This window comes from Paenarthrobacter sp. TE3676 (assembly GCF_056279165.1).
This window is the reverse complement of record NZ_JBWBQU010000005.1, coordinates 115,343-172,347: the sequence shown is the minus strand read 5'-3', so window position 1 is coordinate 172,347 and position 57,005 is coordinate 115,343. Positions and strand designations below refer to the sequence as shown.

The window sequence follows — 57,005 nt, the reverse complement described above, 5'->3', positions numbered from 1 at the left end:
TCATCCACGTACTGCAACGCAAACCACAGCTCGGCCCGGACTTGCGCCTGGTTGAGGTCCATGTCAAGCAGCTCGCCGAGCACGCCGATCTGCCGCCGCACGCTGTTGCGGTGCAGCCCCAGCAGCTTGGCCGAGCCGTCCCAACTGCCGTTCTCGCTAAGCCAACCGCGCAAGACAGCAAGAAGCGGATCCCGACGGTCCGGTTCAAGCGCGAGCACGGGGGCAAGGAGTCGTTCGGCCAGCATGGTCCCGGCTTCGCGGCCCAGCAGACCTGAGACAGACCACGTGACCTCATCAACGCGGGCGCTCTTGCCGGTGGAAAGAACGCGGCTTCGCAGGGAGCTTGCACGTTGGTAGGCCGCTTGGAGTCCAAGGAGCTCGGTTGGTTCCCCGATGACCAGCCGCCAGCCCAGCTTCTCCACGTCGGCCAGCAAGGAATCGTCCACCCTCAAGCGGGTAATGGCCGCGAAACCGTACTCGGTAATTTCCACCAGTTTGGTATCGAACAGCCTCCGCCACTGCAGCACTTCCCTCACCGGTCCGTCGTCTGCGGCTCCGTCCACCCTGATGCCCTGCACCACTCGCATCTGTGCCGAACGAGTGGAGGACAGGCTCTGCGCCAGCAGGTCCTTGAGCCCGTTGACATGTTTAGTGCCACCCGACGCAACCGAATCCGGGTGCAACAAAACAGCTGTAGCCAGCTGGCTCGGTGCCAACGAGCCACTGGTCCGCTGCCTCACCAACAACTCCAGCAAGCCCACGGCTGACTGCACCACATTGTTTTGCGCAGGCGTCAGTGGTGCATCCGAACCGAGGATCAAAGCGCCAAGGTTGGCATCCTTAGTGCTGCGCAATGGGTGTCCGAACACCAATTCCGAACCCGGCTGTTCGAAACCGTCCATCTCCACCCGTGGACCGCTGCCGGACAGCAACCGCTCCAGGAGGGGTGTCAACAAGGAATGCTCGACGCCGCTGCTGCCGCCGGCGTTGTGCCCCCGGGCACGGACCCGTCCGTCAGCGCCCACCAGAACAGCCCACACGGGCACCCTCTGCACCAGAGCGGCCAACAGTTCATGTTCGGGCCGGGGGGAGAGGACCGCCCGCATGAGTTGGCGGTTGGTGTCGGCTAGTTGCCGGAAGACCCGCGCGTTGTCAGTTTCCAGAAGCTGGGAGAACTCCAAGCCAATCGCCGCGAAAGGCACAGACTCCGGTACCTCGAACAACGTGAGGTTGTGCTTGCGGCAAGCGTCCAGCAGGACGTCCGGGACGGCGTCGAAATAGGGCCTGATACCGAAGCCGAGGGCCGCAACCTTGGCACCCACGAGCCGCCGAACGTAGGCGTCCACCTTGGCCGCCGAGCCGCCCTTCCCAAGGAAAGGCAACCCGGCGGTGAGGAGGAATTCGCCCTCCGGCAGGTACGGCGTGGGGTCTTCGAGCTCACTGGGTTCCACCCACCGCAGCAGCGAGGTCCCGCTGCCGCCGTCGTGAAGCATTTTCAACTCCGGCGGCAGGTGCTCCAGGAACTGCTCGAGCGTGACAAAACTCAGGCGGGCGGTGGCGGGCTCAGGCGACATTGCCCTGCCCGGCGGCGGCCGGCTCCTGGTAGTCGGGGCACTCGTAAGCGGAGTCCTGGTTGGCGCTGCTTGCGTAGGCGCGCGGCAGGCGCGGTGCAATCCTGTTGATGATCTCGTCGCCGTGGCTTCCGATCGCGGCACCCCAGTCGTCGGCGCTCGCCGCCCCGCATGCCGGGTCACCGAACAACACTGCGGTGTCCCCGACGTCGATTCCCGAAGCGTCCGGTCCGAGGTCCACCATGAACTGGTCCATGCAGACCTTGCCGATCACCGGCACCGCGCGGCCGGCCACGTTCACAACCGAGCGGCCGCTGATGCCCTTGGGGATACCGTCCGCGTAGCCGAGCGGGATGAGCCCGAGGTAACGCGGTTCGTAGGTGATGGCCTGGTGTTCGTAGCTGACGCCTGTGCCTGCCGGGACCTTCTTGACCATGACCAGCGGCGCCGTCACGCTGAGTGCCGGACGCAAGCCAAAGTCAGCCGGGTTCAGGTGATCGGCGGGGGCAAGCCCGTAAATGGCCAGTCCCGCGCGGACCATGTCGAAGTGGAATTCCGGCCGGTCCAGGATGTTGGCGGAACTGGAAACATGCCTGAGGTCGGGGCTTAGTCCGGCCTCGCGCGCTTGGTGAACGGCGTCCTCGAACTCCGCGACGGCGGTGGCGTTACCGGGGTGCGCGGGGACATCGGCCCAGGCCAGGTGGGTCCAGAGGCCTCGAACACGGAGGGTCCCGTCCAGCTCAGCTTGCCGTGCCTGCGCCACAAGTTCAGCCCAGTCTTCCTTTCGTGCACCGCCGCGGCTGAGGCCGCTGTCCAGTTCCAAATGCACGACGGCGGGACGGCCCAGGCGTTTCGCGATTCCTACCAGCACCTCCAGTTGGCTGACGCTTCCGAGGGACACATCAATGTCGTTTTCCAGCGCCTCAAGGATGGTGGCGCTTGTCTGGGATGCCAGATACAGCCACGAAAGTATGGGGACTGTGATGCCCGCTTGGCGGAGTGCGATAGCTTCACTGAGCTGGGCTGTGCCAAGCCAGTCTGCGCCAGCTTCCACCGCTGTGCGAGCAACTTCCACCAGGCCGTGGCCGTAGGCGTTGCCCTTGACTACAGCCATGAAATGCTGCGCCTCGGTGCGTTTTTTCAGGGCTTTGACATTGTCTGAAATGGCAGACAAGTCCACGTTGACCTGCCCGGAAAGGGCCGCGGCGGCAGCCTCTTGATAGTGTGCATTACGTCTCATGGTTGAACACTATAGGTCATTTTGCACCGCGGTGAGAGGTGGCTCACATGCCAGTCTTGTGGAGGGGAAATCGAAACTACTTTGAAGGGACGTCAAGGGTGACTGTGCCTGTGAACACCAAAAACCCGGCCGCGGCAAGCGTCGCCAGGCCGAGCCTCGGCGCGCAACTCCTGCGCCGCAAGCCAATTGGCCAGATGGTCAGCGAAGCCGGAGGCGGCGAAGGCGGAACGCCGCTGGTCCGCAGCTTTGGCGTCTTCCAGCTCACCATGATCAGCGTCGGAGCTACGCTCGGCACCGGCATCCTGGTGATCCTCGGCGAATCAGTGCCGCTGGCCGGTCCGGCCATCTGGATCTCGTTCGTCATCGCCGGCCTCGCCGCGCTGCTTTCGGCAGTGTCCTATGCCGAAATGGCGGGACTCGTTCCGGTGGCAGGCTCCAGCTATTCCTACTCTTACGCCACCATGGGCGAGGGCATGGCCTGGATTTGTGGCTGGTGCCTGGTGCTGGAATACGCGGTCTCCGTGGCAGCCGTTGCCGTGGGTGCCGGCCAGTATGTGAACGAGACCCTCGCCGCGTTTGGCCAGTTCCTGCCGGACGCGATGAGCCAGCCGCCAGGGGACGGCGGGCTGGTGAACGTGCCCGCCATGGTGATCGTGATCCTGGCTATGCTCCTGCTCGTCCGTGGTGCCCGTGAGAGTGCGTGGATCAACACGGCGATCGTCGTGATCAAGGTGGGCATCCTGATCTTCTTCTGCGCAGTAGCCTTCACCGCTTTCAATGCCGGCAACTTCGAGCCGCTGCTGCCCATGGGCGCCGCCGGTGTTTCCGCCGCCGCATCCAGCGTTTTCTTCTCCTACATCGGCTTTGACGCCGCTTCCACCGCCGGCGAGGAAGCCAGGAACCCCAAGCGCGACCTGCCCCGGGCCATCATGCTCTCCATGGTCATCGTCACCACCATCTACGTCCTGGTTGCCGTTGCAGCCATCGGCGCCCGCCCGTGGGGTTGGTTCGACGGCACAGAAGCTGCACTGGTACAGATCCTGCACGAGATCACGGGTCAGCCGTGGATCGCCCTGGTCTTCTCAGTGGGCGCAGTGCTTGCCATCGCCAGCATCGTGCTGACCGTGCTCTACGGACAAACCCGCATCATGCTCTCCATGTCCCGCGACGGCATGGTTCCCAAAATCTTCGGCCGCGTTTCCCGCCGCACCGGCACTCCGGTGGCCGGCACGCTGATCATCGGTACCGCCGTAGCCCTCACCGCAGGCTTGGTCCCGCTGGGAGCCTTGGCGGACGCAACAAGCATCGGTACGCTCTTCGCGTTCGCGCTGGTCAACGTGGCCGTCATCTACCTGCGACGCAACCGGCCCGACCTGGAGCGCAGCTTCCGGGTCCCGCTGTACCCGATCACGCCGATCCTGGGCACCCTGATGTGCGCATATTTGATGCTCAACCTGGGCGCCGACACCTGGATCACCTTCGGTATCTGGATGCTGGTGGGCGTCGCCATCTACTTCGGCTATGGACGCCGGAACTCAAAGGTAGCCGCGCTCAGCGAGCAGGACTACCGTGAACTAACCACCAGGGCCGCGAGCCCGGAATCTGTGAAAGCAGCAAACTCATGACCATCGCCACAGAACTCCCCCTCATCGAGGAGCCAGGCGCGCCTGACGCGGCCGCTGGAGCACCTATCACCATGCTGAACCCGGACTTCCCGTTCAGCTACGACCACTACCTGGCGCACCCCGATGGGCTCGGCTCAATCCCGGAAGAGCTCTACGGCACGGAAGTAGCCATCATCGGCGCAGGCCTGTCCGGACTGGTGACCGCCTATGAATTGATGAAACTTGGCCTCAAGCCCGTCATCTACGAAGCCGACCAGATTGGTGGACGCCTCCGCACTGCGAGCTTCCCATCAGCTCCCGGCGTCGTGGCGGACCTTGGCGGCATGCGCTTCCCGGTCTCCGGCAAGGCGTTCTACCACTACGTGGACCTGCTTGGCCTGGACACTCAGGACTTCCCGAACCCCATGGCGCCGGCAACCTCCTCCACAGTGATCGAACTCGCGGGCAAGAAGCACTACGCCACCACGGCTGACGAGCTGCCGGAGTTCTTCCTGGAAGTAGCCGACGCTTGGAAAGCAGCAGTCAACGATGGCGCCGCCTTCGCTGAGATGCAGGAAGCCATCAAGGCCCGCAACACCAAGCGGATCAAGGAACTCTGGAACGCGCTCTTGCCGGAGCTGGACGAGCAGACCTTCTACGGTTTCATCGCCGCCAGCAAGTCCTTCAAAGAGGCTGGTTTTGCTCACCGCGAGGCATTCGGCCAGGTGGGCTTCGGTACCGGCGGTTGGGACACCGATTTCCCCAACTCCATCCTCGAAATCCTCCGCGTGGTCTACACCGATGCCGACGACCAGCACCGCTCCATTGCCGGAGGAGCACAAAGGCTCCCTGAGGCACTCTGGAACCACGCGCCGTCGGACCTTAAGTACTGGCCCGAGGGCACCTCCCTGGCATCGCTGCACTCCGGCTCGCCCCGCGGGGCCGTGGACAACATCCGCCGGGTAGAGAACGGCGACCTCCTGGTCCGCGAGAACTGGGGACGCGAAGCCACCTACCAAGCCGTGGTGACCACCTGCCAGTCCTGGCTGCTGTCCACACGCATCCACACTGAGGAAGCGCTGTTCCCGGCCGAGCTGTGGACCGCGATCGAACGCTCGCATTACATGCAGTCTTCAAAGACCTTCGTGATGGTGGACCGCCCGTTCTGGAAGGACATCGATCCCGAGACCGGGCGCGAGGTCCTGTCCATGACGCTCACCGACCGACTCAACCGGGCCACGTACTTGCTCGACGACGGTCCGGACAAGCCCGCCGTCATGCTCCTGTCCTACACATGGAACGACGACGCCCTGAAATGGCTGGCCCTGACCGCGGACGAGCGCGTGAAGCTGATGTTGCACTCCTTGGAGCAGATCTACCCGGGCGTAGACATTGCGAGCCACATCGTGGGGCAGCCGATCACGGTGTCCTGGGAAGCGGATCCCAACTTCATGGGTGCGTTCAAGGCCAACCTGCCCGGCCACTACCGGTACCAGCAGCGTCTGTTCACGCACTTCAAGCAGGACCAGCTGCCGGAGCACCAGCGCGGCATCTTCCTCGCGGGCGATGACGTGTCCTTCACCGCCGGTTGGGCTGAGGGTGCTGTGACCACGGGCCTGAATGCAGTGTGGGGAGTGGTGAATCACCTGGGCGGTTCGTCCGCTGCCGGAAACCCGGGGCCTGGTGACCTCCTGGACGAGCTCGGCCCGATCTCCCTGGACTAGTTTTCCGACTCGCATTCGGCGTTCAAGCGTGCATTTCCCTGTGCGCCGCAGCGAGTTCCTTGTAATGCGCGGCGTTGTGCTTGACGCCCTCGAACTCTTCGTCGGTCAGTTCACGGCGGACCTTTGCAGGTACACCCGCAACCAGTGAGCGCGGGGGAATGACGGTGCCTTCCAACACCACGGCCCCGGCAGCGATGAGCGAGCCAGTGCCAATGACGGCGCCGTTGAGGATGGTGGCGCTCATGCCGATGAGGCAGTCGTCCTCCACAGTGCATCCATGGACCACAGCGCTGTGCCCCACGGAGACACGTTCGCCTACCGTGCAGGGGAAGCCGGGGTCAGCGTGGAGGACTACGTTGTCCTGGAGGTTGGACCCTGCGCCGACGCTGATAGCCGCTGTATCGGCGCGGACGGAGACGCCGTAGAAAGCGCTCGAGTCCTCGGCCAAGGTGGCCTTGCCAATAATGGAAGCCGTGGGCGCCACGAAGGCTGTTTCGTGGACGGCCGGGGTGTCCCCGGCGAAAGTGTAAGAGGGAGCCATAGGCCCAGCATATTTCCCAACTAGGTAACAGCACACGTCGCTATGGGTGGTCAGTGGGACGTTTGCTGTTACCTAGTTGGGTGCAGGGGTGCGGAGGACCAGGAATTGATAGTGCTGGGACCAGTTTCCTGCGCCCGGCCCGGATTCCACTCCCACGCCCTCCGGCCACGTTCGGAAGTGTTCCACCGAGCCGTGTTCGCCAAAGATCCGCCGGACGGTTTCGTCGCTGCGGCGGCTGAAGAACCGCCGCGGTTCCTCAAGGTCTTCAGGGTTCAAGACTTCGCAATCCTCACCTGACCAGAGTCCGACGGCGATTGGCGCACCAGGTGCGGTGACCCGCACAAGTTCGCGGACGACGTCGTGAATTCCGCTATTGGGAACATGCAGAAGAGTGCTCATGGTCCACGCAGCCGAAAAGACAGCACCCGGAAACGGCAGGTTCCGCCCGCTGGCAACAGAAGCCTCAAGCCCGGCCGAGCGCGCCAAATGAACGCTCTCCGAGGACAGGTCCACGCCGGTGTAGTGCAAGCCGGCGCGGACGAACTCCACGCCCTCAACCCCAGTGCCGCAACCCAGCTCAAACAACGAATGACGGTGTTCGGACTTCAACAGCCGGATGAACCACTCCCGGCTCTCAACCCGGTGCGGCGTCAGCGCGCGGGTGTTCCGCACCGGTGCCTGGTGGTCGTAGAAGACAGCCAGGTCAGCCTCGTGGTCGGCGTCAGGGATGCCCCGCATACCCCCAGCATAGGAGTGGCGTTAGTTGAACACCACGGTCCGGGTACCGTCCAGGAGCACACGGTGTTCGGCGTGCCACTGGACCGCCTGAGCCAGCGTGCGGCCTTCGACGTCGCGGCCCATCTGGACGAACTGGGCAGCCGTGCGTGCGTGATCAACGCGGATGACTTCCTGCTCGATGATCGGGCCCTCGTCGAGGTCGGCCGTCACGTAGTGGGCCGTGGCGCCGATGATCTTTACACCTCGTGCGTGTGCCTGGTGGTACGGCTTGGCGCCCTTGAAGGAGGGGAGGAACGAGTGGTGGATATTGATGGCCTTGCCGTTCAACTCCGTGCACAGATCGTTGGAGAGGACCTGCATGTACCGTGCCAGGACAGTCAGCTCGACATCGTGCTCGGCAATCAGCTTCAGCAGTTGCGCCTCGGCCTGCGGCTTGGTCTCCGGCGTTACCGGGATGTGGTGGAACGGGATGCCGTAGAACTCCGCCAGCGACTCAAGATCCCGGTGGTTGGACACAATCGCCGGAATCTCAATGGGCAAAGTGCCCGTGCGCTGCTGGAACAAAAGGTCGTTGAGGCAGTGTGCATCCTTGGAGCACAGGATGATGGTGCGGACCTTTTCGCCCACGGGGTTGATTTGCCAGGTCATGCCGAACGATTCAGCTACCGGCCGCAAGGCCGTGGCCAGTTCGGCCTGGGAGGACGACGTCGATGCCTCCACGCGCATGAAGAAGTTGCCTGTGCTGGGGCTTCCGTACTGCTGGGAATCGGCGATATTGCAGCCGGCATCAAGCAGGGCTCCGGCTACCGCGTGGACGATGCCGGGGCGGTCGGGGCAGGAAAGTGTTACTACGAAAGCGGTGGATTCAGTCACACGATCAAGCCTACCTGTGCTGCCTTGTTGTACTGTTAATGGGTCGCAACTGGCGTTGGGTGGACTACCACCAGGGAGCGGCAATCATGAAGACCACGGATCGTACGCCTGGGCCGAGGGTCATGTCTTACCGCTGCACGCACGTGACCGATCCCTCCGTCAAAAAGGGGACGCGGGAATGCTGCTGCCGGTAGCCTGACCTGTAGCACCACCCGTTGCCTAGCCAGGAGATTTCCGTGACTACCACAACCACTTCAGCGTCTGTCAGCAACCAGTCGCTTGCCGATCTCGATCCCGAGATCGCAGCAGTCCTCAACCAGGAACTCGGCCGCCAGCGCGGCACCCTGGAAATGATTGCGTCCGAAAACTTCGCCCCCCGCGCCGTCATGGAAGCTCAGGGCTCCGTCCTGACCAACAAGTACGCCGAGGGCTACCCGGGCCGCCGCTACTACGGCGGTTGTGAATACGTCGACGTCGCCGAGCAGCTTGCGATCGACCGCGTCAAGGAACTCTTCGGCGCCGAGTACGCCAACGTCCAGCCGCACTCCGGTGCCCAGGCAAACGCTGCAGCGCTCTCTGCAATGATCACCCCGGGCGATAAGATCCTGGGCCTCTCGCTGGCACACGGTGGCCACCTGACCCACGGCATGAAGCTCAACTTCTCCGGCAAGCTCTACAACGTGGCTGCTTACCAGGTTGAAGAAGACAACTTCCGCATCGACATGGACAAGCTGCGCGAGCAGGCCATCGCCGAGAAGCCGCAGGTCATCATCGCCGGCTGGTCCGCGTACCCGCGCCACCTGGACTTCGCTGCCTTCCGCTCCATCGCGGACGAAGTTGGCGCCCTCCTCTGGACGGACATGGCACACTTTGCCGGCCTGGTTGCAGCGGGCCTGCACCCGAGCCCGGTTCCTTACTCCGACGTCGTCACCTCCACGGTTCACAAGACCCTCGCGGGTCCGCGTTCCGGTGTGATCCTGGCCAAGCAGGAGTGGGCCAAGAAGCTCAACTCCAACGTCTTCCCGGGCCAGCAGGGCGGCCCGCTCATGCACGTCATCGCTGCCAAGGCCGTTGCCTTCAAGATCGCCGGCAGCGAAGAGTTCAAGGAGCGCCAGCAGCGCGTCCTCGAGGGCGCCAAGATCATTGCTGACCGCCTGAACCAGTCCGATGTTGCTGAAGCCGGCGTCTCGGTCCTCACCGGCGGCACCGACGTTCACTTGGTCCTGGTTGACCTGCGCAACTCGCAGCTGGACGGCCAGCAGGCCGAAGACCTCCTGCACTCCGTGGGCATCACCGTGAACCGCAACGCTGTTCCGTTCGACCCCCGCCCGCCGATGGTCACCTCCGGCCTCCGCATCGGTACGCCGGCACTGGCTACCCGCGGGTTCGGTGCCACCGAGTTCGCCGAGGTTGCCGAGATTATCGCCACCGCGCTCGTGAAGGGCGCCACCGGCAGTGTTGATGCAGAGGCCCTCCAGGCCCGCGTCGACAAACTGGCTGCTGACTTCCCGCTGTACCCGCAGCACGAGCAGTGGTAACCCGCGGTTCCCGCGGATAAATAGAGCAACACCCGGGCATTGAACCGGAGCTGACGGGATCCGCCGCCACACCTACGGCGGCGGGTCCCGTTGGCATGAGCCATTAGGTCACCCACCAGAAAGAGCAGATGGAATGACACAGTCCACCGCACAGATCCTTGACGGCAAGGCCACCGCCGCAGCCATCAAGGCAGAACTGACCACTCGCGTTTCCGTCCTGGCCGCCAAGGGAATCGTCCCCGGCCTGGGCACCATCCTGGTGGGTTCCGACCCCGGCAGCACCTGGTACGTCGGCGGCAAGCACAAGGACTGCGCCGAGGTTGGCATCCAGTCCATCCGCCGCGACCTCCCCGAAGACATTTCACAGGAAGACCTCCTGGAGGTTGTCCGCGAGCTCAACGACAACCCGGAGTGCACCGGCTACATCGTCCAGCTTCCGCTGCCCAAGCACATCGACCAGGACGTCATCCTGGAAGCCATGGACCCTGACAAGGACGCCGACGGCCTGCACCCTATGAACCTTGGCCGCCTGGTGGCCAACGTCAATGGCGAGATGAAGTCCCCGCTTCCCTGCACGCCTAAGGGCTGTGTGGAGTTGCTGCGCCGCCACAACATTGAACTCAAAGGCAAGCGTGTCCTGGTGGTTGGTCGCGGCGTGACCATCGGCCGCCCTATTGGCCTCCTGTTGACCCGCAAGGAAGTTAACGCCACGGTCATCCTGGCCCACACCGGAACGGTGGACCTGCCCGCGGAACTCAAGCAGGCCGACGTCGTGATTGCAGCTGCCGGCGTGCCGCACATGATCAAGGCTGAAGACCTCAAGCCGGGCGCCATTGTGCTCGACGTCGGCGTCAGCCGTGTGGACGACGGCAACGGTAACGCTGTTGTTACCGGAGATGTTGACCCGGCAGCTGCCGACGTCGCCGCTTGGCTGTCCCCGAACCCGGGCGGCGTGGGGCCGATGACCCGTGCCATGCTGCTCGCGAACGTCGTGGAGAGTGCGGAGCGTCAGGCAGGCATCGCCTAAGTTCCTCCGAACATAGCAAGGCCCATTTCCGCAGGGAACCCTAGAAATGGCCCGCGTACTCCTCCGAACAAACCGAGAGGGCTCTTGCAAAAATATCTGCAAGAGCCCTTTCACATGTCAGGGGGCGCTACTAGTGTGCTGAGGGTGCACAATGAAGCAATCCGCTCTCCGACACCGTCACCAACACAGACAGAATCGTCGCAATCCGGCTTCGACATGAACCGACCATCCGTCATCAGCGCGCGGAACCTCACCAAGGCCTATGGTGACCTCACCGCCGTGGACAACATCTCCTTCGACGTACCGGCGGGGGAGTCTTTCGGGCTGCTGGGCCCCAACGGTGCCGGCAAGTCAACCACCATGAAAATGATCGGCGGCGTCTCCCAACGCACCTCGGGCACGCTGAGCATCATGGGCTTGGACCCGGAATCCCACGGCCCCGAAGTAAGAGCGCATCTGGGTGTGGTCCCACAGCAGGACAACCTGGATGAAGAGCTCAAGGTTCGCGAGAACCTGATCGTCTACGGGCGCTATTTTGGCCTGCCTTTGAGCTACCTCCGGCCGAAGGCTGACGAGCTGCTGGAATTCGCGCAGCTAACGGACAAGGCCAATTCCAAGGTGGACGCGCTCTCCGGGGGCATGAAGCGACGGCTCACAATAGCCCGGTCGCTTATTAACGAGCCCCGCATTCTTCTCCTCGACGAACCCACCACCGGCCTGGATCCCCAAGCTCGCCACATTCTTTGGGACCGCCTGTTTCGGCTCAAGGAAAGCGGCGTAACCCTCATCCTCACCACGCACTACATGGACGAGGCTGAGCAACTCTGCGATCGCCTGATCGTGGTGGACAAGGGCAAGATCATGGCCGAAGGATCGCCCGCGGCCCTGATTCGCGAACACTCATCGCGCGAAGTACTGGAGCTCAGGTTCGGGTCCGAGCGGAACGCGACCATCGGCGTCGAGCTTCAAGGCATTGGTGAGCGGCTGGAGACACTGCCGGACCGTGTGCTCATCTACGCGCACGACGGTGAAGCCGCGCTGGAGCAGGTCACTGCCCGCGGGCTGCACCCCATGACCTCGTTGGTGCGTCGCTCGTCGCTGGAAGATGTGTTCCTGCGGCTTACCGGCAGGAGCCTCGTTGACTGAGTCGGTGAACAAACCACGCACGACGGCGGAGCAGCCGTTGCGGGCCCACTCGCCTGAGGTTTCGGCCGCCAGGGCGCGTCGCTGGGGTTCCTTCTTCTATGCCGAGCAAGTGCTTCGCGTCATGCGGAATTATGGGTGGTCCGTGATCCTGTACAGCGTAGGGCAGCCGGTGGCGTACCTCTTCGCCATGGGAGTTGGCCTCGCCAGCTTGGTGGACGCCAACAGCGAGGCGGCGTTCGGCGGTGTCAGCTATTTGGAATTCGTGGCTCCGGCGTTGTTGGTCTCCGCCGCGGTGATGACAGCATCGGGGGAATTTTCGTACCCCATCATGGACGGCTTCAAATGGCGCCGCGTGTTTTATGGTCCGCATGCCTCGCCGCTGACACCGCAGCAGATCGCCAGTGGCCACATCATGGCCAGTTCCCTGCGCTTCCTGTTGCAGTCGATAGTTTATTTCGTGGTGGTGGCCATGTTTGGCGCTTCGCCAAGCCCCTGGGGTTGGGTCTCGGCCATCGTGGCCACGGTTGCGGCGCTCTCCTTCGGCTTGCCGCTGATGGCCTATGCCGCCAGCATCAAGCAGGACAAGGGGCAGTTCGCGTTGGTGCAGCGATTCATCGTCATGCCGCTCTTCCTGTTCTCCGGGACGTTCTTCCCGCTGGATTCGCTGCCGATCGCAGTTCGTTGGATCGGTTGGATATCACCGGTGTGGCACGGAACTGAGTTGGGCCGGGTCTTCACCTACGGGATGGACCAAAACCCGTTGCTGACCATCACCCACGTGGTTTTCCTGCTGGCGACCGCCACTGTTGGCTGGATACTTGTCCGCCGCCAGTTCGTGAAAAGGATGGGCTCTTGAGTGTCCTGACAGGTGGCCACAGCGCCACGGATCTTGCCCGTGGGCGCAAGTTCGGTTCTCTCTACTCCCGCAACGCCAAGGCAGTGGTGGGCCGTGGGCTGATGGCTGCCAAGAGCAGCACATGGCTGGTGATGGTGTCGGGGTTCTTCGAGCCTGTGCTGTTCCTGCTGGCCATGGGCGTGGGCATGGGCTCCATAGTGGGCACTGTCCAAGGTCCAGGCGGCGAGGAAATCAGCTATGCGGCGTACATAGCGCCGGCACTCCTGGCGGTCTCGGCCATGAACGGAGCAATCTACGATTCCACGTGGAACGTCTTCTTCAAGATGAACTTCGCCAAGCTGTACCAAGGGATGCTCTACACGTCCTTGGGGCCGCTGGACGTGGCGATCGGGGAGATCTTCCTGGCACTCCTTCGGGGCCTGCTGTACGCCACGGGATTCACCGCTGTCATGGGGGTAATGGGACTGCTCACCAGTTGGTGGGCCGTCCTGGTCATTCCTGCTTCGGTGCTGATCGCGTTCGGTTTTGCGAGCTTCGGGATGGGCATCACCAGCTTCATGAAGACTTTCCAGCAGATGGACTGGATCAACTTCTTCCTGCTGCCCATGTTCCTGTTCAGCGCCACGTTCTACCCGCTCAGCGTCTACCCGCAGGTCATCCAGTGGTTCATCCAGGCCATGCCCCTGTGGCACGGGGTGGAACTCCTGCGCCAGATCAGCGTGGGCTCGTTCAGCCCTGCCACTGCCATCCACGTGGGTTACTACGTTGTGATGATCGCGCTCGGGATCATGCTGACCACCGCAAGGCTGCGCCAGCTGTTCCTGAAGTAGGACCAGCCGGCGCAGCCCGTACAGGTCCTAGGCCGTCTCGATCTCAGCCATGGTCAGCTTTGCGTTGTCGCGCAGGCCCCAGGAGCACAGTCCCATGACTGCCAGCGCGGAGACTGTGTAAATCACGACGCCGATCGGGTCGCCATGCGTGGCGATCAGCAATGCCGTTGCCACAGTGGCTGCCGTGCCGCCACCCAGGGCTGAGCCGATCTGATAGCTGGCCGAAATGGCCGAGTAGCGGGAAGCTGCCGGGAACTGTTCTCCAAGGAATGCCGGCAACGGGCCCTGCGGAACAGTGTTCAGCGCGCCGCCCAGCGTGAACATGAGGAGGGCAAGCCAGCCGGTGTGTGTCTCGATGGCCGGGAAGAACGCCAGGAAGTAGATAATGAGCATCACCGAACCACCTATCATCACCGGCTTACGGCCGATCCTGTCGGAAAGAATCGCCGCGAGAGGTGCGGAGATGACGCTGGCCAGGGCACCCCACAGCTGGAACTGAAGTGATTCACTGTCGGAATAGCCGCGCTGGAGCACGTACGACATGAGGAACACTGTGGCGATGTAAGTGAAGGTGTTGTAGCCGTAGCTGACGCCGATCGACATCAGGATCTGCCGCGGATGCGACTTGAGGACTGCCAACAGTGGAATCCGGGGTGCCTGGGTGCCGGAAGGGCGTTCGTCCTGGGGGAGGGTCAGCCGGGCAATAAGGCCAGCCAGCACCAGCAGGCCGCCGATCCAGAAGGGTACCCGCCAAGCGAAGCTGGCCACTTCGCCGCCCGCGATGGCGTCAGTGAGCGTAAAAACGCCGGAACCCATCAGCACGCCCAACCCGATGCCCATGCTGGTGAAGCTTCCCCACAGTCCTCGGCGACCCGCCGGTGCCGCCTCGATTCCCAACAAGGCAGCGCCTCCCCATTCACCGCCGGCAGAGAATCCTTGAACCAGACGCAATGCGATGAGCAGCATAGGGGCCATGGCACCGATCGAATCCGCACTGGGCAGGCAGCCGATCAGGAAGGTGCTCCCACCCATCAGGATGAGCGTGAGGATCAGGATCCTGCGCCTGCCGAGACGGTCGCCGAAGTGGCCCAGGACGATACCGCCCAAGGGCCGGGCCAGGAATCCGGCACCGAAAGAAGCGAACGCCACCAATGTTCCGGTCAGAGGATCAAGGTTGGGGAAGAAGAGCTGCGGAAACACCAAGGCTGCAGCCAATCCGTAGATGGTGAAGTCATAAAACTCCAGTGCGGTTCCAAAACAGGAGACGAAGAAAGTACGTGCAGCTGAGACGGGGCGCTTGGACGACGGACCTTGTGGTTCCAGCGCAACATTGGGCTGAAGGGATTGCGGCAAGGAAGTGCCTTTCGTTGGTTGTTTTGTTGGGGTCGTGAGGCTGGTCTGGCTTAGAAGATCAGGAAGCCATCGCGTGCGGCGTCGGCGGGGTTGGCAGCTGCGTAAGCGAGGGAGCAGTCGGCGGCATCGACGCTGATGGTCAGCAGCGTCTGCCACTGCTCGTGTCGCGGTGCCGAGGCGTCAGGATGGAAACAGACCACGGATGAAGCTCCCTCTGACGAGCAGAACTGCTTGGCCCGGTCCGCGATGCCCAGGCCGGCGAGCTCCGTCCTCACGCGCCCAAGGTGGACCAGGCGCTGGGGCGACAACGCGCCGTCGTCGATTGCGTCCTCTTCCGCGAGGACGGGGTCCAGGAAGTGGTTCGTGTGGAGCAGCCAGCCGTCGCTGCCGGCATCCACGACGCCGGTGCCGGCGGGAGAGACCTCGATGCTGGCGGCCAGGCGCGGGGTACTGGTGCCGGAAGCGGTAGCTGTGAAAACAGTGAAGACGGTAGAGGCGCTAACTCTTGCTGAGGACGCGATGTCGATAGCTTGGTCGATGGTCGAGGCCTCATCGAGGATGCGGCGGGCGATTGCGTGGACCGGAACTCCAGCGGAGTCATCATCCCTGGAGTGGGCAAGGATGTTGAAATGCAGGCCGAGTCCCTCACTGTTGACACCGATCTTGCCCAGCGTCCCGAACTCCGTGAACGTCTTGGTGGTCCGACCGGGGGATGGGGTTACCTCAAGCAAGAGTCCGTCGGGGGCGAGGTGGTCATGCCAGTCCCAGGTCTGAATGGTTTCCGGCGCCGAAGCCCGGGCTGGTGCGTAGACCGCCGTCGAGCATTCATGGGAGCCGACCTTCCGGGGTGATTCCGCAAGAATCTCAGTGCGTGCGTTGACCACACTCAGCTCCCAGGTCTCGAGTCCGGCGCCGTTGGCCCAGCCCTCGGCTTCCTCTGCCAGTGCCGGGCACCAGGCGTGGAGGGCTGCATGGCTCTGCTCCGCAATGTCCCGGACTTTCTGCGGTGCGATGCCAAGCGTGGCGAAGAAGTCAAAGTAGAGCTTGGCGGTATTGCGTGTTTGAGCCTCCCAGGTGCGGCCGATGTCGAGGCCGCGCTCGCGGGGATCGTGCGCGGCGGATGTGTGGCGGTGAAGCTGCATAGGTCTCCTTGAGGGAGCCATCCCCGTCTGAGTGCGGGGTGGGCTCTTGGATGAGGTGGATCACTTGTGACGCTCAAAGTACGGAAGAAAAACGTTTTTGTGTAGCTGGTCCGCGAGATTTATCGTTAATTTCGGAAGTCGGGTCTCGTGAGATCCCTCGGAGACGAATGCAGGAGGCCCATGGCCCGCGAACTACAACACGGCGCGACGATCTGGGACGTAGCCCGGAAAGCCGGAGTGTCGATCACCACGGTGTCGCACTCCCTCAATGGCAAGGGCAATATCAGCGAGGCCACCCGGGAACGGGTCCGCGCAGTCGCCTCGGAGATGGGATACGTTGCAGACGCCATGGCACGGGGGCTTCGAAGTTCCAAGATGAATGCGATCGGGCTGGTCTTCCGTTCCTTGGACAGCTTGGGCAACTATGGTCCCAATGGCGTAGACGTCTTCATGAAACTCGCGGGAGCAGCCGCGGCCGAGACGCTGAATCGGAATCTGGGCCTGATGCTCGTCCCCGACTTGAGCCGTGGACCGCTTCCCCCGTTTTCCATGTCCCTGGACGGTTACATAGTTTTCGCCCCGCATCTGGATGACCCAGTGGTGGCTTTGCTGGAGAAGCGTGGAATTCCGTATGTGACCTGGGATCGCGATCCGGGCCGCCCCGACTTCCGGAACTGGGTCGCTCACGACGACGCAGCTTCCACACGAGTCGTCCTGGACCACCTGGCAGCAGCGGGCGCTGGATCCATCGCCTACGTGGGCGGCACGGACAGGAACGCCTGGAACTTCGATTGCGAGGCCGCCTACGTTGCCTGGTGCCTGGAAACCGGAAAGGAGCCCCGGATTTATCACGTACCGGAACGGGACGGCGTGGAGGGTGGTCGGCAAGTGGGCGCCAGGATTTTGGGCGACGGCCTGCCCGGCGCAGTTTTTTGCTTAACCGGTAGGCACGCCAGCGGGGCAGCCCAGGCCATGCAGGAACGTGGAGTCCGTATCCCGGGGGACCTGCTGGTGTGCACGGGCTCGGACTCTGAACACTCGCGGCAGCACAAGCCCCCGATTTCCGCCCTTGACGTGGATATTCCTGCCGCGGCCGCCGCGCTGGTTGAGCGACTCTGCGAAGTCATGGAGGGCAAGTCGGGGTCGGACCCGGTTCTGCTGGCGGCGCGGTTCCTGCACCGCAAATCCACGTCGCCGGGCAAGACCCGGAATCAGCAGAAGCGCGGATTTTAGCGTGGCATGTTCGCCGTCCGTGGAAGCGGACGGGGCACCTTTCCGCATTTGAGAGAATGAGATCATGCAATCTCTCGGTGACCCGCACCCGTCCACGTCCCCCGCCGGTAAAGGCATGTTCAAGGGCTTCCGCATCGGCGGCCTGGGGATGACAGTCGTCATCATCGCTTTCCTGGTAGCCGTCATCTTTGCGGCCAACCAGAACGATGTTGTGGGCTGGGTTGTTGCCGTGGTCGCTTTCGGGTGGCTTGCCCTTGCAACGTTCGTGGTGCTGAGCATCCGCAAGGCCGCGCAGCGGGCCGGTGCCAAACTGAGCGAAGCGCAAAATGCGTTCAACGCCGCAGCCGGCCGCGCGCCGTCGTCGTCCGCTGCTGACAGCGGTGGCACGCGCATAGTTGCCGAGCGCAGCAAAGCCGATGAAGTGCGCGACCTTAAGCTGGACCACTCCTTCAAGATTGTTCAGGTGCAGGTCCGCGTGGTGGACGAGGAACGCGCCAAAGGCGCAACGGCCAACCAGGACACCATCAACCGGGCGCTCGAAACCATCGCCATTACGGCCACGAATGCGCGGGACATGATCAAGTCTTCGGGTGGCTCGGACGAGCCCGTGGCCGGCACCATCATCGACTAGAGTGGACCGGGTGAGTACGGCATTGAAGAAGGACTTCCTTCGCATCGCATCAGTTAACGTCAATGGCCTGCGGGCTGCCTACAAGAACGGCATGGCGGAATGGCTGGAGCCACGCGAGGTAGACATTCTCTGCCTGCAGGAAGTGCGCGCCCCTGACGACATCGTCAGGAAGCTGATTGGCGAAGGCTGGCACATCCTCCACACTGAGGCTGAGGCCAAGGGCCGCGCCGGTGTGGCCATTGCTTCCCGCGAGGAGCCCACCGCCACTCGCGTTGGCGTTGGCGACGACTACTTCGATACGTCCGGGCGCTGGGTTGAAGCGGACTACACCGTCAGGAACACAGCCGGTGACCCCACCACCCTCACCGTTGTCAGTGCTTATGTGCACTCGGGAGAGGTCGGAACCCCCAAGCAGGACGATAAGTTCCGCTTCCTCGATGCCATGACCGTCCGCCTGCCTGAGCTCGCGAAACACAGCGACCATGCTTTGGTGGTTGGCGACCTCAACGTCGGACACACTGAACTCGACATCAAGAACTGGAAGGGCAACGTCAAGCGTGCCGGCTTTCTCCCGGAGGAGCGGGCATACTTTGACCGCTTCCTCGGCGAAGAAATCGGATGGAGGGATGTCCACAGGGGCCTGGCAGGTAATGTCGCCGGCCCCTACACCTGGTGGTCCCAGCGCGGTAAGGCCTTTGACACTGACACAGGCTGGCGCATCGACTACCACCTGGCCACCCCGGACCTCGCAGCTGCCGCTTTCTCGGCTGTGGTGGACCGAGCGCCTTCGTGGGATACCCGCTTCTCTGACCATGCACCGCTGGTAGTCGACTACCGGCTCTAAGCTTCCTAAGGTATTGCTCCATGACTAGTTCCACCACGACTGAAACCGGCGCAGCGGCTGATGCTGCGATCGCACCGAAGCCCGTAAGGTCAACCAAGCTTGCCGTTGGCGCCAAGCACCGGGTCCTGTCCGGCATGCAGCCCTCCGCCGATTCCCTGCACCTTGGCAACTACCTCGGCGCCCTGGTCAACTGGGTCCGGATGCAAGACGAGTACGACGCCGTGTACTTCATTCCTGACCTGCACGCCATCACCGTGCCGCAGGATCCGGCGGAACTCGCCCGGCGGACCAGGGTTACGGCCGCGCAGTACATCGCCGGCGGCGTGGACGTGAACAAGTGCACGCTCTTCGTCCAGTCCCAGGTTCCCGAGCACGCCCAGTTGGCGTGGGTCCTGAACTGCATTACGGGCATGGGTGAAGCCGCCCGCATGACCCAGTTCAAGGACAAGGCACAAAAGCAGGGTTCGGACCACGCCAGCGTTGGCCTGTTCACCTACCCCATCCTGCAGGCCGCTGACATCCTGCTGTACCAGCCGCACGGCGTGCCGGTGGGTGAAGACCAGCGCCAGCACGTGGAATTGAGCCGCGACCTCGCCAACCGTTTCAACAGCCGGTTCGGCGAGACGTTCCAAGTGCCTGAGGCCTTCATTCAGAAGGAATCGGCCAAGATTTACGATCTCCAGAACCCGACCGCCAAGATGTCCAAGTCGGCGGAATCACCGGCCGGACTGATCAATCTGCTGGATGACCCAAAGACGGTGGCCAAGCGGATTAAGTCTGCGGTTACGGACACCGAAACCGAGATCCGCTACGACCGCGAGAACAAGCCGGGCGTATCCAACCTGCTGACCATCTACTCGGCCATCAGTGGTACGCCGGTGGATAAGATCGTGGCTGACTATGAGGGGAAGATGTACGGCCACTTGAAGGTCGACTTGGCCGAACTCGTTTCCGGCCACTTGGCACCCATCCGGGAACGTGCCAACGAACTTCTGGCTGATCCTGCAGAACTCGACCGGCTCCTGGCCCTCGGTGCGGACAAGGCACGTGAAATTGCGGCCGCAACGCTCGCGGACGTCTACTCCAAGGTTGGTTTCCTGCCCTACCGCGGCGATGCCTCCCACGGAAACCAGGGAGTCCGCTAAGTCCATGTGCTCCGCTGGCCAGCTCAACGTCAAGACCGGCACCCGACAGGGTGCCGGTCCGGACGACTCCCGCCAGCCCGCTGTTTCCGGCTCCGATTGCGGCGCTGGAGACACCATGTGCGTCGGAGTGATCCTCGGTTTCCCGCCGGAGATCGCCCGTGAACTCCAGGAATGGAGGGCCTCCTTCGGAGATCCGATGGCCGAGGTCATCCCTGCCCACATCACCCTGATCACCACCACACCCACCCAGGATTGGGCCGCCACCCGGGAGCACGTCAGGGAAGTCGCAAGGACCCAGGAACCTTTCGAAATCACCATTTCCGGCACGGGTTCTTTCCGTCCCGTCTCGCCGGTGGTGTTCGTCAATGTGGAGGAAGGCTTTGAAGAGTGCGTGCAACTGCACGAGAAACTTCAAACCGGCCCACTCGAACGGATGTTGCCGTTCCCGTACCACCCGCACGTCACCGTTGCGCACGATGTCGCCCAGGAAAACCTCGATGAGGCCGAAACGGTCCTCAGGGATTACCGGGCGACCTTCCCTGTGGTTAGCATGGGACTTTACGAGCATGACACCAATGGAATTTGGCAGCTACGGGAAGAGCTCGACTTTGGCGGCGATACTGACGAAGCACAGCAAGCGGATCCAAGCCGCAGAGGCGGACGTTCCTCCGCTGCCAACTGAGCGGGCGAAACTCAGACTCCAGCTTCTCCGCAAAAGGCAGGATTGGGGCCATGCGAAGCGGGCGGGTGAGGGCTTGCCGAAAAAGGTCGGTGCATTCTTTGCACTCTTCCTCGCCAGGCTGAACACCAACCGGGCCATGCGTTCCTTCCAGCACTACACCCGGCAGCACGGGCCGTTGTTGAGCGCCGGTATCGGCTTCAACATGTTCTTCTCCGTGACGGGTCTGCTCACAACCGGCTTCGCCATAGCGGGAATTGTTCTGGGCGGTAACCCCGCGCTGCAGGACGCCGTGATCGACAGTGTGGCCGCGGCTGCCCCCGGGCTCCTTCAGGTGAATGGCGGCGAAGGGTTGGTGGATCCACAATCCCTGCTCAACCCTTCGGGACTTGGGTGGACGGCCGTCATCGCAGCGATTGTCACAGTGTTTGTTTCCCTGGGCTGGATCGCCAGCATCAGGGAAGGCCTCCGGGGCGTGATGAACGCTGACCCCTTGGTACGCAACCCGATCCTTCAAAAGCTCATCGACGCCGGCACCCTGCTGCTCCTCGGCGTCATCCTTGTCATCAGCGCAGGCGTCTCGCTCGTCTTTGGGACCGCAGCGGACTGGCTTATTGCTTTGCTCAAGCTTGATGAGGGCGTTGTCGAGCCCATAGCGGCGACCGTCAAGATCGTGGTCCCGCTTCTGTTGAACTGCGCGACGGCGGCCGTGCTGTTCCGCATTGCAGGTGGGTTGAAGCTGGGACGCCGCGCATTCCTGGAAGGCGTGGTGCTGGCGGGCTTTGGGACCACGGTCCTGCAATTCTTCAGCACCGAACTTCTGGCCCGGTCCGGCAACAATCCGGTCCTGGCATCGTTCGCCATCATTATCGGGCTGCTGATCTGGTTCAATCTGGTGAGCCAGGTGTATCTCGTCTCGGCGTCGTGGTCTGCCATTCGCGAGGCTGACACGGCATCGGGGGAGTCCCCCCGCAAGAAAGTCCTCGGTTCGCGTCGCGTGGCGCCCCGCTCCTGACAGTTTTATCCGGAGGCCGCCATGAACAACCAACTGTGGATCGCCTGTCTGCTCGGGGCTGCAGTGGGACTTGTGGTTGGCCAGTTGGTCTTCAATTCGCCCTTTCTGGGCATCCTCATTGGAGTTGGCCTTGGAGCCTTGGTCGGAGCCGCGGTGGGACCCCGCCGCGGTTAGCAGGCGAGGTCCCTTGCGGTGATGTCGATGGCCGGGTGCAGGCTGTTCAAGAGGCTGACCCCGGATAACGCTGCCGAGCAGTGGCTCAGCGAAAGCAAGGCGGCCATCGGCAAGTAGGTACCCATGTAGGTCGCAGATAATGCCGTTACGACAGCTCATAACGGCATTATCTGCTACCCAGTTGGGCCGGCAGGGTCATCAGCCAGCGTCGCGGACCTCGAGGTAAGGGTCCGCCCAGGCGCTGATGATCCGTGCAACCCGTGCTGCCTGGCCCTTCCCGGTGAGGAGATGCTCGCTGCCCTCCAGGGAGATGAAACTCCGGGGGTGTCGGGCAGTCCGGAAGATTTCGCTGGCGTTGTCTATTCCCACGGTGTTGTCGGTGGGGGAGTGCATCACCATGAGCGGCTTGTGGAGGGTGCGGATGCAGTCGCGTAGATCGGCGCGTTCCACGTCCTCCACAAAGTGGCGGCGAACCTCCATGGGCCGTCCGCCAAGGTCCACCACCGCGCTGCCATCGCGCAGGATGGACTCGATCTCGGTGTCGAACATGTGCTCAACATGTTTGGGCTCGTAGGGTGCGCCAACCGTCACGACGGCGTTGAGGCCGGGAATGTCGCGGGCTGCGGCCAGCACCGCTGCACCTCCAAACGAGTGGCCCACCAAGAGCGAGATTCCCCGGCCTTGCTCCCGCATGAAGTCCGCAGCCAGGATGGTGTCGGCTACCTTGACGCTGAAAGACCCCGCAGACCATTCACCTGCGGAATTGCCCAAGCCCAGGTTGTCGAAGCGCAGCATCCCCACACCTTGCTCCGCGAGTCCTTTGCAGATCCGGGATGCGGCGGGGCTGTCCTTGCCGAGAGTCAGGCCGTGCGAGTACAGGCCCCAGCCCCGGACGGGGCCCTCAGGCACGTCTACGACGCCGGCCAAGGTGTCGCCGGTACTTCCCGTGAAGCTGATCTTCTCAGAGCGTGACACGCTGATCTCCTTGCGTTGCGTTGCGGTGACGGTTGCCGTGTTAGCCGGTGACGGCACTTGATTAACGACGACGGCGCCACCCACCATCAGTGGTGAGCGGCGCCGTCGTCGTTTGGTTCCTTGGGGGACCGGCGAAATTAGATCTTGCGGGCCAGGATGGCCTGCTTGACCTCGGCAATTGCCTGGGTCACCTGGATGCCGCGGGGGCATGCTTCCGAGCAGTTGAAGGTGGTGCGGCAACGCCACACGCCTTCTTTGTCGTTCAGGATCTCAAGGCGCATGTCTCCGGCGTCATCACGGGAATCGAAGATGAAGCGGTGGGCGTTGACGATCGCAGCCGGGCCGAAGTACTGGCCATCGGTCCAGAAGACCGGGCAGGACGAGGTGCAGGCGGCGCACAGGATGCACTTGGTGGTGTCGTCAAAGCGCTCACGGTCCTCGACGGACTGCAGGCGTTCCTTGGTGGGCTCGTGGCCCTTGTTGATCAGGAACGGCATGACTTCGCGGAAGGACTGGAAGAAGGGTTCCATGTCCACAATCAGGTCCTTCTCCACGGGGAGGCCCTTGATCGGCTCGACGGTGATGGGCTTGGTGGTGTCCAGGTCCTTCAGCAGCGTCTTGCAGGCGAGGCGGTTGCGGCCGTTGATGCGCATGGCATCCGAACCACACACGCCGTGGGCGCAGGAGCGGCGGAAGGAAACGCTGCCGTCAATCTCCCACTTGACCTTGTGGAGGGCATCCAACACGCGGTCTGTGCCGTACATGGTCAGTTTGTAGTCATCCCAGCGTGCTTCGTCCGAGATTTCGGGATCGTAGCGGCGGACACGCAGCGTGATGTGGAAGGTGGGGATTTCACCGTCGCCTGCAACGCTTGCCGGGAGCTCGATCTTGGAAGCGGGCTCTGCCATTTCGGTCGTCATTAGTACTTACGCTCCATCGGCTCGTAACGGGTGAAGATGACGGGCTTCGTCTCAAGACGGATGCCCGCAACAGATTCCGCCGAGGAGTCGACGGTGACGGAAGTGTCCAGGTAAGCCATGGAGTGCTTCATGAACTTCTCGTCATTGCGGTCCGGGAAGTCCTCGCGGTAGTGGCCACCGCGCGACTCTTCACGGTGCAGCGCACCGACGGTCATGACCTTGGCCATGTCCAGCAGGAAGCCCAGTTCCACTGCTTCGAGGAGATCCAGGTTGAAGCGCTTGCCCTTGTCCTGAACGGTAACGTGCTTGTACCGCTCTTCGAAGGAGGCGATGTCGCGGAGGACCTGCTCCAGCGATTCCTTGGTGCGGAACACCTGCATGTTGGCGTCCATGGTGTCCTGCAGTTCCTTGCGGATCTGCGCAACACGCTCGGTGCCGTTGCCGGTGAGCAGGCCGTCCAGGATGCCGCGGGTCATTGCCTCGGGGTCCTCGGGAAGCTCCACGTAGTCAGCTGTCTTGGAGTACTCCGCAGCGGCGATGCCCGCGCGCTTGCCGAAGACGTTGATGTCCAGCAGCGAGTTGGTGCCAAGACGGTTTGAGCCGTGCACGGAGACGCATGCAACCTCACCGGCTGCGTAGAGGCCCGGCACAATTGTGTCGTTGTCCTGCAACACTTCGGTGGTGATGTTGGTGGGGATGCCGCCCATGGCGTAGTGCGCCGTGGGGAACACGGGAACGGGATCGGTGAACGGTTCCACACCAAGGTAGGTGCGGGCGAACTCGGTGATGTCCGGAAGCTTGGCCTCAATGTGCGCAGGCTCAAGGTGGGTCAGGTCCAGGAGGACGTAGTCCTTGTTCGGACCACAGCCACGGCCTTCGCGCACTTCATTCGCCATGGCGCGGGCCACGATGTCACGGGGTGCGAGGTCCTTGATGGTGGGGGCGTAACGCTCCATGAAGCGCTCACCCTCCGAGTTACGCAGGATGGCACCTTCACCACGCGCACCCTCGGTAAGGAGGATGCCCAGGCCGGCGAGGCCGGTCGGGTGGAACTGGAAGAACTCCATATCTTCCAGGGGGATGCCGCGGCGGAACGCGATGCCCATGCCATCACCGGTGAGGGTGTGCGCGTTGGACGTGGTCTTGAAGACCTTGCCGGCGCCGCCGGAAGCGAACACCACGGACTTGGCCTGGAAGACGTGCAGTTCACCGGAGGCGAGGTCGTAGGAAACCACACCGGCAACACGCTTCTGCTTGTACGGGGTTCCGTCTTCGCGTACTGCGTCTTCTTCGACGATCAGCAGGTCAAGGACGTAGTACTCGTTGTAGAACTCAACGTTGTGCTTGACGCAGTTTTGGTACAGCGTCTGCAGGATCATGTGACCCGTACGGTCGGCTGCATAGCAAGCACGGCGGACGGGTGCCTTGCCGTGGTCACGGGTGTGGCCACCGAAGCGGCGCTGGTCAATCCGGCCCTCGGGCGTGCGGTTGAACGGCAGACCCATCTTTTCCAGGTCCAGCACGGCGTCGATGGCTTCCTTCGCCATGACCTCGGCTGCGTCCTGGTCAACCAGGTAGTCGCCACCCTTGATGGTGTCAAAGGTGTGCCATTCCCAGTTGTCTTCTTCGACGTTGGCCAGTGCTGCGCACATTCCACCCTGGGCTGCACCTGTGTGCGAGCGGGTGGGGTAGAGCTTGGTCAGTACCGCGGTGCGTGCTCGCTGACCGGATTCGATCGCGGCGCGCATGCCGGCGCCACCTGCACCGACAATGACGACGTCGTACTTATGGACCTGCATACCAGATGCTCTCTCTTTCAAAAATTCAGATGGTCGGCGGAGGCTGCTCCGCTACGTCAGGCGAACCGGCTTACTCCAGGGAGCGGCCGGAAGGCGCCGCTACGGGGCCGGGCAGAAACCGCCAGGCAACTGAACGCCGTCGACGACGGGGCACGGGTTGAAGGTGAAGATCACCAGCGTGCCGAGGATGATGATGACCAGGGTGGCCGCGTAGAGGACCATCTTGAGCCAGAAGCGCGTGGAATCCTTCTCGGCGTAGTCGTTGATGATGGTGCGGACGCCGTTGGTGCCGTGCAGCATGGCAAGCCACAGCATGGCGAGGTCCCAGAACTGCCAGAACGGATCGGCCCACTTGCCGGCAACGAAGCCGAAGTCGATTGCATGGATGCCCTCGCCCACCAGCAGGTTCACGAACAGGTGGCCGAAGATCAGCACCACCAGGACGATGCCGGAGAGACGCATGAAGAGCCAGGCGATCATTTCGAAGTTGCCACGGCTGGAGCCGGTGCGGTTGTACTTCGGAGCGATCTTCCCGGAGCCGATTTTTCCACTGCGTGGGGATTCGATGGTTGTCATGGCTTAGTGGCCTCCCAGCGCGAGGGAAAGGTGGCGGATGGCGAAGCCTGCGAACGTGACAAGCCACAGCGCAAGCACGACCCACAGCAACTGGCGCTGGTACTTCGCGCCCTTCTTCCAGAAGTCGATGGCGATCACGCGCAGGCCGTTGAAGGCGTGGAAAATGATCGCGGCGACCAGGCCCGTTTCACCCAGGGCCATGAGGGGGTTCTTGTATGCGCCAATGACGGCGGTGTAGGCCTCAGGGGACACGCGCACCAATGAGGTGTCCAGCACATGGACCAACAAGAAGAAAAAGATCACTACACCTGTAATGCGGTGTCCAACCCAGGACCACATGCCTTCACGGCCGCGGTACAAGGTGCCAGCTGGTTTTGTCGGCACTGATTAAACCTTCCTGCAACACAGCGGCGCTGGCATGGGATCCACGCGGGGGGAACGCCTGCTGCGAGAGCACTCGTAGCTCACGCCTAAATCTAGGCTTCGCTAACAGCATATTCAATTTAGGACGGGCTTCTCTGCTTGTTAATTCCATGTTTCCTGCCGATATTCAGGCGATTTTCGGCACTGCCTGAGACGAACGCCACACGTGTGTCCTGCTGCGGGGGCTTGCCGCCCGGCACAGGATAAAGTGTTGCGGTGAGTACAGAAGACGCGAAATACCCGGAATCGCCATTGAACCGCTTCCATGCGGTTATTCCGGCGGGCGGTGTGGGGACCCGGCTATGGCCACTCTCGCGTGCCGCTGCGCCCAAGTTCCTCCACGACCTGACCGGTTCCGGCAGCACGTTGTTGAGGGCTACCTATGACCGCCTGGAACCTTTGGCTGGTGAACGGGTCCTTGTTGTTACCGGCGAAGCGCACCGCGCCGCCGTGTGCCGCCAGCTCCCCGAAGTGGGGGATGACGAGTTGGTGTTGGAAAGCGAGCCCAAGGACTCCGGTGCCGCCATCGGGCTTGCCGCAGCCATCCTTTACCGACGCGATCCGGACACCATCATGGGGTCCTTTGCCGCGGACCAGGTCATCAGCCCGGACGATCTCTTCCAGGAGACCGTGCGCGAGGCGATCTTTACTGCGGCCACCGGCAAGATCGTCACCATCGGCATCAAGCCGACCCATCCCTCCACTGGATTCGGGTACATCCGCTCCGGTGCGGCACTGAATGTTGAGGGCGCCCCGAATGCGCTTGCTGTTGCGGAGTTCGTCGAGAAGCCTAGCCAGGAAGTGGCCAACAAGTACGTCGAAGCCGGGGATTACGTCTGGAATGCCGGCATGTTCGTCGCTCCGGTGGCTCTTATGCTCAAGCACCTTGAGGCCAACCAGCCGGAGCTGTTCAAGGGCCTTCAGGAAATCGCCGACGCTTGGGACACGCCGCAGCGCTCGGAAGTGACGTCGCGCGTGTGGCCCACGTTGCCGAAAATCGCCATCGATTACGCCGTGGCTGAGCCCGCAGCGGAAGCTGGAGACGTCGCCGTCGTGCCTGGCACTTTCCGTTGGGACGACGTCGGCGACTTCGCCGCGATCGGGCGCCTCAACAACGCAGGCGACGTCGACGAAGTAACGGTGCTTGGCGAGGGCGCACGCGTCTTCGCGGAGAACGCCAGCGGCGTGGTGGTGTCCGATACCAAGCGCGTCATCGCGTTGATTGGTATCAAGGACGTGGTCATTGTGGACACGCCGGACGCACTTCTGGTCACCACCAAGGAACACGCCCAACTCGTCAAGGGCACTGTTGACGCCCTTAAAGCCAGTGGAGACACGGACGTGCTGTAAAGCAATTGCTTATACCGTGAGCCACCTCTTTGGTTGTCCTGCGTCTGAACGCAGCGTAACCAAGAGGTGGCTTTCGTTCTTCGGGTGCCGCGCATGGCTAGAGTTGTGACGTGCGCAATTACACGACTGAAACCGAGCCCGCTCCCGTTGTGAGTCCTTGGGTTGATGAACTGCTTCCCGGACTCATCGACTTCCGGCGTGACCTCCATGCGCACCCCGAGCTTTCCTTCAAGGAATTCCGCACCACCGACAAGCTGGTGGAGCGCCTTGAAGCAGCCGGGCTGAAGCCGCGGCGCCTGGAGGAGACCGGACTGACGGTGGACGTGGGCGAGGGCCCCATTGCCACAGCCCTTCGCGGGGATATCGACGCACTGCCGATCATTGAGGAAACCGGCCTGCCGTTCGCGTCGAAGAACCATGGTGTCACCCACGCTTGCGGCCACGACGTCCATACCACTGCCATGCTCGGCATCGCCCTCACGCTGCAGCGGATGCACAAGAACAATCCGCTGGGCGGCACGGTCCGGATCATCTTCCAGCCTGCCGAGGAAACCATGCCGGGCGGCGCACTGTCCTGCATTGAGCAGGGAGTGCTTGAAGGCGTGCCGCGTATCCTGGCGCTGCACTGCGATCCCCGGATCAACGTGGGCCAGATCGGTACCCGCATCGGCGCCATTACCTCCGCCTCGGACACCATCAAGATTGAGCTCTCCGGACGCGGCGGACACACGTCGCGTCCGCACCTCACCGAGGACCTCGTCTTCGCGTTGGCGCAAATAGCGGTCAACGTGCCGGCTGTCCTTTCGCGTCGGGTGGATGTCCGCAGCGGCGTATCGGTGGTGTGGGGGCAAATTTCGGCCGGCTCCGCACCGAATGCCATCCCGGGCTCCGGCTACATGGCCGGAACCATGCGTTGCCTGGATCGCGATGCCTGGCATAGCGCGGGGGAGTTGTTGGACGACGTCGTCAGGCAGGTCGCCGCGCCCTACGGCGTGGACGTCCATCTTGAACACACCCGCGGCGTGCCGCCGGTAGTGAACTCCGAGCATGAAACGGCCCTCATCGAAGCCTCTGCCCGCGCGGAACTCGGCGAAAACGCGGTGGTCCTCACTCCGCAGTCCATGGGTGGCGAGGACTTCGCCTGGTTCCTGGCCGACTTGCCAGGGGCCATGATGCGCCTGGGCACGCACACCCCCGGTGGCGAAGAGTACGACCTCCACCGTGGCGACTTCATCGTTGACGAGCGCGCACTCGGCTACGCCATCCGCGTGCTGACGGCCGCTGCCCTCCGCACCATCCGCGATCTCGAACAGTAAACCCGACTGAGTCGCATTTAAGCGCGTTTTGAGCTGTCAGAACGCGCTTAAATGCGACTCAGTTGGGTGCGGGCGGCCGAGATAGGTTGTGCACAATTGAATTGTGCACTATCGTTTTAGTCATGAGTGATGCACCCCGCCTCCGCCACCAGGTCTGCTTTGCGCTGTACTCGGCATCCAAAGCGGCGACGGCGGTCTACCGTCCTGTGCTGGAGGACCTTGGCCTGACGTACCCGCAGTACCTGGCGATGCTGGTCCTCTGGGAGCAGGAACCGCGCAGCGTCCGCGAGCTGGGCGCTGAACTGGGCCTCGACTCGGGCACCTTGTCGCCCCTGCTCAAGCGGCTGGAGGCCATGGGGCTGGTGGAACGCCACCGCTCGGCCGAGGATGAGCGCCGGGTGGACGTGGTCCTCACCGAGGCCGGCACCGCCTTGAGTGCCCGGGCCCAGGCTGTGCCCAAGCGTCTCGCAGACGCCGCCGGCCTATCGCCCGATGAAATCGAGCAGCTACACGCAACGCTCGGCAAGCTCACGGCAGCGCTGAACCGCTCACTCTGACAAACCTCCGGAAAATCCCGGGACATCCATTCCCAAAGAGAACGGAAACACCATGAAGACTCTTTACACCGCCGAGGCACTGGCATCCGGCGAAGGCCGCGACGGCAACGCACGCACCAACGACGGCAAGCTGGACGTCGCCCTTGCCAGCCCCGTGGAACTCGGGGGCAACGGCGAAGGAACCAACCCTGAGCAGCTGTTCGCAGCCGGCTACGCCGCGTGCTTCCACTCGGCTTTGCGACTCGTGGGTCGCAAGGAACGCGTTGACCTCAGCGACTCGGCCGTTGCCGCCAAAGTCCACTTTGGTGCGCTGACGGACAGCGAAGGATATGGACTGGCCGCCGAACTGGAAATCGCGCTGCCCGCCCTGGACCGCGCTACTGCGGAGCAGCTGATGGCCAAGGCGCATCAGATCTGCCCCTACTCCAACGCTACGCGCGGCAATATGGCCGTAGACCTCAAGCTCGTGGAGTTCGCAGCATGAGCGCCGTGGCAACCGAAACCCGCGAAATCCAGCTTGCCTCCCGCCCGGTCGGCCGCCCTGCTCCCGAGAACTTCCGGCTGGCAACAGCGCCGCTACCCGAGCTCGCGGAGGGCCAGCTCCTGGTGAAGAACCAGTTCATGTCCGTGGATCCCTACATGCGCGGCCGCATGAATGACGTCAAGTCGTACTCGGCGCCGTTCCGCTTGGATGCAGCGCTCGACGGCGGTGCGGTAGGTGAGGTGATCGCGTCCCGTTCGGACGCGCACAAGGTAGGTGACGTCGTCGTGCACCAACTTGGCTGGCGCGAGCACGCGGTGGTGGACGCCGCCGCGACTACGCCGGTTCCGTCGGGGTTGGCCCCCACCTCGGCGTTCCTTGGCGCGCTTGGCATGACAGGCCTGACCGCCTATGCCGGGTTGCTGAAGGTCGCTGAGTTCAAAGAGGGCGACGTGGTCTTCGTGTCCGGAGCGGCAGGGGCGGTCGGCTCGATGGTTGGCCAGATCGCCAAGGCCATGGGCGCTTCCAGGGTCATCGGCAGCGCCGGATCGCCGGAGAAGGTTGCCCGATTGCTGGAGCTCGGCTTCGATGCTGCGTTCAACTACAACGATGCTCCCGTTCTGGACCAACTGAAGGAAGCAGCGGGGGAGCGCGGCATTGACGTCTACTTCGATAACGTCGGTGGCGAGCACCTCGAAGCAGCACTTGCCACGCTCACGGTTGGCGGCCGCGTCGCAATGTGCGGTGCGATTGCCCAGTACAACTCCACGGAGCCCCCGGTGGCGCCGCGGAACCTGGCTGTGGCCATCGGCAAGCAGCTCACCCTGCGCGGATTCCTGGTGGGCGGGCAGCGACAGCACGCCCCCGAGTTCGCGCAGAAGATGGCCGGCTGGCTGGCCGATGGGTCCGTCAGCTACGACGAAACAATCGTGGACGGACTGGAGAATGCACCGCAGGCATTCATGGACCTGTTGGACGGTGCGAACACGGGAAAGATGCTGGTTCGCCTCTAGCTCACGCGTGAAACGCGTGTGACTTGCGCACCCGGCTACTGCTTGGTAACAAAAGGTCAACAATCTGACCTGGAGTGATCATTTGTGGTAGCTGGGTGTGTTGCAGGCCACTAGTGTTGGTTTCATCAATGCGCTTCGGCGCAGCTGCGAGCATCAGTGAAAACAGAATTTCTGCCTCAGGTATAGGAAACGGACACTCATTGACCATCCGTCGTAGCGCCAATCACTTTCTTCCTGGAGGAAAATTGAAGAAACCACTGCGTGCCACCCTGAAGCGCGGTTCAATGGCCGGTGTTGCCACCCTCGGTGCAGCAGCGCTCCTGCTGACCAGCTGCGGCCAGGCTCCCGACGCCGGATCCGGCGGGGCGACCAAGAGTGACTTTACTGGCTGCATCGTGTCGGACTCCGGCGGATTCGACGACCAGTCCTTCAACCAGTCCTCATTCGAGGGCCTCAAGAAGGCAGAGTCTGATTTGGGCATCACGGTAAAGTCGGCCGAATCCAAAGCCAACAGCGACTTCGAAACCAACCTCAACGGCATGATCTCCGCAGGCTGTAACCTCACTGTCACGGTTGGCTTCCTTTTGGGCGATGCCACTAAGGCCGCCGCAGAGAAGAACACCGACAAGCACTTCGCGATCGTCGACTACACGTACGAGACTCCGATCGCCAACGTCAAGCCGATCGTCTATGACACGGCCCAGGCTGCATACCTTGCAGGCTACGCGGCTGCAGCTACCACCAAGACCAACAAGGTGGGTACCTTCGGCGGCATCAAGATCCCCACGGTTACCATCTTCATGGACGGCTTCTACGACGGCGTACAGGCCTACAACAAGGCCAAGGGCAAGTCAGTACAGGTTGTTGGCTGGGACAAGAACACCCAGGACGGTTCGTTCACTGGCGACTTTGAGAAGCAGGACACCGGCAAGCAGGTCACCATCAACCTGCTGGACCAGGGCGCGGACATCATCATGCCCGTAGCCGGACCGGTTGGTAAGGGTGCAGGTGCTGCTTTGAAGGAAGCCAAGGCTGCCGGCAAGGACGTCAAGCTCATCTGGGTTGACTCCGATGGCTACCTCACCGCTCCCGAGTACAAGGACCTGATGCTGACCTCCGTGGTCAAGCAGATGGGCGAAGCTGTTGAAGCCGTGGTGAAGGACGACACGGAAGGCAAGTTCAACAACGAAGCCTACGTCGGAACGTTGGAGAACGATGGCGTTGCCCTCGCCCCGTTCCACGATCTCGACTCCGCTGTCACCGCTGAAACCAAGTCCGAGCTCGATGCCCTGAAGGCTGACATCGTCTCCGGCAAGCTGGTTGTCGAATCGGCAGCGAGCCCTAAGAAGTAAATCAATTCCTGGACGCGCCGCCAGTACCGAGCCCCGGTACTGGCGGCGCGTTTTTGCCCTGACTACGCTGGGCTTCAAAGCCAATGGCTTTGGAGCAGTACAGCCGTCCCTCGGACTCACAGAACGGTGGGAGTTGTGAAACTCGAATTGAAGGGGATCTCGAAAGCCTTCGGGACCTTCTACGCCAACCAAGACATCGACCTCGTGGTCGAATCCGGCCAGATCCATTGCCTCCTCGGCGAAAATGGTGCCGGCAAATCAACCCTCATGAACGTGCTGTACGGGCTGTACGAGCCAACAGCCGGCCAGATCCTGGTAAATGACCAGCCGGTCAATTTCCGTGGACCGGGTGACGCGATGGCGGCCGGCATCGGCATGGTGCACCAGCACTTCATGCTGGTCCCCGTCTTTACCGTGGCGGAAAACGTTGCCCTCGGCGCGGAACCGACCACGTTCGGCGGTGTGCTCAGCATCGACGAAACCCGGAAGAAAATCCGGGAGATTTCCGATCAATACGGCTTCGACGTCGATCCCGACGCCTTGGTGGAGGACCTCCCCGTGGGTGTGCAACAGCGAGTCGAGATCATCAAAGCGCTGGTGCGTGAAGCGAAAGTCCTCATTTTGGACGAGCCCACCGCGGTTCTGACGCCTCAGGAAACCGATGAACTCCTGGACATCATGCGGCAACTCAAAGCCGGCGGCACGTCCATCGTCTTCATCTCGCACAAGCTGCGCGAAGTGAAGGCTGTCTCGGACGTCATCACCGTCATCCGCCGCGGCAAGGTGGTGGGAGATGCGCCTCCCACTGCGTCAGCCACGGAACTGGCGTCCATGATGGTTGGGCGCCCGGTGAGCCTGAGCTTGAACAAAGCTCCCGCGCAGCCTAAGGAAACCACGTTCGTGGTGGAAAACCTGACAGTGCGTGCGGCGAACGGCACCAATGTGGTGGACGGAATCAGCTTCGACATCGCCCAAGGTGAGATTCTCGCCGTCGCCGGTGTCCAAGGCAATGGCCAAACGGAACTGACCGAAGCCATCTTGGGTGTCCAGGAGCATGTAACCGGCTCCGTGACCCTTGATGGCAAGCAACTGCTGGGCCTTCCCGTCAAGGACGTGCTGCGTTCCGGCGTCGGGTTTGTTCCGGAGGACCGGACGGTAGACGGGCTGGTGGGGCCGTTCTCCGTGGCAGAGAACCTGGTCCTGGACCTTTACGACCAAGCACCGTTTGCCAGTGGCATCAGCATGAAGCCTGCCAAGGTTGCGGAGCACGCGAAGGCCAAGATCGAGGAATTCGATATCCGGACTCCTTCTGCGGCATCGGCTGCCGGAACTTTGTCCGGCGGCAACCAGCAGAAAGTGGTCATGGCCAGGGAACTGTCCCGGCCCTTGCGGTTGTTTATCGCGAGCCAGCCCACACGCGGTGTGGATGTTGGTTCCATCGAGTTCCTGCACAAGCGCATCGTTGCCGAGCGCGACGTCGGAACGCCGGTCATGATCGTTTCCACTGAGCTTGATGAGGTCATTGAGCTCGCCGACCGGATTGCCGTGCTGTACAAAGGCAAGCTCGTGGGCATTGTCCCTGCTGGAACACCCCGCGACACCCTTGGCTTGATGATGGCCGGCGTCGGCCCTGAAGGAGGCTCCGATGACAACTAAAGACGAGTCAGGCAAAGACCAAACACCCGGGGAATCCACCTCTGAAGTGCGGGCGGCAGACGTCGCCCTGGACACCGCCGGAGGGACGCTGGAACCTTCCATAGTGCCCGTTTCCTCCCAAAGTGGGGACCCGGGACACCAGCAAGGCAGCCTCCTGCGCCGGATCGTGATGGGCAGCGGCTTTGTCTCCGTCCTGGCGGTCATTGTGGCGCTCTTCCTCGGCGGCTTGCTGATTGCCAGCACGGACGCCCAGGTGGCAAAAACCGCGGGCTACTTGTTCGCACGCCCCACGGACTTCCTGAGTGCGTTGTGGACAGCCATGACCGAGAGCTACGTTGCACTCTTCCAAGGCGCTGTGTTCAATCCACGTGAAGGCTTCAAGCCCTTGCTCGAAACCATGACCGTGGCAACCCCGCTGATCTGTGCCGGCCTTGGCGTTGCACTTGCATTCCGCGCCGGCTTGTTCAACATCGGTGCCCAGGGGCAGATCATCATCAGCGCCACCCTCGCTGCCTACGTAGGGTTTGCCTGGCACCTGCCGTTCGGCCTGCACCTGCTGGTAGTCATCATCATGGGCGTCCTGGGTGGAGCTCTGTGGGGTGCCATTGTGGGCATCCTCAAGGCCCGGACCGGCGCGCATGAAGTCATCGTCACCATCATGCTGAACTATGTGGCATTGTTCCTGCTCGACTTCCTGCTGAACACTGCTGCGTTCCGGCGTCCGGGGGACAACAGCCCCATTTCGCCACGCCTCGATGAATCGGCAACGTATCCCGTCCTCATCCCGGGATCCCGACTCCACGTGGGCTTCCTCGTGGCAATCGCGCTGACCTACGGTGTGTGGTGGCTGCTGAACCGATCCACCATCGGCTTCGAGTTCCGTGCCGTCGGTGCCAACCCCGTCGCAGCGCGGACCGCCGGCGTCAAAGTATCCCGCGCCACCATCCTGGTGATGGCCATGGCCGGCGCCCTCGCCGCGTTCGGTGGTATTGCCCAAGTAGCCGGCACCGAAAAGGTGCTGACAGGCGGCGTCGCCGCCCAGATCGGCTTCGATGCGATCACTGTTGCCCTGTTGGGACGCAGTACACCGTGGGGGACGTTCTTTGCCGGACTCCTGTTCGGAGCTTTCCGTGCAGGCGCAGTGCAGATGCAGATCCAGACCGGAACGCCCATCGACATCGTGCTGGTGGTGCAGTCGCTCATTGTGCTCTTCATCGCCGCGCCGCCCCTCATCCGTTCGATCTTCCGGCTTGAGCCCAAGAAGAAGAACAAGAACAAGACACCGAAGGCGGCCCCGAAAGCTGCCCTTGCCAACGCCACCGGAGGTGCCAAGTGAGCGCGACAACCACCGCTCCCAAGTCGGGATCAACGGCCCTGCCGGCGTTCCGGCCTTCCATGAAGGTTCCGCTTTCCCTCGGCATCCTGGCGCTCATGGCCTTGGTCTTCTTCGGCTTCCTTGGCCCGGACCAGACAGCCGAGATGAAGATCAGCGACGCCGGCGACGCCGTTGCGGTCCCTGCCCTGATGATTCCGGGACAGGTGGGCGGAATTGTCCTGGGCATCCTGCTGCTGGCCATGGCCGCCTACTCGATCTACCTCTGGACCCAAGGAGAGCGGTCACCCAAGTGGCTGCCCATCGCGTTTGCAGTGGTGTTCGTGTTCGCCTTGCTTGTTTGGATCGTGGCAGGCGCCCGCCAGCCCTCCATCTCGCTGGCAGGTCTCGTTGCCGGTTCGGTGACACTTGCTGTCCCACTGGTCTTCGGCTCGCTCTCCGGCGTGCTCTGTGAGCGTGTGGGCGTTGTAAACATCGCCATCGAGGGGCAGCTCCTGGGCGGAGCATTCACTGCCGCCTTGGTGGCCACCATGACGGGCAGCCCGTACATCGGCCTGATTGCAGCCGCTGCGGCGGGTGCTGCTGTGTCCATGGTCCTGGCCGTGTTCAGCATCAAATACCTGGTCAACCAGATCATCGTCGGTGTGGTTTTGAACGTGTTGGTCTCCGGCCTCACAGGCTTCCTGTACGGCACGTTGATGGTGCCCAACAAGGAACAGTTCAATACCCCGGGCCGCTTGGACATCCTGCCGATCCCGCTGCTTTCGGACATCCCCATCATCGGGCCCATCCTGTTCGAGCAGTCCATCGCGGGCTACCTCATGTACATTGCGGTGGCCGTGGTGTGGTTTGGTTTGTTCAAGACCCGCTGGGGCCTCCGCGTCCGGGCCGTGGGTGAACACCCGCAGGCTGCTGACACCTTGGGTATCAACGTCAACGCAACCCGTTTCTGGAACGTCACGTTGGGTGGTGCCATTGCGGGTATCGGTGGTGCCGTCTTCACACTGGTGACCATCGACTCCTTCACCAAGGACATCTCCGGTGGCCGCGGCTTCATTGCCTTGGCTGCCCTGATCTTTGGGCGCTGGAATCCGATCGGCGCGTTCCTGGCCTCGCTGCTGTTCGGCTTCGCCTACAACCTGCAGTCCATCCTGGGCATCATCGGCACCCCGGTACCGAGCCAGTTCATGGCCATGCTGCCGTACCTGGTGACCATCTTCGCCGTCGCCGGCCTGGTAGGTAAGTCACGGCCACCGGCCGCAAGCGGCATACCGTACGTGAAGGGTTGACGATGCCAGCGGAAGATATCGAATGGCAGGCCTTGGAAGACGCGGCTAAAGAGGCAATGCAACAGGCGTACGCGCCCTATTCCAAGTTCCCGGTGGGGGCTGCGGCGCTCACCGAGGACGGCCGGATCGTCAGCGGCTGCAACGTTGAGAACGCCAGCTACGGGCTGACTCTCTGCGCCGAATGTGCCCTGGTCGGCCAGCTCCACATGACAGGCGGCGGCAAAATCGCCGCGTTCTACTGCGTGGATGGGCAAGGCAACATCCTCATGCCGTGCGGGCGTTGCCGCCAGCTGCTCTATGAATTCAGGGCGCCCGGAATGCAGCTCATGACAACGCAGGGAATCAAATCCATGGACCAGGTACTTCCTGACGCCTTTGGTCCAGAACATCTGGAGGAAACCACGTGACCACCACTGAAGCGTTCGACGCCGTCCAGATCATTTCCATCAAGCGGGACAAGGGCACGCTCACTCCCGAGCAGATCGACTGGACCATTGATGCCTACACCCGCGGCGTGATCGCCGAGGAACAGATGGCGGCACTGAACATGGCCATCCTGCTGAACGGCATGGACCGCGCCGAGATTTCACGCTGGACATCGGCCATGATCGCCTCGGGCGAGCGGATGGACTTTTCGTCCCTGACAAGGCCCGACGGCGGCCGGAAGGCTACCAGCGACAAGCACTCCACCGGTGGGGTGGGGGATAAGATCACGCTGCCGCTGGCGCCGCTGGTGGCCGTGTTCGGTGTCGCAGTTCCGCAGCTTTCGGGCCGCGGCCTGGGCCACACCGGCGGGACGCTGGACAAGCTGGAGGCCATCCCCGGGTGGCGGGCCAACCTGAGCAACGACGAAATCATGGCCCAGCTTCAGGACGTCGGAGCAGTCATCTGTGCTGCAGGTTCAGGGCTCGCACCCGCGGACAAGAAGCTCTATGCCTTGCGTGACGTCACTGGAACGGTGGAAGCCATCCCGCTGATTGCCTCCTCGATCATGAGCAAGAAGATCGCCGAAGGAACAGGCTCCTTGGTGCTGGACGTCAAAGTGGGTTCGGGCGCCTTCATGAAAGACGAAGCACGGGCCCGGGAGCTTGCAGAGACCATGGTGGCTTTGGGCAAGGACGCAGGCGTACACACCGTCGCGCTGATCACGGACATGTCCACACCGTTGGGGTTGACCGCGGGTAACGCCATCGAGGTGGAGGAATCAGTGGAGGTCCTTGCCGGCGGCGGTCCGGAAGACGTCGTCGAACTGACCGTCCGCCTGGCCGAGGAGATGCTGGCCGGTGCCGGCATCCACGATGCCGATCCCGCCGCTGCCCTGAAGGACGGGCGGGCCATGGACGTCTGGAACCGGATGATCGAAGCCCAAGGTGGAGATCCCCGGGCCGCGCTGCCCGTTGCCAGGGAATCGGAGGTTGTCTACGCTCCGGCAGACGGCGTCCTGGTGGAACTGGACGCGCTTTCCGTGGGTATTGCCGCCTGGCGCCTGGGTGCTGGCCGTGCCCGCAAGGAAGACCAGGTTCAAGCCGGTGCCGGAGTACGGCTGCACGCCAAGCCCGGCGCGTTGGTCCGGGCAGGCGAGCCATTGATGACACTCCTGACGGATAGCCCGGAAAAGTTCGACCGGGCCAAGGAAGCGCTCCAGAGTGCCGTCGTGATTGCTCCTGAAGGGTCACGTCCGGCGCATCAGCTGATCATCGACCGCATCGCCTAGGCTTAAGTGTCCCGGGCTGTTTCCAGGAACAGCCCGGGACACTAGCCATCCGGCGCCTGTGGGGGAGCCGGCTATCGTAAGGAAACCGTGCAGGGCATCAACGATTTCATCCTCGCCGCGGCGGAACAGCCGTGGGTGTTGGTCCTGGTGCTGGCCTGCTGCGTGATTGATGGTTTCTTCCCGCCCATCCCCAGCGAATCCGTGGTGGTGGGCCTGAGTGCCGTGTCCGGCAGCAGCGGCTCACCCAACGTGTGGCTGCTGGGCTTGATGGCAGCTATCGGCGCGTTCTCCGGGGATAACATCGCCTACATCATTGGACACCGCATCGGCATCCAACGCTGGCGCTGGATGCGCACCCAGCGGATGCAGGGCGCCTTTCGTTGGGCGGGCAAGGAACTTCGACGCCGGTCAGCCTCGCTCATCATGGTGGCCCGGTTCATCCCCATTGGCAGGGTGGCAGTCAACCTGACGGCCGGCGCAACGCACTTCCACCACCGCAAATTCGTGGCCCTGACCGCCATGTCGGCCGTCCTGTGGGCAACGTATTCGGTGATCCTCGGGTACTTCTTCGGTGTCTGGTTCGAGGACAACCACCTGCTGGGTGCCGTCATAGCGATCGTGGTAGCCGTGATCCTGGGAATCATCATCGATCGCATCATCAGCAAAGTCCGGGGATCAGTGCCTTTGGATGGCAAGAACATTCCTGAGGAAGACGCCCCGGCTCCACCCACGGTATGACGATTCGTGCCACGGAAGATCAGCCCGGCGGTTGACGACCACAACCTCATCAAACCGATAGCGTTAAACGCGTGATCCCAAGGCTGGGACGTAGCGAACGACGTCCCGGCCGTGGGACACTAGAGCGACTTCCGTCACATCGTCAAGTCACATTCGTCTAGGAGCTACCCCCGCGTGGAGTTTTTGAATCAAATGCTCGAGCATGCAGCCGGGCAGCCCTGGATATACCCGGTACTTCTGGTCTTCTTTTTCATTGACGGATTCGCCACGATTCTCCCCAGCGAAACAGCCATTGTGGGCCTCTCGGCGCTGTCCCTTCACAGCGGAGAACCCAACCTGTGGATTCTGGGTGCAACTGCGTTGGTAGGTGCCATGGCCGGCGACAACATGGCTTACATGTTGGGCCGCAAGATCGGCCTCACCCGCTGGAAGTGGATGCGGCGACCCAAGGTCCAGAAAATGTTCGCGTGGGCACAGTACGAGTTGGACAAGCGCGGTGCGGTCCTGATCTTCACCGCCCGCTACATTCCGTGGGGTCGGGTAGCGGTGAACTACGTCGCCGGGCAGACCGGATTTCGCCACCGCACCTTCTTCTGGCTGGACGCCTTCGCCTGCATCACGTGGGTTGGCTACTCAATCGGCATTGGCTTGCTCGCAGGTCAGTGGGTACACCACAACCCGCTCCTCGGCGTCGGAATTGCAGTGGCCTTCGCCGTGGTCCTCGGTATCGTGGTGGACCATGCCTTGCGCTGGTGGCACAAGTACCTTGAGAAGAAGGACCAGGCCCGTGAAGCGGCCGCAAGCAATGCAGCTCCCGCAGCGGAGCCGAATCTGTCGCAAAAAGCAGTTGCCGGGGCCGACCTCTCCAATCCTGCCGGCTAAGGACCTGCTGAGGGCGGCGGTGGGGACTAGTCTTAGTACGTGACTGAGCCCATTCTTGACGCTGCCCCTGCCCTTGACTTCGATCTGAAGAGCCTTCCCAAGGTTTCCCTCCACGATCATCTGGACGGAGGACTCCGCCCGGCCACCATCATCGAGCTGGCTGAGGCCGCCGGCCACACCCTGCCCTCCACCGATCCGGTGGCGCTGGGTGAATGGTTCCGTGAATCCGCTGACTCCGGTTCGCTGGTCCGCTACCTCGAAACGTTTGACCACACCGTCGCCGTCATGCAGACCAAGGAAGGCCTGTTCCGGGTCGCCAAGGAATTCGTGGAGGACCTGGCCGAGGACGGCGTCGTGTACGGCGAAGTCCGGTGGGCTCCTGAACAGCACCTGCAGCAGGGCCTGACCCTGGACGAAGTTGTGGAAGCAGTCCAGACCGGGCTGGAAGCCGGCATGGATTCCGCCGAAGAGCGCGGCCAGCAGATTCAGGTCGGGCAGCTCATCACTGCCATGCGCCACGCTGATCGTGGTCAGGAGATCGCCGAGCTGGCCGTCCGCCACCGCGCCAACGGCGCGGTCGGTTTCGACATTGCCGGCGCTGAAGACGGCTTCCTCCCGTCCCGCTTCAAGGACGCGTTCACCTACCTGGCCGAGAACAACTTCCCGGCAACGGTCCACGCCGGCGAGGCTGCCGGCCTGGAGAGCATCCAGTCTGCCCTGGTGGACGGCCGTGCCCTGCGCCTTGGCCATGGCGTGCGGATCGCCGAGGACATCTCGGTGGAGTTTGAGGACAACTCCGACGACGACGGCGAGGACACCATCGGCATGGTGACCATCGGCAGCGTGGCAGCATGGGTTCGCGACCGCGGAATCGCCCTTGAAATCTGCCCTTCCTCCAACCTCCAGACCGGTGCCATTTCCGGCTTTGGCGACGGCATCGAAAGCCACCCGGTGGACATGCTCTTCCAGCTCGGCTTCAACGTCACCATCAACACGGACAACCGCCTCATGAGCGGCGTGACGCTTACCGACGAGTTCGAACTCCTGGTGGAGACCTTCGACTACGACCTCGATGATCTGCTCGAGCTGACGCTCAACGCGGCCGAGGCAGCGTTCCTGCCGCTGGACGAGCGTGAAGCCTTGGTTGAGTACATCAACGATGCCTACGCCAACCTCGGCTAACGATTCCAGCCTCCCGGAGCTGCATGGGCCCACAGCGGCCGGGGTCCCTGGCCGAGCTTGCGAGGTCGGGGAGCTGCTGGGGACGATTGCTGCCTTGCGGGAGCACTGTCCGTGGATGGGCGCACTGACCCACGAGTCGCTGGTGGAGTACCTGATCGAGGAAGCCTACGAAGTGGTTGATTCGATCGAAGCCGGTGCGATAGATGAAGAGCTCCGAGGCGAGCTGGGCGATGTGCTGCTTCAAGTAGTGCTTCATGCCCGGCTCGCCGAGGAGCGCGGCAGCTTTGATTTCGGGGATGTGGCGCGCAGTATCAATGCCAAGATGGTCCGGCGAAACCACCACGTCTTCAAGGCCGACGGTTCCCTGCAGGAGACTTTCCCGGCCAGCGTCGAGGAAATCATCGTCAAGTGGGACGCCGCCAAACGCGCGGAGAAGCCGGAGCGGAAGGACCCCTTCGAAGGGATTCCGCCCCACCTGCCGGCGTTGGCAGGAGCGCAGAAGTCCTTCGACCGGGCAGTCCGCGCCGGCATGCCCGTTGACGCCCAACGCCGACTGGCCGCCGTCGGACTTCCTGTCATTCCGGCCTCGGAAGAGGCGCTGGGGGAGCTGCTGCTCGCCATCGTCGCGGGTGCCCGGGAGCAAGGACTCGACGCCGAACGGGCCCTCCGTGCCGCAGTTCGATCGTTTCAGAACAACCAGGCGCAGCCTTCATGACGTGAGCCGTTGGAAGCCGTGCCGTAACGTAAGCCACTCTCGACTACGCTAGTAGCGACGAGGACGTTGAGAATTTCCCTCCACATTCCTGTAATTCGCCCATAAGGAGCACATCCATGGCGCTTATCGATGCCATCCACGCACGCGAGATCCTTGATTCCCGCGGAAACCCGACCGTAGAAGTTGAGGTCCTGCTCTCCGACGGCCAGATCGGCCGCGCAGCAGTTCCCTCCGGTGCCTCCACCGGCGAGCACGAAGCCGTTGAGCTTCGCGACGGCGACAAGGGCCGTTACCTCGGTAAGGGTGTCCAGAAGGCCGTTGACGCCGTCATCGACGAGATCTCCCCGGCCCTGATTGGTTTCGACGCCACTGACCAGCGCAGCATCGACCAGGCCATGATCGACCTGGACGGTACGCCCAACAAGGGCAAGCTCGGCGCCAACGCCATCCTGGGTGTATCCCTGGCCGTGGCCAACGCAGCTGCTGCTTCTGCTGACCTGCCGCTGTACAAGTACCTGGGCGGCCCGAACGCCCACGTCTTGCCCGTTCCGCTGATGAACATCCTCAACGGTGGCTCGCACGCCGACTCCGATGTTGACATCCAGGAATTCATGATTGCCCCGATCGGTGCCGAGACCTTCTCCGAAGGCCTGCGCTGGGGCGTTGAGGTCTACCACAACCTCAAGGCTGTCCTGCAGGAAAAGGGCCTCTCCACCGGCCTCGGCGACGAGGGTGGCTTTGCCCCCAACCTGCCGTCCAACCGCGCTGCACTGGACCTGATCCAGGAAGCCATCAAGAACGCCGGCTACACCCCGGGCACGGACATCGCACTTGCCTTGGACGTTGCGTCTTCCGAGTTCTACAAGGAAGGTGCTTACCAGTTCGAAGGCAAGGCACTTACTGCCACCGAGATGAGCGCCTACTACGCTGAGCTCGTTGCCGACTACCCGCTGGTTTCCATCGAAGACCCGCTGGACGAGAACGACTGGGAAGGCTGGAAGACCCTCACCGACACTATTGGTGACAAGGTCCAGCTTGTTGGCGACGATCTCTTTGTCACCAACCCGGTCCGCCTGCAGCAGGGCATCGAGACGGCCACGGCCAACTCCCTGCTGGTCAAGGTCAACCAGATCGGTTCCCTGACCGAGACGCTCGACGCCGTTTCCCTGGCTCAGCGCTCCGGCTACACCACCATTACCTCGCACCGCTCCGGCGAAACCGAGGACACCACTATTGCTGACATCGCCGTTGCCACCAACGCGGGCCAGATCAAGACCGGTGCCCCGGCCCGCTCCGAGCGTGTTGCCAAGTACAACCAGCTGCTGCGCATCGAAGAAGAACTCGACGACGCCGCACGCTACGCCGGCCGCAGCGCGTTCCCGCGTTTCAAGGGCTAGCCTTCAGCGAAAACACGTAACCGGTGGCTATGGTGGAAAGACCATGGCCGCCGGTTCTGTTTAACTCCGGTTCTGTTCACCACAGGCCAGGTCAGCAACAGCAAGCGCAGCAACCCGCCAGGCAAGCACCGGGCATTACAGGAGTGTCATGGCCACCCGTCGTCCAAAGGTACCCAGGGCCGACGCCCTTGGTCGCCCGTCAAGTGGTGCCCGTCCGTCTGGTGGTGCCCGTCCGGTCGGTGCATCCGGCGGGGCCGGCAAGGGTTCTGAAGGCGCAGGTTCCGAGGGCGCCGACGTCATCAAGGCCGAGTTCGGCGGGCCGCGGGCTTCGTCAAAGACATCGACGGCGGCGGTTGGCGCCAAAGCCCCTGGCAACAGCAAGACGCCCACCGGTACCAAGGCGGGCAAGGAGAGCAAGCCGGCAGGCACTTCCACGAAGGCTGCGGACAAGGGCACGGAAAGACCACGGCCCGGGGCGAAGGATGACCGGGAGCTGGATCCCGTACCGGCCAAGGCGTTCTCCGGCCGGATGCTCGCACTGGCTGTCGTGATGATTGCCATCACTGTCCTGCTGGCCCCCACCGTGAAGATTTTCCTCGAGAAACGCGCCGAAATTTCAGCGCTGGAAGCGGAAATTGCGAGCAGGAAAGCGGAGCAAACCGAGCTGAACAAGCAGCTCTCCCGGTGGCAGGACCCCAACTACGTGAAACAGCAGGCCCGCGACCGCATTAACATGGTTATGCCGGGTGAAACAGGTTACTGGGTGTTTGGGGGAGAAGAAGCCGCCGGCACACCGGGTGGCCGCACCGGCTCCGGATCGTCGGCAAACCCGGAGAATCTGCCCTGGGTGGATGCTCTCTGGGAGTCAATCAGACGATCGGCAACTGACTAGACGCGGTGCCCGCCGCCGTCGTGTCCGCATGGGACGCGACAAAAGGGGCAGGAAGGTTGGCAGCGCAAGTGGAAGAGAACACGGCAGCCGTGCCGCAGGAATCCCGCCAGCCATCAGCACACGATCTTGAGGTACTCAGCCGACAGCTGGGCAGGCCGGTCCGGGATGTTGTCGAGATCCCGGCGAGGTGCGTCTGCGGCAACCCCTTGGTGGCAGCGACAGCTCCCCGGCTCAGCAACGGAACACCGTTTCCCACCACCTTCTACCTGACCCACCCGGTCATCACTTCAGCGGTGTCCCGCCTTGAAGCTGGCGGGCTCATGAACGAGATGAACGAGCGACTGACCGCTGACCAGGAGTTGGCCGGCGCCTACCATGGCGCGCACGATGCCTACCTGCAGGCACGCAACCAGATTGCTGATCGCTCCGGCACCGGGGCAGTGCCCGAGATCGACGGTATCTCTGCGGGCGGTATGCCCACCCGCGTGAAGTGCCTGCATGTCCTGGTGGGGCATTCTTTGGCTGCCGGGCCGGGCGTCAATCCGCTGGGGGACGAGGCACTGGATGCCATCACTGAATGGTGGACCAAGGACCGCTGCTATTGCGACGGCGCTTGGGACACAGCCGGCGAGGCTCCTTCACGGGATTTGAGCCGCCATGGTCCGCAGGGGCTGCCTGACATCGTGGGGCGTCCCGCGCCGGTGCGGAAGTCCAAGATTGAATCCCTTGACGAGCAGGAAGGCACCGCATGAGCCGCGTGGCTGCCATTGACTGCGGTACCAACTCCATCCGGCTGCTTATCGCTGATGTCTCAGACGGACTACCGGACGCGCAGGGTCCGCTGACCGACGTCGTGCGTGAAATGCGCGTGGTGCGGCTGGGCCAGGGCGTCGATGCCACGGGCGAACTGGCTCCGGAGGCCTTGGAGCGCACCTTTGCTGCTACGCGGGACTACGCCCGGCTCATCCAGGAACACGGTGCCGAACGAGTCCGTTTTGCCGCTACTTCGGCAACTCGTGATGCCAGTAACCGCCAGGTCTTTGTGGACGGCATCCGGGATCTCCTGGGCGTACGGCCAGAGGTCATTTCCGGTGACGAGGAAGCTGCGTTGTCCTTCGCGGGAGCCAGCAGCGTCCTGCCCGCCACGGGGGAGGACGCCATCCTGGTGGTGGACCTGGGCGGAGGGAGTACCGAATTCGTACTGGGCGACTCCAGCGGCGTTATCGCAGCGCGCTCGGTGGACATTGGCTGCGTGCGGTTGACTGAACGTCACCTTCGCAGCGATCCGCCCACGGCTGCGCAAATCACCGCAGCAGAGGCCGACGTCGATGCCGCACTTGATCTTGCCGCTCAGACGGTACCGCTCGGCCGCGCCACAGCGGTGGTTGGGGTCGCTGGTTCCATCACCACCATCACCGCGCACGCATTGGGCCTGAGCGAATATGAGCCGGGCCGAATCCACGGCGCTTCGCTGGACGTCGAAACCATCACCGACGCCTGCACCAGCCTGCTGGAAATGACGCGCGAAGAACGTGCTGCCCTTCCCTACATGCACCCGGGACGCGTGGATGTGATCGGAGCGGGAGCTTTGGTTTGGCGCCGCATTCTGGCACGGATGGAATCGGTCAGCAACGGAACCATTCGTGCGGCTGTTTCCAGCGAACACGACATTCTTGACGGCATCGCCCTGAGTATCCGGGACGGCGAATGACGTTGCGGCACCGACGCATCCTGTCCGCTGCGCTTGCCACCATGTTGGCCGGCGGGGCGCTTGCAGGTGCGCTGTTGTCCGCGCCGGCAGCCAACGCGGATGCTTGGCGCGACAAGGAGTACTGGCTCAAGGAATCGGGTGTCACCAACGCTTGGCAGGTGTCCAAGGGCGCCGGCGTCAAGGTCGCGATCATCGATAGCGGCATTGACGGAAGCCACCCTGACCTCAAGGGCGTCGTGGTCGGTGGGACGGATGTCTCCGGGGCCGGGGCTCCGAACGGACAAAAGAGTATCGGCGCCAAGACCGAACACGGCACCCTTGTGGCAACCATGCTCGCCGGGCGCGGCCACACCACGCCCACCCCGTCGCCGTCGCCATCGGCATCAGGGTCAGCAGCTCCAAAGCCGGCCGCACCTCCACCGCCACCCACCACCCCGCCCGCCGGGGGACCGGACGGGATCACGGGCGTGGCGCCCGAAGCGGAGATTCTCGCCATCTCAACGTGGCTCGGTTCGCCCAACCCGGGCGGCAAGACAGACCAGGAGCAAATACCTGAAGCCGTGCGCTGGGCGGTGGACAACGGTGCCAAGGTCATCAACATTTCCCTCGGCAGTACTTCGCCGGATTGGCCGCAGAGCTGGGACGCAGCGTTCCTGTACGCGGAGCAAAAGGATGTGGTGATTGTTGCCGCAGCGGGAAACCGGGTGGGTGGCAACGTCCAGGTTGGTGCCCCGGCAACCATTCCCGGCGTCCTCACGGTAGCCGGGTTGGATGGCGAGGGACGCGCCAGCGTCGACTCATCGTCCCAGGGCATCAGTATTGGAGTAGCAGCTCCGGCGGAGAAACTGGTGGGCGGCATTCCCGGTGGTTCGTATGCCGAGTGGGCAGGAACCTCCGGTGCGGCACCCATCGTTTCAGGTGTGGCAGCACTGATCCGTTCCAAGTGGCCGGAAATGAGCGCTACCCAGGTCATCAACAGGATCGTCAGTACTGCCAAGGATGCCGGCGCCCCAGGCAAGGACCCCCTCTATGGGTATGGCATCCTCAACGCTGAGGCCGCGCTCAAGAACGACGTACCCACCACCAGCACCAACCCGCTGGGTTCCATCGCGGACTGGATCCGCGTCCACCGCCGCGGCGTCTTCAGCGAACCCTCACAAGCGCCCGTGGCGAGTCCTACCAGCGCCGCTCCGACGCTTGCCGATCCGACTGTCCCCGTCGCGAAGACGCCGGCCACCGTGGACGAAGCCCTTCCTGCCGCCGTCGTGCTGGGTTTTGGAGCGTTATTTATTGCCCTCGTGGCAGGTGCCGCGGTCCAGCTGCGAAGGGTCCTAAGGGACCCGCCAGTAGCGACTGAGGAGGCCGAAACAGGCGCCCTTTTGAAGGTGGATCCGCCTGCCCGGAAGTAGTTAGTGAAGATTTTCACAAAGTACTGTACTCTGGACTCATGGCAACCACCCCAGAGCTCATTGACCGTCCCCGGGTTCTCGTCGTCGGCGGCGGCTACGTCGGCCTGTACGTAGCACTCAAACTGCAGAAGAAGATCGCGAACGCAGGCGGAATCGTCACCGTCGTTGATCCGCTGCCGTACATGACCTACCAGCCCTTCCTCCCGGAAGTAGCCGGTGGCAACATCGAGGCACGCCACGCCGTCGTCTCCCACCGTCAGCACCTCAAGCAGACTGAGCTCATCCAGGGCCGCGTCACCAGCATCGACCACGCCAACCGGACCGCGGTTATCGCCCCGTCCGACGGCGGCGAGAACTTCGAGATCCCGTACTTCGACGTCGTGATCGCAGCCGGCGCCATCACCCGCACGTTCCCCATCAAGGGACTCGCGGACAAGGGCATCGGCCTGAAGACCATCGAGGAAGCCGTTGCACTTCGCAACAAGGTGCTGGAGCGCATCGAATCAGCTTCCACCATGACTGACCCCGCAGAGCGTGCCAAGGCGCTGACCTTCGTTGTGGTGGGTGGCGGCTTTGCCGGCATCGAATGCCTCACCGAAATGGAAGACCTCGCCCGCGCTGCTGTGCGCAACAACCCCCGCATCCGCCAGGAAGAAGTCCGCTTCATCCTGGTTGAAGCCATGGGCCGCATCATGCCCGAGGTCACCGCCTCGCAGGCCGAGTGGGTTGTGGAGCACCTCCGCAGCCGCGGCATCGAAGTACTCCTGAACACTTCCCTTGACAGTGCCGAGGGCAACCTCAAGCTGATCAACCTCCCGGACAAGACCCCCGCCGGTGAAGTTGAGGCAGACACCCTGGTATGGGCTGCTGGCGTGCAGGCCAACCCGATGATCCGCTCCACCGACTTCCCGCTGGAACCGCGAGGCCGGGTTCGCGTCCTGCCTGACCTGCGCATCGCAGGCGATGAAGGCATCGTGGAGAACGCCTGGGCAGCCGGCGACATCGCCGCTGTTCCGGACCTCACGGGCAAGGGCCTGCCGGACGGCACCTGCGTCCCCAACGCCCAGCACGCCCTGCGCCAGGCCAAGAAACTGGCTAAGAACCTCTGGGCCTCCCGCTGGGACAAGCCGCTGCACGACTACAAGCACAAGAACCTCGGTGCTGTAGCCGGTTTCGGCGAGTGGAAGGGTGTTGCAAACATCAACCTGCTCGGCCGCATCGGCCTCAAGGGCGGCCTCGCCTGGCTGGCCCACCGTGGTTACCACGGCATGGCGATGCCCACGGTGGAGCGCAAGTTCCGCGTGATCCTCGGCTGGATCCTGGCCTTCTTCGCCGGCCGCGACACCACGCCGCTGATGGACCTGGACAACCCGCGCGGTGCCTTCGTGGCCGCAGCGACGCCGGCTCCTAAGCCTGCTGCCGCTCCGGCACCGGTGGAAGCCAAGCCGGTTGCCGAGGAAGTCAAGACTCCGGTAACTGCTGACGCCAAGTAGTACACGCTCGACGGCGGCCGTCCCCTTGCGGGGGATGGTCGCCGTCGGCGTTTAACGCCGTCGCCTGGGCGGGCGCGCTAAAGCTGACCCCTAGACTGTTGCCATGTCCGGTGAAACTGATCTGAAGACGCTCCTGGAGTCGCTTCATCCCGTAGCCCGCGATGGCGACTACGTTTACGCTCTTTGGCCGCATGGCCGGCCTTTGGAAGGTGGCGTCGAAGCGGCAGTTCGCGAGGCCGAAGGCCTAACGGTGGTCCTTCACCGCGACGAAGCCGATTCTTTGGGCCTTAGCTACGATTTCGTGGCCACATGGATCACGCTCCAGGTCCATTCGGCTTTGGAAGCCGTGGGGCTCACCGCTGCTGTCAGTGCTGCGCTGACGCACGCAGGGATCAGTTGCAACGTCCTGGCAGGTTTCCATCACGATCACCTGCTGGTGCCGTCGGAGGACGCGGGCCGGGCCATGGACGTGCTGCGGCTTCTTGCCCGCGGCGTGGTCTTGCGTTCGGAGCGGCCCGAGGACCGGGCCGAGATCCTGGATCTGACTGCACGGGCGTTTTCTGTCTCCCCGGTGACCGGTGAACCCGTTGAAGGCACGCCGATTGAAGTGGGGCTCTTGCGCGAGCTTTTTGAGTGCAGCGAGTACGTCGCGGAACTCAGCATCGTGGCGGAAATGGGCGGTGAAATCGTGGGTCACGCCATCAGCACGCGGGGTTGGGTGGGGGAGCTCGAACTGCTGGGCTTGGGTCCCATAGGGGTGCTTCCATCCTTCCAGCGGCGCGGGGTTGGTTCGGCGTTGATGCGCGAGACGGCGGCTCGTGCCACGGCACTCGGAGAACCCGGAATCGCCTTGCTCGGCAGCCCTCTCTACTATCCGCGTTTCGGCTATGTGCCAGCCACCTCCATGGGCGTTGAACCGCCTGAGGCGATGTGGGGCGAGCACTTCCAGCTTCTACCCCTACCGGAATGGCCCGACGGCGTCCGGGGCACCTTTCGCTACGCCGCGCCATTCAACCGGCTCTAGCTGGGATACCATGGTCCGGGCGCCCCAGTAGCCCAATTGGCAGAGGCAGCGGACTTAAAATCCGCGTGTTGTGGGTTCGAGTCCCACCTGGGGCACAGACGCAAGGTGAGAGCTCTTTCTCCCTTCCTGTGCGCGGTTGTCCTCTTCAGTGACTTTTCCCAGCAAGCTCGTAGATTCCCCACAGGCAACGAGTGTTATAGGGATGTGACCTGAATCACTTATGTTCCCGGGGCAATTGCACTAGTTTGAGTCTTAATCAGGAACACCTGAGTAATCGCATCAAAGGCAGTTCGCACCTTTCGATCGAGGAGACAACGAATGTTTGATCTTTCCCCAGCGGCGCCCCGAGCCGCCAAGCTAACCGCGCTTGGCATTGGGGTCGCTCTCTTGGCCACAGCTTGTGGTGGGTCTTCGACACCTACCCAGACTGGGTCTCAATCCGCCGCCGCGGCAGGTATCGCCTGCCCGGCACCGAGCGGCGGGGCGGGGGCCGGCAACAGCCAGGCTGCCACCAACACGGGACCTGTACCTCCCTCGACCACCACCACGGCTACGCCGCTTAAGCTTGGATCGCTCCTGCCGACAACGGGGTCGCTGGCGTTCCTCGGCCCGCCTGAAATTGCCGGTGTCAACCTCGGCGTCAAGGAAGTCAACGACGCCGGTGGCGTTTTGGGTGCCCCGGTGGAAGTAACCCACCGCGACTCCGGTGACACCAAGACCGACATCGCCACGCAGTCCACCACAGCCTTGCTGGGCCAGGGTGTGAGCGCAGTAATCGGTGCGGCCTCGTCCGGCGTTTCCAAGACGGTCATCAACCAGATCACGGGCGCCGGCGTCATCCACTTCTCCCCGGCGAACACCTCACCTGACTTCACCACATGGGATGACAAGGGCCTCTACTGGCGCACGGCACCGTCCGACGTCCTGCAGGGCAAGGTCCTCGGCAACTACATGGCTACCTGTGGCGCCCAGACTGTTGGCATGATCGTTCTCAACGACGCCTACGGAACCGGCCTGCAGAAGAACGTCAAGGAAGCTTTCGAGGCAGCCGGCGGCAAGGTTGTTGCAGAAGAACTCTTCAACGAGGGTGATTCACAGTTCAGCAGCCAGGTGGACAAGGTCCTCGCAGCCAAGCCCGATGCGATCGCGTTGATCACCTTCGACCAGGCCAAGAGCATCGTCCCGCTGATGACCGGCAAGGGCGTCAAGCCCACGCAGCTGTTCATGGTTGACGGCAACACCTCGGACTACAGCAAGGACTTCCAGGCAGGAACCATGAAGGGCGCACAGGGAACCATCCCCGGTACGTTCGCCAAGGACGCCTTCAAGCAGAAGCTCCTCGCGATCGATCCCGCCCTGAAGGATTACAGCTACGCAGGCGAGTCCTACGACGCCGTGAACCTGATTGCGCTGGCATCTGAGGCGGCCAAGAGCACCAAGGGCACGGACATCGCGGCCAAGCTCAAGGAAGTCTCTGAAGGCGGCGAGAAGTGCACCGACTTCCCGTCATGCGTCACCCTGCTCCGCGAGGGCAAGGACGTTGACTACGACGGCCAGTCCGGTCCGGTAACGTTCTCCGATGCCGGCGACCCCACCGAGGCATACATCGGTATCTACGAATACCAGGACGACAACACCTACAAGCCGGTCCGCGAAGAGTTCGGCAAGCTCTAAGCTGAACGCCAACTAGACCGCAGCTAGCAACGGGTCCCCTTCCTCAAGGAAGGGGACCCGTTGGGCGTTAACAAAGCCCTCACACAGGCTGTAGACCTACCATGTCCTCATGAAGCCAACCCGGGAAGCCCGCTCCATCGCCGTGGTCATCAACGCTGGTTCACGCAAAGGTTCCGCGGCTCAAAAGTTGGTGGTCGACAGTCTCGCAAAGGCAGAGCTCCCGGTCTCCGCGATGTACACGGTGTCTGGGGGCGGGGACCTCGGCCGAGCCCTGGAGCAAGCGATCACCGGAGGCCACGATTTTGTGGTTGTTGGGGGAGGCGACGGAACAGTTGCCTCCGCAGCAGGACTCGTGGCGGGTACCGACGTCGTGCTGGGTGTTCTTCCGCTTGGCACCGCGAATGACCTCGCCAGGACGCTGGAAATCCCCCGGGACCTGGGCAGCGCCTGCGCTGCCCTCGCGGACGGAAAAGTAGTGGACATCGACCTCGGGCGGGCTAACGGCCAGCCCTTCCTCAACGTGGCGTCAGCCGGACTGTCAGTGGCAGTCACGCAGGCGCTCAGTCCCCGCCTCAAACGACTCATTGGGCCCCTGGCATATGGTGTAGCTACGCTGCGCTCCTACGCCACGCACAAGCCGTTCCACGCCCGCCTTGAGTTCCCGGACGGGGACCACGAGCCCGTGGAGCTGGAAAACCTGCTGCAGGTGGCAGTGGGAAACGGAAGATACTACGGAGGCGGCAATGCGGTCTCGCCGACAGCGGGGATCGATGATCACACCCTGGACATCTACGCGATCCAGGCAGCGCCGCTGCGGGAGCAGGCAAAGATCGCGCGTTCGCTCAAGAATGGCAGGTTTGTGGAAAACGAGCGGGTGCTCCACTTAACCAGCCGGAACGTCAGGCTGGTGACCAGTCCGCCGCTGCCGGTGAACCTCGACGGCGAGATCACCACCAGCACGCCCACCGACTTCACGGTTGAGCGAAATGCGGTGCACGTGGTGGTGCCGGGGAACAGCAGCAGCGCGACGTTTGAGGGACGCAACTGAAAACACCGAAGGCCCGGTTCCGGTCTTGCACCGGAACCAGGCCTTCGGGGCTACTGCGGCTAGACTTCGTCGGCCAAGGTACCCAGGTAGAGCTGGATGACCTTGGGGTCCTTCATGAGCTCACGGCCCGTACCTGTGTACGCATCCTTGCCCTGGTCCAGGACATAGCCGCGGTCGCAGATCTGCAGGCAACGGCGGGCGTTCTGTTCCACCATGATCACCGAGACTCCGGCGCGGTTGATCTCGTGGACACGGAGGAATGTCTCGTCCTGTTTGACGGGGGAGAGGCCTGCCGACGGCTCGTCGAGCAGCAGCACAGCCGGGTCCATCATGAGTGCCCTGCCCATGGCCACCATCTGACGTTCACCGCCGGACAGGGACCCCGCCCGCTGGGCCCGCCGCTTACCGAGATCCGGGAAGAGGCTGGTCACAAAATCGAAGCGTTCGGAGAAGTCCTTGGGCCGCTGGAACATGCCCATTTGCAGGTTCTCTTCAATGGTTAGCGTGGCGAAGACGTTGTTGGTCTGGGGGACGAAGCCCACGCCCTGGGTGACCAGTTTGTTGGCCTTCATACCAGTAAGGTCCTGTCCACGCACTACAACGGTGCCCGAGTGGACCTTCACCAGGCCAAACATGGCCTTCAGCAGCGTGGACTTACCCGCGCCGTTGGGGCCGATAATTCCAATCAACTCGCCCTTGCGGGCCTCGATGCTGCAACCGTTGAGGATGTTGACGCCCGGAATGTAGCCTGCCACCAGGTTGGTGACTTTGACGACGGAGTCGCTTGCGGGGGCAGCTGCCGAGGCGGGCATTGCGCTGGTGCTGCTCATTGTCCGTCCTCCTTCTTGGTTTCTGCGATGTCGGACAGGATGCCCGCGTCTTCGGTTCCCACCACCGACTCTTCGTCAGCTTCGAGTTCTGCCTCGAGCACCTTGATGCCTTCTGAGTCGCCCAGGTCGACGTCGTGATGGGCGCCGAGGTACGCGTCGATGACGGCAGGGTTCTTCATGACTTCGCCCGGAGGTCCTTCGGCCACCACCTTGCCTTCGGCCATGACCACAACCCAGTCAGCGATGTGGCGCACCATGTTCATGTCGTGCTCCACGAAAAGCACGGTCATGCCCTCGGCCTTGAGGTTCTTGATGTGGTCCAGCAGAGACTGCGTTAGTGCGGGGTTCACACCGGCCATGGGCTCATCGAGCATCACCAATTTGGGCCTCACCATCAAGGAGCGTGCCATCTCCAGGAGCTTCCGCTGACCACCGGAGAGGGACGCTGCATAGTCGTCCTTCTTGGTATCCAGCTTGAACTTCTCCAACAGCACGTCGGCTTGGGCCGTGATTTCCTTTTCGCGTCCTCCCCAGATGCCTTTGAACAGGGCTCTGGAAAGCCGTTCGCCGGGCTGGTCGGCAGCACCAAGGCGCATGTTTTCCATGACGGTCAGCTTGCCCATCACTTTGGTCAGCTGGAAGGTGCGGACCATGCCCATGCGGGCAACCTTGTAAGACGAGACACCGGCCAGGCTGTTGCCTTCAAACTGCCACTTTCCCGTGTTGGGAGTGTCAAAGCCCGTGAGCAGGTTGAACAGGGTGGTCTTGCCGGCTCCGTTGGGACCGATCAAGGCGGTGATCTTATGACGGGGGATCTCGAGGTATTCCACGTCCACTGCGTTGATGCCGCCAAAGGAACGTGTCACATCCTCTGCCACCACGATGGGATCGCGCTTCTTGCAGCCGGGAGTATTTTCCCCGACGGCGATGGGCCGCGAATCGGTCATGTAGTCGATATTTTCGGTGTTGCGTTCGTTGGTCTCACTCATGCGAAAGCAAGCTCCTTCTTATTGCCGAAGACGCCTTGCGGGCGGAAGATCATCAGGAGCATCAGCGCAACGCCTACCAGGATGTAGCGCAGCTGGCCAGCCTGGACGGTGGTCAGCCAGGTGACTGCCCCTGATTCGATGAGGCCGTAGAGCAGGCTCTGGGTCAGTGAGAGCACCACCCAGAAGATCATGGCTCCAATGACGGGCCCCAATACCGTGGCCATGCCGCCCAGCAGGAGGCAGGTCCACAGGAAGAACGTGAGCTCTGTGCCGTAGTTGGACGGCTGGACGGCGCCGCGGGGGAGGGTGAAGATCATGCCCGCCAAGGCGCCGAGCACGCCACCTATGACCAGCGCCTGCATCTTGTAGGCGTAGACGTTCTTGCCGAGCGAGCGGACAGCGTTCTCGTCTTCGCGGATGCCCTTCAGGACGCGGCCCCAGGGGCTGCGCATCAGGAGCCACACCAGGAGGCAGCACACGATGACCAGGCCCCAACCGACGACGCGGATAAAGAAGTCACGGTTGTTCATGCCCATGTAGGACCCTTCAGGGAAGGGGTTCATGCCATAGAAGGTGTTCTCAAAGGCTGCCAAACCGTTAGCGGAGCCTGTGACACTGGTGAGCTGGTTGGTGGTGACCACGTACCGCACAATTTCCGCGGCCGCGATGGTGACGATAGCCAGGTAGTCGGCACGAAGCCGCAGCGTAGGAATACCCAGGATGAAGGCGAAGATCACCGAACAAAGAACAGAGATGATCAGTGCGAGGAAGAACGGGGCGTCGAAGCTCAGGGTGGAGATTGCGAAACCGTAGGCACCCACCGCCATGAAGCCGGCCTGGCCGAAGTTCAGCAGGCCTGAGTAGCCGAAGTGAACCGCCAGGCCCAAAGCGGCAAGGGCGTACGCCGCCGTCGTCGGGCTGAACAATTCGCCAAGGGCGCTGGAGAAAATAAATCCGAAGTCCATGGCCCGCTCCTAACCCACACGCTCACGCCGGCCGAGGATACCCTGCGGTCGGAACAGAAGAACAACAATCATGATGAACAGGGCACCGACGTACTTAAGGTCGGCGGGGAGGCCGAACACTGTGGTCAGTTCCACGAAGATGCCGACGACGATTGAGCCGATCAGGGCGCCGAAGACGGTTCCCAAACCACCCAGCGTCACACCGGCGAAGATGAGCAACAGGATTTGCGAGCCCATGTCGAAGGTGACGCCCGGTCGGTAGTAGGCCCACAGGATGCCACCGAGGGAGGCGAGGACGCCGCCGACGATCCACACAATGCGGATAACGGAGTCGACGTCGATGCCGGAGGCGGCTGCCAGCGCGGGATTGTCGGCTACTGCGCGGGTTGCCTTGCCGAGACGGGTCTTCAGCAGGACGATGCCGATCAGGGCGATGACCACGGCACTGATGATCAGGGACCACAGGTTGTTCGGGGAGATCGAAACAGGGCCGATCTGGATTTCGGCGCTCTGAGCGCCGGGCAGCTGCTGCGTTGCACCGCCGAAGAAGAACTGGATGACGTAGCGGATGGCCAACGCGAGACCGATGCTGACGATCATCATGGGGACCAAGCCTGAGCCGCGCTTCCTCAACGGCCGCCAGAGCCCTGCGTCCTGGACGTAGCCGAAGAGACCGCCGCCTACCAGGGCAAGCAGGATGGCCAGCCAGAAGGGGAACCCAAAGGCGTTGAACATAAACACCAGTACTGCGCCCAGCGTCACCATCTCACCGTGGGCGAAGTTGGTCAGGCCGGTGGTTCCGAAGATCAGGGAGAGGCCAACCGAGGCGAGTGCAAGGAGGAGGCCGAAGCTCAGGCCCGCGACGAGGCGGTTCAGGAGGTTTTGGCCAAAGTCCTGTTGCTGGACCACGATGCCCTCGCCGAAGGCAAAGATCACCGACAAGTTGGACGTCTGGCTGAACGTGACATCGCGGGGATTGTCCTGGCCCTCGGCCAGTGCGATGCCCTCCGGCAAGGTGGAGGTGTCCAGCTCAATGGTGTAGGTGCCTTGGACGGGAACGCCGATGGTCCAGGCTCCGTTGGCTCCGGAGGTGGCTTCACCTTCAAACCCGTTGCCCGTGGCTTTGATCTTGACGCCGGGTATGGGGGCCCGGGCATCATCGCGGAGGAACCCGCTGATGTTGTTCTGGAAAGTCGTCGGTGACGGCGAAGGCGAGGGGGTGGTTGCCTGTGCCGAGGGGGCGGCGATCAACAGAGCGGTGATGAGGGCTGCGAACAGCGCCCCCACAACTCTCTGCAGTCCTTTGGACCGTCTCATGGACGGGTCGCGCAGTGTGCTTCTCAAAATGGAAACCTCCACAGTGGGGGTGGTCCCGGCTGCGCCTTTGCAGCCGGTGCG

Annotated in this window: 55 protein-coding genes, 1 tRNA gene and 1 riboswitch (2 of these 57 running past the window's edge); of the genes, 39 read left to right on the top strand and 17 right to left on the bottom strand. The window is 62.8% G+C overall.

Annotated elements, in window-relative coordinates:
- A protein-coding gene (locus tag ACZ881_RS13610; protein ID WP_476116184.1) for a PucR family transcriptional regulator crosses the window boundary here: on the bottom strand, positions 1–1,574 show its 5' portion. It extends 40 nt beyond the left edge of the window; the window shows 1,574 of its 1,614 coding nt (coding positions 1–1,574); the start codon lies at positions 1,572–1,574; its stop codon lies beyond the left edge, outside the window.
- Entirely contained in the window at positions 1,564–2,811 is a 1,248-nt protein-coding gene (gene alr, locus ACZ881_RS13605; protein WP_476116182.1) for an alanine racemase, read from the bottom strand. The genes ACZ881_RS13610 and alr overlap by 11 nt, the downstream gene beginning before the upstream one ends.
- Positions 2,812–3,005: 194 nt before the next feature.
- Between alr and ACZ881_RS13600 the strand changes: the two genes are divergently transcribed.
- Both ACZ881_RS13600 and ACZ881_RS13595 read left to right on the top strand, forming a co-directional pair.
- Positions 3,006–4,436: an amino acid permease gene (locus ACZ881_RS13600; RefSeq protein WP_476116491.1), complete on the top strand. Its 1,431-nt coding sequence runs from the start codon at positions 3,006–3,008 to the stop codon at positions 4,434–4,436.
- Positions 4,433–6,139, top strand: coding sequence for a flavin monoamine oxidase family protein (locus tag ACZ881_RS13595; RefSeq protein ID WP_476116180.1), 1,707 nt, complete (start codon positions 4,433–4,435; stop codon positions 6,137–6,139). Before ACZ881_RS13600 ends, ACZ881_RS13595 begins: the two co-directional genes overlap by 4 nt.
- 22 nt (positions 6,140–6,161) lie before the next feature.
- On the opposite strand, the gene ACZ881_RS13590 is transcribed toward ACZ881_RS13595, so the two are convergent.
- The 3 genes from ACZ881_RS13590 to purU form a co-directional block, all read right to left on the bottom strand.
- On the bottom strand, positions 6,162–6,680 hold the full coding sequence (locus ACZ881_RS13590) for a gamma carbonic anhydrase family protein (protein WP_476116178.1): 519 nt from the start codon (positions 6,678–6,680) through the stop codon (positions 6,162–6,164).
- A gap of 72 nt (positions 6,681–6,752) precedes the next feature.
- Positions 6,753–7,418, bottom strand: a complete 666-nt coding sequence (locus ACZ881_RS13585; RefSeq protein WP_476116176.1) for a class I SAM-dependent methyltransferase — start codon at positions 7,416–7,418, stop codon at positions 6,753–6,755.
- Between the two features lie 21 nt (positions 7,419–7,439).
- Entirely contained in the window at positions 7,440–8,291 is an 852-nt protein-coding gene (gene purU, locus ACZ881_RS13580; RefSeq protein WP_091466029.1) for a formyltetrahydrofolate deformylase, read from the bottom strand.
- A 35-nt stretch (positions 8,292–8,326) separates the two neighbouring features.
- A riboswitch (ZMP/ZTP riboswitch) is annotated at positions 8,327–8,412 on the top strand.
- Positions 8,413–8,527: 115 nt separating this feature from the next.
- Here purU and glyA point away from each other — a divergent pair.
- From glyA to ACZ881_RS13555, 5 genes are all read left to right on the top strand, one after another.
- Entirely contained in the window at positions 8,528–9,829 is a 1,302-nt protein-coding gene (glyA, locus tag ACZ881_RS13575; protein ID WP_476116174.1) for a serine hydroxymethyltransferase, read from the top strand.
- Positions 9,830–9,962: 133 nt separating this feature from the next.
- Positions 9,963–10,856 (top strand): bifunctional methylenetetrahydrofolate dehydrogenase/methenyltetrahydrofolate cyclohydrolase, encoded by an 894-nt coding sequence (locus ACZ881_RS13570; protein ID WP_476116172.1) that lies wholly within the window; start codon positions 9,963–9,965, stop codon positions 10,854–10,856.
- A 216-nt stretch (positions 10,857–11,072) separates the two neighbouring features.
- A complete protein-coding gene (locus ACZ881_RS13565; RefSeq protein ID WP_091466034.1) occupies positions 11,073–12,002 on the top strand; it encodes an ABC transporter ATP-binding protein in 930 nt (309 codons plus the stop codon).
- A complete protein-coding gene (locus ACZ881_RS13560) occupies positions 11,962–12,858 on the top strand; it encodes an ABC transporter permease (protein WP_476116170.1) in 897 nt (298 codons plus the stop codon). The genes ACZ881_RS13565 and ACZ881_RS13560 overlap by 41 nt, the downstream gene beginning before the upstream one ends.
- A complete protein-coding gene (locus tag ACZ881_RS13555) occupies positions 12,855–13,688 on the top strand; it encodes an ABC transporter permease (RefSeq protein ID WP_476116168.1) in 834 nt (277 codons plus the stop codon). The genes ACZ881_RS13560 and ACZ881_RS13555 overlap by 4 nt, the downstream gene beginning before the upstream one ends.
- Before the next feature lie 27 nt (positions 13,689–13,715).
- Here the strand turns inward: ACZ881_RS13555 and ACZ881_RS13550 are convergent, their stop codons facing one another.
- Entirely contained in the window at positions 13,716–15,041 is a 1,326-nt protein-coding gene (locus tag ACZ881_RS13550) for an MFS transporter (RefSeq protein WP_476116166.1), read from the bottom strand.
- A gap of 50 nt (positions 15,042–15,091) precedes the next feature.
- Positions 15,092–16,183: a C45 family autoproteolytic acyltransferase/hydolase gene (locus tag ACZ881_RS13545; RefSeq protein ID WP_476116164.1), complete on the bottom strand. Its 1,092-nt coding sequence runs from the start codon at positions 16,181–16,183 to the stop codon at positions 15,092–15,094.
- Positions 16,184–16,363: 180 nt separating this feature from the next.
- Here ACZ881_RS13545 and ACZ881_RS13540 point away from each other — a divergent pair, with 180 nt between their 5' ends.
- The 7 genes from ACZ881_RS13540 (at position 16,364) to ACZ881_RS13510 (ending at position 21,904) form a co-directional block, all read left to right on the top strand.
- Positions 16,364–17,416: a LacI family DNA-binding transcriptional regulator gene (locus ACZ881_RS13540; RefSeq protein WP_476116162.1), complete on the top strand. Its 1,053-nt coding sequence runs from the start codon at positions 16,364–16,366 to the stop codon at positions 17,414–17,416.
- 64 nt (positions 17,417–17,480) lie between these two features.
- The gene (locus ACZ881_RS13535; protein ID WP_091466044.1) at positions 17,481–18,047 is read left to right on the top strand and encodes a hypothetical protein; all 567 of its coding nucleotides are present in this window, start codon (positions 17,481–17,483) and stop codon (positions 18,045–18,047) included.
- A 10-nt stretch (positions 18,048–18,057) separates the two neighbouring features.
- A complete protein-coding gene (locus ACZ881_RS13530) occupies positions 18,058–18,891 on the top strand; it encodes an exodeoxyribonuclease III (RefSeq protein WP_402937924.1) in 834 nt (277 codons plus the stop codon).
- A 20-nt stretch (positions 18,892–18,911) separates the two neighbouring features.
- On the top strand, positions 18,912–20,036 hold the full coding sequence (gene trpS / locus ACZ881_RS13525) for a tryptophan--tRNA ligase (RefSeq protein ID WP_476116159.1): 1,125 nt from the start codon (positions 18,912–18,914) through the stop codon (positions 20,034–20,036).
- 4 nt (positions 20,037–20,040) lie between these two features.
- Positions 20,041–20,718, top strand: coding sequence for a 2'-5' RNA ligase family protein (locus ACZ881_RS13520; RefSeq protein WP_476116157.1), 678 nt, complete (start codon positions 20,041–20,043; stop codon positions 20,716–20,718).
- Positions 20,645–21,730, top strand: a complete 1,086-nt coding sequence (locus tag ACZ881_RS13515) for a YihY/virulence factor BrkB family protein (RefSeq protein ID WP_476116490.1) — start codon at positions 20,645–20,647, stop codon at positions 21,728–21,730. Before ACZ881_RS13520 ends, ACZ881_RS13515 begins: the two co-directional genes overlap by 74 nt.
- A gap of 21 nt (positions 21,731–21,751) precedes the next feature.
- A complete protein-coding gene (locus ACZ881_RS13510; RefSeq protein WP_167510385.1) occupies positions 21,752–21,904 on the top strand; it encodes a hypothetical protein in 153 nt (50 codons plus the stop codon).
- Here ACZ881_RS13510 and ACZ881_RS13505 read toward each other — a convergent pair.
- The 6 genes from ACZ881_RS13505 to sdhC all read right to left on the bottom strand — a co-directional run bounded on the left by ACZ881_RS13505 (position 21,901) and on the right by sdhC (position 26,558).
- Complete coding sequence (locus tag ACZ881_RS13505; protein WP_476116503.1) at positions 21,901–22,029, bottom strand: hypothetical protein; 129 nt, start codon at positions 22,027–22,029, stop codon at positions 21,901–21,903. The two genes, ACZ881_RS13510 and ACZ881_RS13505, sit on opposite strands and share 4 nt — an antisense overlap.
- 73 nt (positions 22,030–22,102) lie before the next feature.
- Entirely contained in the window at positions 22,103–22,879 is a 777-nt protein-coding gene (locus ACZ881_RS13500; protein ID WP_476116155.1) for an alpha/beta hydrolase family protein, read from the bottom strand.
- A 137-nt stretch (positions 22,880–23,016) separates the two neighbouring features.
- A complete protein-coding gene (locus ACZ881_RS13495) occupies positions 23,017–23,799 on the bottom strand; it encodes a succinate dehydrogenase iron-sulfur subunit (protein ID WP_011773975.1) in 783 nt (260 codons plus the stop codon).
- Positions 23,799–25,598, bottom strand: coding sequence for a succinate dehydrogenase flavoprotein subunit (gene sdhA / locus ACZ881_RS13490; protein ID WP_089594136.1), 1,800 nt, complete (start codon positions 25,596–25,598; stop codon positions 23,799–23,801). The genes ACZ881_RS13495 and sdhA overlap by 1 nt, the downstream gene beginning before the upstream one ends.
- Positions 25,599–25,697: 99 nt before the next feature.
- Positions 25,698–26,174: a succinate dehydrogenase hydrophobic membrane anchor subunit gene (locus tag ACZ881_RS13485; RefSeq protein WP_026542860.1), complete on the bottom strand. Its 477-nt coding sequence runs from the start codon at positions 26,172–26,174 to the stop codon at positions 25,698–25,700.
- 3 nt (positions 26,175–26,177) lie between these two features.
- Positions 26,178–26,558, bottom strand: a complete 381-nt coding sequence (sdhC, locus tag ACZ881_RS13480; RefSeq protein ID WP_011773978.1) for a succinate dehydrogenase, cytochrome b556 subunit — start codon at positions 26,556–26,558, stop codon at positions 26,178–26,180.
- Between the two features lie 255 nt (positions 26,559–26,813).
- Here sdhC and ACZ881_RS13475 point away from each other — a divergent pair, with 255 nt between their 5' ends.
- The 25 genes from ACZ881_RS13475 (at position 26,814) to ACZ881_RS13355 (ending at position 52,823) form a co-directional block, all read left to right on the top strand.
- Positions 26,814–27,947 (top strand): mannose-1-phosphate guanylyltransferase, encoded by a 1,134-nt coding sequence (locus ACZ881_RS13475; RefSeq protein ID WP_091466053.1) that lies wholly within the window; start codon positions 26,814–26,816, stop codon positions 27,945–27,947.
- 110 nt (positions 27,948–28,057) lie between these two features.
- Entirely contained in the window at positions 28,058–29,263 is a 1,206-nt protein-coding gene (locus tag ACZ881_RS13470) for an amidohydrolase (protein ID WP_091466055.1), read from the top strand.
- A gap of 122 nt (positions 29,264–29,385) precedes the next feature.
- Positions 29,386–29,820: a MarR family winged helix-turn-helix transcriptional regulator gene (locus tag ACZ881_RS13465; RefSeq protein ID WP_091466057.1), complete on the top strand. Its 435-nt coding sequence runs from the start codon at positions 29,386–29,388 to the stop codon at positions 29,818–29,820.
- A gap of 52 nt (positions 29,821–29,872) precedes the next feature.
- Positions 29,873–30,304, top strand: a complete 432-nt coding sequence (locus ACZ881_RS13460) for an organic hydroperoxide resistance protein (RefSeq protein ID WP_476116149.1) — start codon at positions 29,873–29,875, stop codon at positions 30,302–30,304.
- Positions 30,301–31,314, top strand: coding sequence for an NADP-dependent oxidoreductase (locus ACZ881_RS13455; RefSeq protein WP_476116147.1), 1,014 nt, complete (start codon positions 30,301–30,303; stop codon positions 31,312–31,314). Before ACZ881_RS13460 ends, ACZ881_RS13455 begins: the two co-directional genes overlap by 4 nt.
- 245 nt (positions 31,315–31,559) lie before the next feature.
- Positions 31,560–32,666, top strand: a complete 1,107-nt coding sequence (locus tag ACZ881_RS13450) for a BMP family lipoprotein (protein ID WP_414698783.1) — start codon at positions 31,560–31,562, stop codon at positions 32,664–32,666.
- Positions 32,667–32,801: 135 nt separating this feature from the next.
- Positions 32,802–34,322, top strand: coding sequence for an ABC transporter ATP-binding protein (locus tag ACZ881_RS13445; RefSeq protein ID WP_179019259.1), 1,521 nt, complete (start codon positions 32,802–32,804; stop codon positions 34,320–34,322).
- The gene (locus tag ACZ881_RS13440; protein WP_476116144.1) at positions 34,312–35,658 is read left to right on the top strand and encodes an ABC transporter permease; all 1,347 of its coding nucleotides are present in this window, start codon (positions 34,312–34,314) and stop codon (positions 35,656–35,658) included. Before ACZ881_RS13445 ends, ACZ881_RS13440 begins: the two co-directional genes overlap by 11 nt.
- A complete protein-coding gene (locus tag ACZ881_RS13435) occupies positions 35,655–36,944 on the top strand; it encodes an ABC transporter permease (RefSeq protein WP_476116142.1) in 1,290 nt (429 codons plus the stop codon). Before ACZ881_RS13440 ends, ACZ881_RS13435 begins: the two co-directional genes overlap by 4 nt.
- A gap of 2 nt (positions 36,945–36,946) precedes the next feature.
- Entirely contained in the window at positions 36,947–37,351 is a 405-nt protein-coding gene (locus ACZ881_RS13430) for a cytidine deaminase (RefSeq protein ID WP_476116140.1), read from the top strand.
- Positions 37,348–38,658 (top strand): thymidine phosphorylase, encoded by a 1,311-nt coding sequence (locus ACZ881_RS13425; RefSeq protein WP_091466070.1) that lies wholly within the window; start codon positions 37,348–37,350, stop codon positions 38,656–38,658. The genes ACZ881_RS13430 and ACZ881_RS13425 overlap by 4 nt, the downstream gene beginning before the upstream one ends.
- 87 nt (positions 38,659–38,745) lie before the next feature.
- Positions 38,746–39,396, top strand: a complete 651-nt coding sequence (locus ACZ881_RS13420) for a DedA family protein (RefSeq protein WP_017198718.1) — start codon at positions 38,746–38,748, stop codon at positions 39,394–39,396.
- A gap of 192 nt (positions 39,397–39,588) precedes the next feature.
- Positions 39,589–40,278, top strand: a complete 690-nt coding sequence (locus ACZ881_RS13415; RefSeq protein WP_476116488.1) for a DedA family protein — start codon at positions 39,589–39,591, stop codon at positions 40,276–40,278.
- Positions 40,279–40,317: 39 nt separating this feature from the next.
- Positions 40,318–41,460, top strand: a complete 1,143-nt coding sequence (locus ACZ881_RS13410; RefSeq protein WP_017198716.1) for an adenosine deaminase — start codon at positions 40,318–40,320, stop codon at positions 41,458–41,460.
- Positions 41,461–41,575: 115 nt separating this feature from the next.
- Entirely contained in the window at positions 41,576–42,175 is a 600-nt protein-coding gene (locus ACZ881_RS13405; protein ID WP_476116486.1) for a MazG nucleotide pyrophosphohydrolase domain-containing protein, read from the top strand.
- Between the two features lie 116 nt (positions 42,176–42,291).
- Positions 42,292–43,572 carry a phosphopyruvate hydratase gene (gene eno / locus ACZ881_RS13400; RefSeq protein ID WP_091466077.1) on the top strand — a complete coding sequence of 427 codons (1,281 nt, stop codon included), beginning with the start codon at positions 42,292–42,294 and terminating at the stop codon, positions 43,570–43,572.
- Positions 43,573–43,720: 148 nt separating this feature from the next.
- Complete coding sequence (locus ACZ881_RS13395; RefSeq protein WP_476116137.1) at positions 43,721–44,464, top strand: FtsB family cell division protein; 744 nt, start codon at positions 43,721–43,723, stop codon at positions 44,462–44,464.
- A 68-nt stretch (positions 44,465–44,532) separates the two neighbouring features.
- Positions 44,533–45,216 (top strand): DUF501 domain-containing protein, encoded by a 684-nt coding sequence (locus ACZ881_RS13390; RefSeq protein WP_178997842.1) that lies wholly within the window; start codon positions 44,533–44,535, stop codon positions 45,214–45,216.
- A complete protein-coding gene (locus tag ACZ881_RS13385) occupies positions 45,213–46,175 on the top strand; it encodes a Ppx/GppA phosphatase family protein (RefSeq protein WP_476116134.1) in 963 nt (320 codons plus the stop codon). The genes ACZ881_RS13390 and ACZ881_RS13385 overlap by 4 nt, the downstream gene beginning before the upstream one ends.
- Positions 46,172–47,584, top strand: a complete 1,413-nt coding sequence (locus ACZ881_RS13380; RefSeq protein WP_476116133.1) for a S8 family serine peptidase — start codon at positions 46,172–46,174, stop codon at positions 47,582–47,584. The genes ACZ881_RS13385 and ACZ881_RS13380 overlap by 4 nt, the downstream gene beginning before the upstream one ends.
- 38 nt (positions 47,585–47,622) lie before the next feature.
- The gene (locus ACZ881_RS13375) at positions 47,623–49,077 is read left to right on the top strand and encodes an NAD(P)/FAD-dependent oxidoreductase (RefSeq protein ID WP_364308279.1); all 1,455 of its coding nucleotides are present in this window, start codon (positions 47,623–47,625) and stop codon (positions 49,075–49,077) included.
- A 103-nt stretch (positions 49,078–49,180) separates the two neighbouring features.
- Positions 49,181–50,101: an N-acetyltransferase gene (locus tag ACZ881_RS13370; RefSeq protein WP_476116130.1), complete on the top strand. Its 921-nt coding sequence runs from the start codon at positions 49,181–49,183 to the stop codon at positions 50,099–50,101.
- A 21-nt stretch (positions 50,102–50,122) separates the two neighbouring features.
- Positions 50,123–50,196, top strand: a tRNA-Leu gene (locus ACZ881_RS13365).
- 223 nt (positions 50,197–50,419) lie between these two features.
- Positions 50,420–51,775, top strand: a complete 1,356-nt coding sequence (locus ACZ881_RS13360) for an ABC transporter substrate-binding protein (protein ID WP_017198708.1) — start codon at positions 50,420–50,422, stop codon at positions 51,773–51,775.
- Between the two features lie 109 nt (positions 51,776–51,884).
- Positions 51,885–52,823: a lipid kinase gene (locus ACZ881_RS13355; protein ID WP_476116128.1), complete on the top strand. Its 939-nt coding sequence runs from the start codon at positions 51,885–51,887 to the stop codon at positions 52,821–52,823.
- 59 nt (positions 52,824–52,882) lie between these two features.
- On the opposite strand, the gene ACZ881_RS13350 is transcribed toward ACZ881_RS13355, so the two are convergent.
- The 4 genes in view from ACZ881_RS13350 to ACZ881_RS13335 are tightly spaced (at most 9 nt apart) and all read right to left on the bottom strand, a layout consistent with a single transcriptional unit that may run on beyond the window.
- A complete protein-coding gene (locus ACZ881_RS13350) occupies positions 52,883–53,653 on the bottom strand; it encodes an ABC transporter ATP-binding protein (protein ID WP_476116126.1) in 771 nt (256 codons plus the stop codon).
- Positions 53,650–54,642, bottom strand: a complete 993-nt coding sequence (locus ACZ881_RS13345) for an ABC transporter ATP-binding protein (protein WP_091466092.1) — start codon at positions 54,640–54,642, stop codon at positions 53,650–53,652. Before ACZ881_RS13345 ends, ACZ881_RS13350 begins: the two co-directional genes overlap by 4 nt.
- On the bottom strand, positions 54,639–55,607 hold the full coding sequence (locus tag ACZ881_RS13340; RefSeq protein ID WP_091466094.1) for a branched-chain amino acid ABC transporter permease: 969 nt from the start codon (positions 55,605–55,607) through the stop codon (positions 54,639–54,641). Before ACZ881_RS13340 ends, ACZ881_RS13345 begins: the two co-directional genes overlap by 4 nt.
- A gap of 9 nt (positions 55,608–55,616) precedes the next feature.
- A protein-coding gene (locus ACZ881_RS13335; RefSeq protein ID WP_091466096.1) for a branched-chain amino acid ABC transporter permease crosses the window boundary here: on the bottom strand, positions 55,617–57,005 show its 3' portion. 9 nt of this gene lie beyond the right edge of the window; 1,389 of the gene's 1,398 nt are visible here — the last part of the coding sequence; the start codon falls outside the window, past its right edge — the gene reads right to left on this strand; its stop codon occupies positions 55,617–55,619.

Bases quoted from the DNA above. Each gene is read 5' to 3' on its own strand.
- alr (WP_476116182.1), bottom strand. From the start codon at position 2,811: ATGAGACGTAATGCACACTATCAAGAGGCTGCCGCCGCGGCCCTTTCC.
- ACZ881_RS13600 (WP_476116491.1), top strand. From the start codon at position 3,006: ATGGTCAGCGAAGCCGGAGGCGGCGAAGGCGGAACGCCGCTGGTCCGC.
- ACZ881_RS13595 (WP_476116180.1), top strand. From the start codon at position 4,433: ATGACCATCGCCACAGAACTCCCCCTCATCGAGGAGCCAGGCGCGCCT.
- ACZ881_RS13590 (WP_476116178.1), bottom strand. From the start codon at position 6,680: ATGGCTCCCTCTTACACTTTCGCCGGGGACACCCCGGCCGTCCACGAA.
- ACZ881_RS13585 (WP_476116176.1), bottom strand. From the start codon at position 7,418: ATGCGGGGCATCCCTGACGCCGACCACGAGGCTGACCTGGCTGTCTTC.
- ACZ881_RS13570 (WP_476116172.1), top strand. From the start codon at position 9,963: ATGACACAGTCCACCGCACAGATCCTTGACGGCAAGGCCACCGCCGCA.
- ACZ881_RS13565 (WP_091466034.1), top strand. From the start codon at position 11,073: ATGAACCGACCATCCGTCATCAGCGCGCGGAACCTCACCAAGGCCTAT.
- ACZ881_RS13560 (WP_476116170.1), top strand. From the start codon at position 11,962: ATGTGTTCCTGCGGCTTACCGGCAGGAGCCTCGTTGACTGAGTCGGTG.
- ACZ881_RS13545 (WP_476116164.1), bottom strand. From the start codon at position 16,183: ATGCAGCTTCACCGCCACACATCCGCCGCGCACGATCCCCGCGAGCGC.
- ACZ881_RS13540 (WP_476116162.1), top strand. From the start codon at position 16,364: ATGGCCCGCGAACTACAACACGGCGCGACGATCTGGGACGTAGCCCGG.
- ACZ881_RS13535 (WP_091466044.1), top strand. From the start codon at position 17,481: ATGCAATCTCTCGGTGACCCGCACCCGTCCACGTCCCCCGCCGGTAAA.
- trpS (WP_476116159.1), top strand. From the start codon at position 18,912: ATGACTAGTTCCACCACGACTGAAACCGGCGCAGCGGCTGATGCTGCG.
- ACZ881_RS13520 (WP_476116157.1), top strand. From the start codon at position 20,041: ATGTGCTCCGCTGGCCAGCTCAACGTCAAGACCGGCACCCGACAGGGT.
- ACZ881_RS13510 (WP_167510385.1), top strand. From the start codon at position 21,752: ATGAACAACCAACTGTGGATCGCCTGTCTGCTCGGGGCTGCAGTGGGA.
- ACZ881_RS13505 (WP_476116503.1), bottom strand. From the start codon at position 22,029: ATGGGTACCTACTTGCCGATGGCCGCCTTGCTTTCGCTGAGCCACTGC.
- ACZ881_RS13495 (WP_011773975.1), bottom strand. From the start codon at position 23,799: ATGACGACCGAAATGGCAGAGCCCGCTTCCAAGATCGAGCTCCCGGCA.
- sdhA (WP_089594136.1), bottom strand. From the start codon at position 25,598: ATGCAGGTCCATAAGTACGACGTCGTCATTGTCGGTGCAGGTGGCGCC.
- ACZ881_RS13485 (WP_026542860.1), bottom strand. From the start codon at position 26,174: ATGACAACCATCGAATCCCCACGCAGTGGAAAAATCGGCTCCGGGAAG.
- ACZ881_RS13465 (WP_091466057.1), top strand. From the start codon at position 29,386: ATGAGTGATGCACCCCGCCTCCGCCACCAGGTCTGCTTTGCGCTGTAC.
- ACZ881_RS13460 (WP_476116149.1), top strand. From the start codon at position 29,873: ATGAAGACTCTTTACACCGCCGAGGCACTGGCATCCGGCGAAGGCCGC.
- ACZ881_RS13455 (WP_476116147.1), top strand. From the start codon at position 30,301: ATGAGCGCCGTGGCAACCGAAACCCGCGAAATCCAGCTTGCCTCCCGC.
- ACZ881_RS13440 (WP_476116144.1), top strand. From the start codon at position 34,312: ATGACAACTAAAGACGAGTCAGGCAAAGACCAAACACCCGGGGAATCC.
- ACZ881_RS13430 (WP_476116140.1), top strand. From the start codon at position 36,947: ATGCCAGCGGAAGATATCGAATGGCAGGCCTTGGAAGACGCGGCTAAA.
- ACZ881_RS13415 (WP_476116488.1), top strand. From the start codon at position 39,589: ATGCTCGAGCATGCAGCCGGGCAGCCCTGGATATACCCGGTACTTCTG.
- ACZ881_RS13405 (WP_476116486.1), top strand. From the start codon at position 41,576: ATGGGCGCACTGACCCACGAGTCGCTGGTGGAGTACCTGATCGAGGAA.
- eno (WP_091466077.1), top strand. From the start codon at position 42,292: ATGGCGCTTATCGATGCCATCCACGCACGCGAGATCCTTGATTCCCGC.
- ACZ881_RS13395 (WP_476116137.1), top strand. From the start codon at position 43,721: ATGGCCACCCGTCGTCCAAAGGTACCCAGGGCCGACGCCCTTGGTCGC.
- ACZ881_RS13385 (WP_476116134.1), top strand. From the start codon at position 45,213: ATGAGCCGCGTGGCTGCCATTGACTGCGGTACCAACTCCATCCGGCTG.
- ACZ881_RS13380 (WP_476116133.1), top strand. From the start codon at position 46,172: ATGACGTTGCGGCACCGACGCATCCTGTCCGCTGCGCTTGCCACCATG.
- ACZ881_RS13375 (WP_364308279.1), top strand. From the start codon at position 47,623: ATGGCAACCACCCCAGAGCTCATTGACCGTCCCCGGGTTCTCGTCGTC.
- ACZ881_RS13370 (WP_476116130.1), top strand. From the start codon at position 49,181: ATGTCCGGTGAAACTGATCTGAAGACGCTCCTGGAGTCGCTTCATCCC.
- ACZ881_RS13360 (WP_017198708.1), top strand. From the start codon at position 50,420: ATGTTTGATCTTTCCCCAGCGGCGCCCCGAGCCGCCAAGCTAACCGCG.
- ACZ881_RS13355 (WP_476116128.1), top strand. From the start codon at position 51,885: ATGAAGCCAACCCGGGAAGCCCGCTCCATCGCCGTGGTCATCAACGCT.
- ACZ881_RS13350 (WP_476116126.1), bottom strand. From the start codon at position 53,653: ATGAGCAGCACCAGCGCAATGCCCGCCTCGGCAGCTGCCCCCGCAAGC.
- ACZ881_RS13345 (WP_091466092.1), bottom strand. From the start codon at position 54,642: ATGAGTGAGACCAACGAACGCAACACCGAAAATATCGACTACATGACC.
- ACZ881_RS13340 (WP_091466094.1), bottom strand. From the start codon at position 55,607: ATGGACTTCGGATTTATTTTCTCCAGCGCCCTTGGCGAATTGTTCAGC.